The organism is Vibrio mytili, assembly GCF_000830505.1.
GTDB classification, from domain to species: domain Bacteria; phylum Pseudomonadota; class Gammaproteobacteria; order Enterobacterales; family Vibrionaceae; genus Vibrio; species Vibrio mytili.
Map to the genome: position 1 here is coordinate 57,672 of NZ_JXOK01000004.1, position 57,671 is coordinate 115,342.

Annotated in this window: 44 protein-coding genes and 7 pseudogenes (1 of these 51 only partly in view); 19 read left to right on the forward strand and 32 right to left on the reverse strand. The window is 44.9% G+C overall.

What is annotated here, in order from left to right:
* Nucleotides 1-131: 131 nt before the first annotated feature.
* Together SU60_RS21540 and SU60_RS00830 are read right to left on the reverse strand one after the other, a co-directional pair.
* Complete coding sequence (locus SU60_RS21540) at nt 132-503, reverse strand: hypothetical protein (protein ID WP_128814580.1); 372 nt, start codon at nt 501-503, stop codon at nt 132-134.
* Nucleotides 437-2,392: a tetratricopeptide repeat-containing protein gene (locus SU60_RS00830; RefSeq protein ID WP_041153893.1), complete on the reverse strand. Its 1,956-nt coding sequence runs from the start codon at nt 2,390-2,392 to the stop codon at nt 437-439. The genes SU60_RS21540 and SU60_RS00830 overlap by 67 nt, the downstream gene beginning before the upstream one ends.
* 648 nt (nt 2,393-3,040) lie before the next feature.
* Here SU60_RS00830 and leuA point away from each other — a divergent pair.
* The gene (gene leuA, locus SU60_RS00835) at nt 3,041-4,759 is read left to right on the forward strand and encodes a 2-isopropylmalate synthase (RefSeq protein ID WP_245228326.1); all 1,719 of its coding nucleotides are present in this window, start codon (nt 3,041-3,043) and stop codon (nt 4,757-4,759) included.
* Nucleotides 4,760-4,766: 7 nt separating this feature from the next.
* Here the strand turns inward: leuA and SU60_RS00840 are convergent, their stop codons facing one another.
* The 7 genes from SU60_RS00840 to SU60_RS00870 all read right to left on the reverse strand — a co-directional run bounded on the left by SU60_RS00840 (nt 4,767) and on the right by SU60_RS00870 (nt 14,246).
* Nucleotides 4,767-5,531, reverse strand: a complete 765-nt coding sequence (locus SU60_RS00840) for an AraC family transcriptional regulator (protein WP_245228327.1) — start codon at nt 5,529-5,531, stop codon at nt 4,767-4,769.
* 327 nt (nt 5,532-5,858) lie between these two features.
* Nucleotides 5,859-6,908, reverse strand: coding sequence for a lactonase family protein (locus tag SU60_RS00845; protein ID WP_041153895.1), 1,050 nt, complete (start codon nt 6,906-6,908; stop codon nt 5,859-5,861).
* 70 nt (nt 6,909-6,978) lie between these two features.
* A complete protein-coding gene (locus SU60_RS00850) occupies nt 6,979-7,947 on the reverse strand; it encodes a calcium/sodium antiporter (protein ID WP_041153896.1) in 969 nt (322 codons plus the stop codon).
* A 647-nt stretch (nt 7,948-8,594) separates the two neighbouring features.
* Nucleotides 8,595-8,885: a YkgJ family cysteine cluster protein gene (locus SU60_RS00855; RefSeq protein ID WP_084735491.1), complete on the reverse strand. Its 291-nt coding sequence runs from the start codon at nt 8,883-8,885 to the stop codon at nt 8,595-8,597.
* Between the two features lie 133 nt (nt 8,886-9,018).
* Entirely contained in the window at nt 9,019-10,041 is a 1,023-nt protein-coding gene (locus tag SU60_RS00860; protein WP_041153898.1) for a response regulator, read from the reverse strand.
* Nucleotides 10,038-13,397 carry an MHYT domain-containing protein gene (locus SU60_RS00865; RefSeq protein ID WP_041153899.1) on the reverse strand — a complete coding sequence of 1,120 codons (3,360 nt, stop codon included), beginning with the start codon at nt 13,395-13,397 and terminating at the stop codon, nt 10,038-10,040. Before SU60_RS00865 ends, SU60_RS00860 begins: the two co-directional genes overlap by 4 nt.
* A gap of 237 nt (nt 13,398-13,634) precedes the next feature.
* Nucleotides 13,635-14,246, reverse strand: coding sequence for a TetR/AcrR family transcriptional regulator (locus SU60_RS00870; protein WP_041153900.1), 612 nt, complete (start codon nt 14,244-14,246; stop codon nt 13,635-13,637).
* Between the two features lie 154 nt (nt 14,247-14,400).
* Between SU60_RS00870 and SU60_RS00875 the strand changes: the two genes are divergently transcribed.
* Nucleotides 14,401-15,444: an alkene reductase gene (locus SU60_RS00875; RefSeq protein ID WP_041154097.1), complete on the forward strand. Its 1,044-nt coding sequence runs from the start codon at nt 14,401-14,403 to the stop codon at nt 15,442-15,444.
* Nucleotides 15,445-15,565: 121 nt separating this feature from the next.
* On the opposite strand, the gene SU60_RS00880 is transcribed toward SU60_RS00875, so the two are convergent.
* The 3 genes from SU60_RS00880 to hutX form a co-directional block, all read right to left on the reverse strand.
* Nucleotides 15,566-17,605 carry a TonB-dependent hemoglobin/transferrin/lactoferrin family receptor gene (locus tag SU60_RS00880; RefSeq protein ID WP_415679406.1) on the reverse strand — a complete coding sequence of 680 codons (2,040 nt, stop codon included), beginning with the start codon at nt 17,603-17,605 and terminating at the stop codon, nt 15,566-15,568.
* 260 nt (nt 17,606-17,865) lie between these two features.
* Nucleotides 17,866-18,432, reverse strand: a complete 567-nt coding sequence (hutZ, locus tag SU60_RS00885; RefSeq protein WP_052481445.1) for a heme utilization protein HutZ — start codon at nt 18,430-18,432, stop codon at nt 17,866-17,868.
* The gene (hutX, locus tag SU60_RS00890; protein WP_041153902.1) at nt 18,429-18,950 is read right to left on the reverse strand and encodes a heme utilization cystosolic carrier protein HutX; all 522 of its coding nucleotides are present in this window, start codon (nt 18,948-18,950) and stop codon (nt 18,429-18,431) included. Before hutX ends, hutZ begins: the two co-directional genes overlap by 4 nt.
* 171 nt (nt 18,951-19,121) lie before the next feature.
* Here hutX and SU60_RS00895 point away from each other — a divergent pair, with 171 nt between their 5' ends.
* The 6 genes and pseudogenes from SU60_RS00895 to SU60_RS00920 all read left to right on the forward strand — a co-directional run bounded on the left by SU60_RS00895 (nt 19,122) and on the right by SU60_RS00920 (nt 23,827).
* Nucleotides 19,122-19,949 carry an energy transducer TonB gene (locus SU60_RS00895; protein WP_052481446.1) on the forward strand — a complete coding sequence of 276 codons (828 nt, stop codon included), beginning with the start codon at nt 19,122-19,124 and terminating at the stop codon, nt 19,947-19,949.
* A gap of 8 nt (nt 19,950-19,957) precedes the next feature.
* Nucleotides 19,958-20,640 (forward strand): annotated as a pseudogene (locus tag SU60_RS00900) (MotA/TolQ/ExbB proton channel family protein).
* Nucleotides 20,640-21,062 carry an ExbD/TolR family protein gene (locus SU60_RS00905; protein ID WP_041153903.1) on the forward strand — a complete coding sequence of 141 codons (423 nt, stop codon included), beginning with the start codon at nt 20,640-20,642 and terminating at the stop codon, nt 21,060-21,062. Before SU60_RS00900 ends, SU60_RS00905 begins: the two are co-directional and overlap by 1 nt.
* On the forward strand, nt 21,059-21,913 hold the full coding sequence (locus SU60_RS00910; RefSeq protein ID WP_041153904.1) for a heme/hemin ABC transporter substrate-binding protein: 855 nt from the start codon (nt 21,059-21,061) through the stop codon (nt 21,911-21,913). The genes SU60_RS00905 and SU60_RS00910 overlap by 4 nt, the downstream gene beginning before the upstream one ends.
* Before the next feature lie 34 nt (nt 21,914-21,947).
* Complete coding sequence (locus SU60_RS00915; protein ID WP_041153905.1) at nt 21,948-22,988, forward strand: FecCD family ABC transporter permease; 1,041 nt, start codon at nt 21,948-21,950, stop codon at nt 22,986-22,988.
* Complete coding sequence (locus tag SU60_RS00920; protein ID WP_052481447.1) at nt 22,988-23,827, forward strand: heme ABC transporter ATP-binding protein; 840 nt, start codon at nt 22,988-22,990, stop codon at nt 23,825-23,827. The genes SU60_RS00915 and SU60_RS00920 overlap by 1 nt, the downstream gene beginning before the upstream one ends.
* 75 nt (nt 23,828-23,902) lie before the next feature.
* On the opposite strand, the pseudogene SU60_RS00925 reads toward SU60_RS00920, so the two are convergent.
* The 13 genes and pseudogenes from SU60_RS00925 to SU60_RS00985 form a co-directional block, all read right to left on the reverse strand.
* Nucleotides 23,903-25,019: pseudogene (locus SU60_RS00925) on the reverse strand (NADH:flavin oxidoreductase).
* 259 nt (nt 25,020-25,278) lie between these two features.
* The gene (gene cyoE / locus SU60_RS00930; protein WP_209419655.1) at nt 25,279-26,199 is read right to left on the reverse strand and encodes a heme o synthase; all 921 of its coding nucleotides are present in this window, start codon (nt 26,197-26,199) and stop codon (nt 25,279-25,281) included.
* A complete protein-coding gene (gene cyoD, locus SU60_RS00935; RefSeq protein ID WP_041153907.1) occupies nt 26,160-26,471 on the reverse strand; it encodes a cytochrome o ubiquinol oxidase subunit IV in 312 nt (103 codons plus the stop codon). Before cyoD ends, cyoE begins: the two co-directional genes overlap by 40 nt.
* Complete coding sequence (gene cyoC / locus SU60_RS00940; protein ID WP_041153908.1) at nt 26,471-27,073, reverse strand: cytochrome o ubiquinol oxidase subunit III; 603 nt, start codon at nt 27,071-27,073, stop codon at nt 26,471-26,473. Before cyoC ends, cyoD begins: the two co-directional genes overlap by 1 nt.
* The gene (cyoB, locus tag SU60_RS00945; protein ID WP_041153909.1) at nt 27,063-29,099 is read right to left on the reverse strand and encodes a cytochrome o ubiquinol oxidase subunit I; all 2,037 of its coding nucleotides are present in this window, start codon (nt 29,097-29,099) and stop codon (nt 27,063-27,065) included. Before cyoB ends, cyoC begins: the two co-directional genes overlap by 11 nt.
* Before the next feature lie 5 nt (nt 29,100-29,104).
* A complete protein-coding gene (cyoA, locus tag SU60_RS00950; protein WP_084735494.1) occupies nt 29,105-29,986 on the reverse strand; it encodes a ubiquinol oxidase subunit II in 882 nt (293 codons plus the stop codon).
* Nucleotides 29,987-30,643: 657 nt separating this feature from the next.
* Nucleotides 30,644-31,402, reverse strand: coding sequence for an SDR family oxidoreductase (locus SU60_RS00955; protein ID WP_041153910.1), 759 nt, complete (start codon nt 31,400-31,402; stop codon nt 30,644-30,646).
* A 42-nt stretch (nt 31,403-31,444) separates the two neighbouring features.
* Nucleotides 31,445-32,346 (reverse strand): annotated as a pseudogene (gene mmsB / locus SU60_RS00960) (3-hydroxyisobutyrate dehydrogenase).
* A 19-nt stretch (nt 32,347-32,365) separates the two neighbouring features.
* On the reverse strand, nt 32,366-33,505 hold the full coding sequence (locus tag SU60_RS00965) for an enoyl-CoA hydratase/isomerase family protein (RefSeq protein ID WP_041154101.1): 1,140 nt from the start codon (nt 33,503-33,505) through the stop codon (nt 32,366-32,368).
* A gap of 8 nt (nt 33,506-33,513) precedes the next feature.
* A pseudogene (locus tag SU60_RS00970) lies at nt 33,514-34,298 on the reverse strand (enoyl-CoA hydratase).
* A gap of 33 nt (nt 34,299-34,331) precedes the next feature.
* Nucleotides 34,332-35,486, reverse strand: a complete 1,155-nt coding sequence (locus SU60_RS00975) for an acyl-CoA dehydrogenase family protein (protein ID WP_041153911.1) — start codon at nt 35,484-35,486, stop codon at nt 34,332-34,334.
* 20 nt (nt 35,487-35,506) lie between these two features.
* The gene (locus tag SU60_RS00980) at nt 35,507-37,000 is read right to left on the reverse strand and encodes a CoA-acylating methylmalonate-semialdehyde dehydrogenase (protein ID WP_041153912.1); all 1,494 of its coding nucleotides are present in this window, start codon (nt 36,998-37,000) and stop codon (nt 35,507-35,509) included.
* Nucleotides 37,001-37,050: 50 nt separating this feature from the next.
* Nucleotides 37,051-38,274, reverse strand: coding sequence for a thiolase family protein (locus tag SU60_RS00985; protein WP_041153913.1), 1,224 nt, complete (start codon nt 38,272-38,274; stop codon nt 37,051-37,053).
* Nucleotides 38,275-38,526: 252 nt separating this feature from the next.
* Between SU60_RS00985 and SU60_RS00990 the strand changes: the two genes are divergently transcribed.
* The 5 genes from SU60_RS00990 (at nt 38,527) to SU60_RS01010 (ending at nt 43,591) form a co-directional block, all read left to right on the forward strand.
* On the forward strand, nt 38,527-38,901 hold the full coding sequence (locus SU60_RS00990; RefSeq protein WP_041153914.1) for a MerR family transcriptional regulator: 375 nt from the start codon (nt 38,527-38,529) through the stop codon (nt 38,899-38,901).
* 118 nt (nt 38,902-39,019) lie between these two features.
* Complete coding sequence (locus tag SU60_RS00995) at nt 39,020-40,189, forward strand: isovaleryl-CoA dehydrogenase (protein WP_041153915.1); 1,170 nt, start codon at nt 39,020-39,022, stop codon at nt 40,187-40,189.
* 21 nt (nt 40,190-40,210) lie between these two features.
* Nucleotides 40,211-41,815, forward strand: coding sequence for a carboxyl transferase domain-containing protein (locus SU60_RS01000; protein ID WP_041153916.1), 1,605 nt, complete (start codon nt 40,211-40,213; stop codon nt 41,813-41,815).
* A 22-nt stretch (nt 41,816-41,837) separates the two neighbouring features.
* On the forward strand, nt 41,838-42,683 hold the full coding sequence (locus tag SU60_RS01005; protein ID WP_041153917.1) for an enoyl-CoA hydratase-related protein: 846 nt from the start codon (nt 41,838-41,840) through the stop codon (nt 42,681-42,683).
* A complete protein-coding gene (locus SU60_RS01010; RefSeq protein ID WP_041153918.1) occupies nt 42,680-43,591 on the forward strand; it encodes a hydroxymethylglutaryl-CoA lyase in 912 nt (303 codons plus the stop codon). The genes SU60_RS01005 and SU60_RS01010 overlap by 4 nt, the downstream gene beginning before the upstream one ends.
* Before the next feature lie 18 nt (nt 43,592-43,609).
* On the opposite strand, the gene SU60_RS01015 is transcribed toward SU60_RS01010, so the two are convergent.
* From SU60_RS01015 to SU60_RS01025, 4 genes and pseudogenes are all read right to left on the reverse strand, one after another.
* Entirely contained in the window at nt 43,610-44,491 is an 882-nt protein-coding gene (locus SU60_RS01015) for a DMT family transporter (RefSeq protein WP_041153919.1), read from the reverse strand.
* Between the two features lie 225 nt (nt 44,492-44,716).
* Nucleotides 44,717-45,238, reverse strand: coding sequence for a methyl-accepting chemotaxis protein (locus SU60_RS22805; RefSeq protein ID WP_245228336.1), 522 nt, complete (start codon nt 45,236-45,238; stop codon nt 44,717-44,719).
* 15 nt (nt 45,239-45,253) lie between these two features.
* Nucleotides 45,254-46,030: pseudogene (locus tag SU60_RS22810) on the reverse strand (PAS domain-containing protein); the annotation flags it as partial.
* Between the two features lie 309 nt (nt 46,031-46,339).
* A complete protein-coding gene (locus tag SU60_RS01025; RefSeq protein ID WP_041153921.1) occupies nt 46,340-47,221 on the reverse strand; it encodes a LysR family transcriptional regulator in 882 nt (293 codons plus the stop codon).
* A 188-nt stretch (nt 47,222-47,409) separates the two neighbouring features.
* Between SU60_RS01025 and SU60_RS01030 the strand changes: the two genes are divergently transcribed.
* Together SU60_RS01030 and SU60_RS01035 are read left to right on the forward strand one after the other, a co-directional pair.
* A complete protein-coding gene (locus SU60_RS01030) occupies nt 47,410-48,606 on the forward strand; it encodes an MFS transporter (RefSeq protein WP_041153922.1) in 1,197 nt (398 codons plus the stop codon).
* A gap of 83 nt (nt 48,607-48,689) precedes the next feature.
* Nucleotides 48,690-49,373: pseudogene (locus tag SU60_RS01035) on the forward strand (SDR family oxidoreductase); the annotation flags it as partial.
* Between the two features lie 102 nt (nt 49,374-49,475).
* Here the strand turns inward: SU60_RS01035 and SU60_RS01040 are convergent.
* Complete coding sequence (locus SU60_RS01040) at nt 49,476-50,378, reverse strand: LysR family transcriptional regulator (RefSeq protein WP_041153923.1); 903 nt, start codon at nt 50,376-50,378, stop codon at nt 49,476-49,478.
* A gap of 188 nt (nt 50,379-50,566) precedes the next feature.
* Between SU60_RS01040 and SU60_RS01045 the strand changes: the two genes are divergently transcribed.
* Nucleotides 50,567-51,235, forward strand: a complete 669-nt coding sequence (locus SU60_RS01045) for an NAD(P)H-dependent oxidoreductase (protein ID WP_041153924.1) — start codon at nt 50,567-50,569, stop codon at nt 51,233-51,235.
* A gap of 21 nt (nt 51,236-51,256) precedes the next feature.
* On the forward strand, nt 51,257-51,556 hold the full coding sequence (locus tag SU60_RS01050) for a hypothetical protein (protein WP_041153925.1): 300 nt from the start codon (nt 51,257-51,259) through the stop codon (nt 51,554-51,556).
* A 188-nt stretch (nt 51,557-51,744) separates the two neighbouring features.
* On the opposite strand, the gene SU60_RS01055 is transcribed toward SU60_RS01050, so the two are convergent.
* Nucleotides 51,745-52,938, reverse strand: coding sequence for an acetate/propionate family kinase (locus SU60_RS01055; RefSeq protein ID WP_041153926.1), 1,194 nt, complete (start codon nt 52,936-52,938; stop codon nt 51,745-51,747).
* 358 nt (nt 52,939-53,296) lie between these two features.
* On the opposite strand from SU60_RS01055, the gene SU60_RS01060 reads away from it, so the two are divergent.
* The gene (locus SU60_RS01060) at nt 53,297-54,835 is read left to right on the forward strand and encodes a putative bifunctional diguanylate cyclase/phosphodiesterase (protein ID WP_041154103.1); all 1,539 of its coding nucleotides are present in this window, start codon (nt 53,297-53,299) and stop codon (nt 54,833-54,835) included.
* 53 nt (nt 54,836-54,888) lie between these two features.
* Here SU60_RS01060 and SU60_RS01065 read toward each other — a convergent pair whose 3' ends face one another.
* The gene (locus SU60_RS01065) at nt 54,889-56,793 is read right to left on the reverse strand and encodes a DEAD/DEAH box helicase (protein WP_041153927.1); all 1,905 of its coding nucleotides are present in this window, start codon (nt 56,791-56,793) and stop codon (nt 54,889-54,891) included.
* Nucleotides 56,794-57,227: 434 nt separating this feature from the next.
* On the opposite strand from SU60_RS01065, the pseudogene rnb reads away from it, so the two are divergent.
* Nucleotides 57,228-57,671: pseudogene (gene rnb, locus SU60_RS01070) on the forward strand (exoribonuclease II); it runs 1,559 nt beyond the window's last position.

Consider the following 57,671-nt stretch of genomic DNA (forward strand, 5'->3'; position numbering starts at 1 on the left):
TTGGCTGGAACACTTTGGGGCAGAGGTGTGTTTGCCATAGCCAGTTAAATAACCCCTGACAAACGCTCTGATAGAGGAAACGTTGCAAACTGTATTATCTTCTGACTCTATAAACCTAATTTATGGGCATTCTAAGCAGAGCTAGGGGTTAGCTCTGATGCAACCAATGAATCTACCCAATGGCTTCGAGCTTGCTCGTACATATCACAGATCACCTGCTCGGTAACGAGGAGAGATACCTCCTCGGCCTTTGCGAGTGTTTTCTCGATGTGCTTCATATCGCTACGTTGCTGCGCATGGGCATTTAAGATATGGCAATACATTACCAATTGGCCGCGGTAGAACCCACTGCGCTGCCACAATGCTAACCCCTCCTCCGCTCGCTCAATGGCTTGTTGATACTCACACTTAAGCAAGTGCTTACGGGCAAGGCCATTTAGACAATCGGTGTAGGAGTGGTGCAGATCATTTTGCGCTGCGATTGCCTTGGTTTGGCGTAGCAATTCAATCGACTCATCGATCTGGCTAGGTACTCCATCGCTGTACTCATTGATAGATTGATGTAGATGGTTTCAGCGGTATTATCTAACGCTTTGGCGATTACCAGTGCCTCTTGATAATCTTGATAGCTCTTTTGGAAATACTCGCTGTCTTGAGTTTCTAACCCTAACGAAAGGTAGCAAAGCCCACGTTGCGTCATGGCGCGGCAGCGGATCATTTCAAGGTGAGAACGGTGCGCCTCTTCAATGAGGGGCTCGATGATGGTAAGGGCTTTTGACGTCTGGCCATGTTGCCTTAGCGTCATAGCAATCTGCACCTTCGCCTCCCCAATTGTCTCTGGAGAGCTGCCGATAGCGGCAAGGTCTTCAAACACGGATAGCGCCTCATCCATACGACACTGCTGTTGGTACAGCTTACCGCTCAGGTGCAGGAAGTCCTCTCGGTCTTTCTCCGAGATCTGCGCACTTTCAAGGTAGTGCTGGGCTTCGATGAAGTTTTTGTAGCCTAGCTGAGCCTCAACATTGATTCCGTTGATCTGGTCGGCATAATAGTAAAATAGGCACGTCAGTGCGGTGTTTTTTGATTCATCAGACTGATGGTCGAGCAAGGCCCGCTTCATCAATGGATTGATCGAAAATGCCTGTCCGGGCAAGGTCTGGATAAACGAGTGCTGAGTCAACCTATCCAGTTCGGTAGCTGGGTATCCGGTATTGTATTGCCGGATCATATATTGAAAAAGTTGGCTATCGAAGTGCCGACAGTTTGCCAGTACTTTCAGGGTTGCACTCTCCGCTCGGTCTAGGTAGCGGATAAATCTATCTAAGATCTCTCTCTGGGTCTTGCCCTGAAAATCATCCGGCGTTGGGGTTCGTAATAGAGTGAACTTAATTTTTTGATAGGTATCAACAGAGACATCAAGGTAAAAGGGAACCCCCTTGCTGTTCTCGACGATAACATCAATGATTTCAGAGTCTTGGATATCACAACTTTCCAAAAAATAGCGCGCATCGGTTTCAGAGAGTGATTCGAGGATGTGCGAATCCAACACCTCTGCCCAATCGGACTGGTACTCTGACCATCTCAGCTTGTCTCGACCAGCAATCACAAACAGCACGTTGGGATGATGGGTAATCCACTCACGCACCCATTCATCGACTGAAAAAAAGTGCCCCTCACGATAAGCGTTGTCCCACATTGCCTCGTATGAGTCGATAAAGACACACAGCTTTTGTGCATCATCCTTATCTAACGCAGCATTCAAGTCTTCAGCCAGCATCATAGGCAGGCGCTCTGCGATTTGCTGTGGAGTTAGACTTGGTAGCTCTTTGAAGATACGGCTGCCCGCCGAACTCCACCAGCGTTCTAGGACGTTCACGCCTTTTTTGCCCAATACGGCTAGCTTAGTCACTACGCTGGCAACTGGTAGCGCCTCTAGTGTCTCGACCAAGGCTTGAGCGATGTCCGTCATCAGATCAGAGGTTTGCAGGTACTCTAGGCTAGGGTCGTTGATGGTGATATCGGGGTTTACCTTTTGCAGATAGATCAGGTAGGCAAAATCAAAGGAGCGAAAGCTCGGCTTGGGCTTAAACTGTTGGGCTAAGGTTTGGCGCAATGAGCGGAGGCAAAAAGCGCAATCTTGATAAGCGGGGTCCTCCATGTCGATACGTACATGGCACCAGTCACTAGTTAGAGATTCACTTTTCGAGAGCTCTTTAAGCAATCGAGATTTGCCAATACCGCCAAAACCATAAAAATTAATGACGCTATGCTCAGTGGAGTCAAAGTTATGGATTGCCTTTCTGAATGTCTCCCTCGGAAGCTCTCGGTCGGTGAAGATGCGTTGAGCCTTAATTGGGGCACTATTGAATGTGTGTTTAGGTTTAAGAGCCATCGAATTCCTTTCTCGACTATGCCGGTACGTTTAGGGAGGATATCGCCTCGGACAAATGTGTGCCCTAGACCCTGCCCCAATCATAAATGATTCTTGCGGGAAGTCATGGTTAGCTAGAATATATCAACTAAACATTTGATCTGAATCGATTTGGGCGGCAGCTATGTATTATTACCCCACGTTGTCTAGAATGATGTTTACTGCGGGGTATCGCTCGACTTTATAAGTGAAAAGCTAGCATCCTTATTTTCGGTCCATATGATTTCGTCACCTTGCTACCAATTGAGATCCTTTAGATAATCGTCAGAGATCTCGAAGTAGTGCTCGCCTTTCTCGGTTACTTTTATCGGTATTCTCATAGATTGACCTTTTCTTAAACAAGTATTCGACAATCAGCACTATTGAATCATAATGAAAACTAAGTCAAATATGCATATTAGGCTTGACGTAAACAATAGGTTTCAGCACGGAATGGGGCATTTCTGATCTAGAAGTGCTCACAGTGAACTTGTGATCACCGTAAACAAAAAACTATTAGCAAATAAGCAGTTAATTGCGTCTTCTCATACTGATGATGTACCCCCTCTGTCCAAAACGCGACGATTTTCGTCAACTTCTATTCAGATATCATTCACATAGTCTTCTAGCATGAGCTTTTCTCAACAAAGAAAGGACAAATTAATAATGTTAGAAATACCATCAGAAAAATACCGAGCAGCTCCTGTTATCAGCTTTCCACAGCGAACCTGGCCATCAAAGATATTAGACAAAGCCCCTCGCTGGCTCTCAACCGATTTACGAGATGGCAATCAGGCTTTATCTAACCCAATGAATATTGATAAAAAACTGAAGCTCTTTAACCACTTAGTTGAATGTGGATTCAAGGAGATTGAGGTAGCATTTCCATCAGCATCGCAAACGGATTTTGACTTTGTTCGATGTCTGATCGAAAACGAGTTAATTCCAGATGATGTTACTATTCAGGTGATTACGCAATCCAGATCGGACTTGATTGAGCGAACTATTGATTCTCTAATCGGGGCGTCTAAGGCCATAGTCCATTTGTACAATGCTACAGCTCCGTCTTTTAGAGATATTGTTTTTTCTCAGGATAAAAAGTCTACTCTAGAACTTGCTGTAAATGGGGCTAAACAGATTAAAGCCTTGTGTGAAAAACATCCTGAAACTGTATGGACTCTTGAGTATTCACCAGAGACATTCAATTTTACGGAACCCGAGTTTGCACTTGAAATCTGTGAAGCAGTAGCGTCCGTGTGGCAGCCAAGTAAGACACGGCAGCTTATCATTAACCTGCCAACAACTGTTGAATGTAACACTCCTAACGTTTTTGCAGACCAGATTGAACACTTCATAAATACATTTAGTTCATTAGAGCACGTTACTATTAGTGTTCATCCTCATAATGATCGAGGTACAGGTGTTGCTAGTGCTGAACTTGCCATACTGGCAGGAGCAACTCGGGTCGAAGGTTGTTTATTCGGGAACGGTGAACGTACAGGTAATGTTGACTTGGTCACACTCGCACTAAACCTTTATTCACAAGGCATTGATCCTAAATTGCGCTTTTCTGACATTCGGCATACGGTTGAACTCGTCGAGCAGTGTAACGAAATACCTGTTCATCCTCGTCACCCATATGCTGGAAGGTTTGTTTTCACCGCCTTTTCGGGGTCTCATCAAGATGCCATTAAAAAAGGATTTTCTTCGCATAGCTCTAAGTTGAAGAGCTTCTGGGATATCCCTTACTTGCCGATAGACCCTATGGATTTGGGGTGTAACTATGAAGAAGTGATTCGTGTAAATAGTCAATCAGGTAAGAGTGGTGCTGCATGGTTACTCCAAGAAAACCACGGATTGTTATTGCCTAAAATGCTCCAGGCCGATTTGAGTAAGAAAGTGAAAAGTCATACCGATAGATCGGGATGTGAAATTAATCTTTCGGAACTATGGCAACTATTCAGAGAGTCTTATGGTCTTGTCAATAATCCGACCTTAAGATTGCAGAGTTATCAGAGCCAAACAACAGCGTTTGGCCAAAAAATTCAAGCCAAAATTCATCACAACAACAAAATGATAGGATGTGTTGGCTCTGGGAATGGTCTAATGTCTGCGTTGCTAAAAGGGTTAATGGAACAATATGGTTTGCAGGTGAATATCGTTGACTATCACGAGCATACACTCGGTTCACGAACCCAAAGCAAAGCGGCCTGTTATGTGCAGCTACAGTCTACGATTTCTAATGTGAGCTTTTTTGGTGTCGCAATTGAAGAAGATGCAACAAAAGCGTCTCTACAAGCACTGTTGAATGCCTACTCTAATGTACTACAGACTAACTTAGCGCTTTAATCGTGTTCTAATGGATTAACCATCGGACAATATTCCCTCGGAGACAGCCCTGTTCGACTTTTAAACATCGAGCTAAATGCACTAGGCTGTCATATCCAATCGCCAATGCAGTATCTAACACACTACACCCGCTGGCTAGAAGTTCAGACGCATGGAGTAATCGCTTCTGACGTAGCCATTCTGTGAACGTAAGACCTAGCTCTTGCTGAAACCGACGAGAAACAGTTCTTTCACTTTGGCCCAAATACTTGGCAGCATCTGAAGCTGTCCATGGGTGTGAAAGACGCTCAGATACGTTATTACAGAGCATACCCAATGCCTCTGTTCTTGGATTGGGGAGGTAAAAATCAATGGGGTTTAGCAAACGCAATTCATCAAGTGTCAGTTCAAATATTCGTTCTTCTCGCGTTCCCGCTCTCCGAATATCAGGTAGAGATACGGCCTCAACAATTAAACTGGTCAGCAACGACGAAACTTTCGATAGTACACAGCTATTGGGAAGGTCTGCCCTGGCCATAGGATCAACAAAAAGCGTACGGACTCGAACGTCCCCCGTCATTCTAAGACTATGTAAGGTGCCAGCAGGTATCCATAGCCCTTGATTCGTTGTCACAACCCATGACTCTGATTGTGTATCCACTCGAATAACACCGTTTAAAGCATGTAAAAACTGAGCACACTGATGAGTATGAGGTGGTTCTACATCCCCATGAGAATAGTTGTGCGCATATGCAAGTATTGGAGGGCCCAACCTTTCGTCACAAAACTTCATAAATACTCGAGTAATCCTTACAAGATATGCGGCATGAAAAATAATGTAGCTAACTTATCCAAAATTCTCCAGAAGAAAGATAAGCTCTGTTTCCCTACTGAATAGTTTAACCAGTAGACATATGCCTACACCTATAGCACTCAGATACAGTTAAACATTAGGTAAATTAGGGCAAACGTCGAGACTCAGGAACGTCGTGAGTAAAGGTTCTGAATTGAAACGGAGCATTTTCGTGTTTCATGCCCCATTAATCCACCTGTAGAAAAAAGCGATTCAACGAACAGCAAATCTCTGCCAGCTTACGCTAACATCGTTTGATATTAGTCGCTAAGGGAAGTCAACCACTGAGACCCATGCTGGATTAGCGCCACAAGGCGCGCGGTCTAGCTCATTGAGCTGGCCAGTCTGGGCATCAATTTGATACAAGGCTAAATGATCGGATAGTTCACCGCTAGCCAGTAAGTATTGCCCATCATGGGTCAGCGCAAAACTGCGTGGCTGAGTGACAACATGATCATACCCCGAGTAACGTGGGACGGGATCATTGGCCGTAATTTCCAAGCGGCTAATGATGCTGGTAGTACGCTCTGAGACATATAAATAACGGCCGTCAGCCGATAACTGAATATCCGCCGCCCAGGTGCGTGGCACATCAGGCACGACGCGTTTTTCTGGTGGCAATCCTTTTTCCAAGCCAAGCATTTCAAGGGGCGCAGCTTCCACTTCATCAATCAGCGTCATCGCTCCGGTTTCGCTATCAAAAGCGAACACATTCACCGATGCGATCATTTCACACAACACGTAGATAAACTGACCACAAGCGGAAAACACCAAATGACGCGGCCCTGACTCTCGCGCAAAAGAGTATTGATGAACCAAAGCTGCTTGATGATCACTATCATCGACATGCCGATAGACGTTGACGCGATCTTGCCCAAATTCGGTGGCCACCAACCACTGGTTGTCAGGGCTAATGTTAAAAGCGTGGCAGTGTCCTTCTAATGGGATGGTGATGTTTTTCGCTCCCAGACTGCCGTCGTCTTCAAGACGATTTAACGTGGCCATATTGTGATCAAATGAGGCGCTCAGTAACCAGTGACTATTGTGGTCAACATCCAAATTGACCATGCTTACTGCCTGCGGCGTCCGGTCCAATTCAGTCAGGTCCCCACTCTTTGGATCAATCGCTAGGCGCACAATGCAATAAGGTGCTTGGTGCAAAGCGGCATACAGATAGTGTCCATCTCGACTCACCACCATCGGCATCACCAAATTGCCAACGTCAGTATTTCCCAAATGAATGAGTTGCTTCCCTTGTTGTTGGTAGCGAGAGATGGTGCCAGACTCCGCGTTGGAGAGGTAGATAAAGCGTTTCATGTAAGCCTCTTGTTTTGGTTAGTCGTGCCTTGGTCAGTTATCTTTAAGCTTGAGAAGCGCAATTGGTACATTACAACACGCCATAGATGAGATAACCGTTGTATCCCAAATAACACGCTAACAGCACAATACCTTCGATGCGCGTAATCGTTTGGGACTTGCCAAAACGGGCGGCAGTCAACAACAGTAATCCCGTAACAAAAAGCATTGATGTCCAGTCACGCCAGAAGACTTCAGCACCAATATTCGCAATAGGTTCGATAGTACCAGCAATACCGATGACGGCTAAAGAGTTAAACATGTTCGAGCCAACTACGTTACCTACGGCAATATCATGTTCCCCTTTACGCGCTGCCACAATCGATGCTGCTAATTCTGGTAACGAAGTTCCTAAGGCCACAATGGTAAGCCCAATTAATAGATCACTAACACCTAATTCTTGCGCAATTTCTACCGCTCCCCACACTAAGATTCGGGAGCTGACAATCAATAAAATGAGACCAGTGATGAGCCAGAAAATCGATGACTTCATTGACATGCTTTGACTCGACAGTTCATCGCCCATTTCTTGTTCTAAATGGTCTCCCTTTGAGCGCAATGCGCTCCAGATTGACCAGCCAATCAAAAGCATAAAACCGCCAATCAAAGCCCACGCTTCTAGCGTACTAACATGGTGATTCCATAGCATCGCCCCGATCACAAGTGTTACGAGCAGTAGAATGGGAAGCTCTTTTCGTATGATACTTGAATGAACAGCAATTGGCGCAATGATAGCCGTCACACCGAGTATTAAGGTAATATTGACAATGTTCGAGCCAACCGCGTTTCCAAGCGCAAGAGCAGGGTTTCCGTCCATAGCGGCCATGGCCGAAACCACCATTTCAGGGGCTGATGTACCAAATCCGACGACCAGCATACCGATCAATAATGGAGGCATTCCCGCGTAGTTGGCACTAGCGGCAGCACCTTCAACAAACTTATCTGCGCTCCACACAAGTAATGCAAAACCAGCGATGATCGCGAGAGTGGCTAGTAACATGTTTTATCCTTATTAAACAACGTAAAAGTATAGAATAACGGCCAGAGCGAAACGGTTATCAATTCGCTCAAAAAAACAACCTATAGAAAGCCGCAGGAAACATTGTCCACAAAATCATCCAAGTTGGACGAAGGTGGAAGCTGGAGCATTGAAGATGGGGATTCGACGTCACCAATCAAGGTGGATCTTGAATACAAATGAAAACAACTGGAAATAGGGATAAACTCGATGATTTCGCGCACAACCCCTAAGAACAAAGCGTACCATGCATTCATAGCAGGTTTCCTTTTGTCATTTAGGGTAGGCAAAAAAGACAGAAGCATTACACCAATCCTACCCGCACTGATGTTTTACTTAAGTCTTGCCAGAACAAATCGAACGTGAATACCACAAGCATGAGGCTTGGAGACTGTTGATATTCACTCCTCTATTCATTCATAGAGGAAGGCTACTCCCTTAAACGAGCTGAATTGTAACGAATATATGCAATTAATATCAAACATTAAATGACGAGGTGAGTATAATTATCGCCTCTACTTTAGAAGCACTTGCTCAAAATAGTCGATGGCTTGTATCACGATAATGAGCGAGATACTTCCTTTCCCTGCTGAATTCGGGGTTTATCGTGTTGATGCAACTCTGCCGCGTTATAAAAACTTCACCCGCTCATCAATACACTCATCCGAACCCATTTCAAATTCGCGGCATATCCAAGGACGATTTTCATAAATGGAGCACATGAAAGTATCTCGATCTAACGCTGCGCACCAACCGTCACTTAATCGCATCATGGTTTCACCACCGTACTGGTCACGTGCGATAAATTCTTCTGGCACGCCAGTATCTGAAATGATCATCACTTCAAGGCGACAGCAGCATGCTTTACAGTTTGAGCAGGATACGTCTGAGGAAGATGGGGATTTAGTTGGTATAATCATGAATCGCTACAATTTGGTCAATTGGGTATGATAACGCAAATATTAGACTGACGACCGTACTTTCTGGTTTCATTAGCCTTGCTTGTCCATAAATATCCCTCAACCGATAACAAGTTACCTATCCCAAATAGCACTATTTGAAGTCAGCGTTATATTGTCCATTGTGCTCTTTAAATCGCTGTTTTATTTCTAGAATTTTAGGCAACTGCTGTATAAACAGTGGGACAAGATTTGGGTCGAAATGCTTTCCTGCTTGCTCTTCAATAAACGCCAACGCGTCCTCAATAGCCCACGCTTTTTTATACGGACGCACACTGGTGAGAGCATCAAACACATCGGCAATGGCAGAAATGCGCCCTTCAAGTGGGATTTCTTCGCCGGATAATCCATTCGGATAACCAGTACCATCCCATTTTTCATGATGTGTCATAGCGATAGTTCTTGCCAGTGCAATCAGAGGTGATTTAGAGTTTGAGAGGATTTCGCCGCCTATTTCTGCATGCTTTTTCATCTCGTCATACTCATTGTCGTCAAGCTTACCTGGCTTAAGTAGAATCGAGTCCGGAATGGCTATCTTTCCAAGATCATGCATGGTGGCCGCCATTTTAAGTTCTTCGGCTTGCTGTTTGTTCATCCCAGCCGCCAGCGCTAATGTTTGAGTATAGTGACTCATGCGCTGAACGTGCATACCCGTTTCATTGTCTTTATATTCCGCAGCTCTTCCCAAACGTTGAATGAGATCGACTTGCGTTTCGCGCAACGCGTCAATTTGAACAAGCGATAAATGCGTTTTTACTCGAGCTCGGACAATCGCCGGTACAATAGGTTTGGTAATGTAATCTACGCCCCCCAACTCAAATCCTTTTTCTTCATCAATAGAATCACGTAGAGCGGTCACGAAAATCACTGGAATAAAGGAAGTTTCTGAGCTCGCTTTCAAACGTTCGCACACTTCAAACCCTGTCATTTCAGGCATCATGATATCAAGCAGAACTAAATCAACACTCTCTTGCTCAATTCGGGCTAATGCTTCTTGACCAGAGCGCGCGAACGTCAAACGGTAGTCGTCCTGTAGCACCTGACGCAGTACCTTGAGGTTCGCTGGTTCATCGTCAACAATTAAAATTCGGGGTAATTGCTGAGTAAACAAGGTCATACGGTTTCCTTTTGTTGAAGTGTTTCGATCGCATTGTTTATGTATCTTTCCGCCGACTCAAAATCAAAGTCGTCAAGCGCATTGACGGTGTCGCTGATCAGCTTTTTCACAGAGCTAGGCACACCATTTGATAGCTGTTGAGCGAGCTCATCGCTTACCTCACCAGATCGCGTAACCATCAACCACTCTTGCAGTAAAGGAAGGACATTGGTGGACTCTACGGTGTGAACGATCATTTCTGGCGCGTGAGTCGAACAATTCGACTCTAGCTGCTCAATATCTTTAAACAGATCGCTCCAGTGCTTTTGTGCTCGGTTTAATGCAACTAAAGCTTGTTCCTGCAAATGTTCATCTGCCGCCTTTTCAAGTGATGCGAAAGCGTGATACATAGGAATCAAAGCTAAATTCCCACTTATTCCCTTGAGGGCATGAGCTCGTTCGATGATATTTTTCCAATGGTTATCGTTGATTAACTGATTGAAAATACGATCAACAAGATCTGAATTTTTCTCTATGAGCGTTTTTAGCTCGTTCACATAGAGTTGCTCATCACCCCATAACTTCATCGCTTTTGCCATATTTACGACATGGAATTGATCAGCCCCCATTGGCGATTCAAGCGTTAGTGAGATTTCATCTCGAAACGCTACATTGATATTGAGTACGCTCGCCATTTCTTGGGTTAATTGGGCTAAGTCCACGGGTTTATTGGCAAAACCATTCATGCCCGCCTGTTTAGCTTGGATACGGTCTTCTGCGAGCACGTTCGCAGTCAACGCGATAATAGGCACGGTTTTAACGCCTTGCTTTTGCTCCCAATCACGAATGTGTTTACAGGCTCCTAGTCCGTCCAAGAGTGGCATTTGAATATCCATCAATACGATGTCTGGCTTCACTTTTTTATATTGAGCAACAGCCTCAATACCATCTTGGGCGGTGAAAATAACATGTCCTTGCCGTTCGAGAAGAATGCGCAGCAAATTGATGTTTTGTTCAATGTCATCACAAACTAATATCCGCAACTGAGGCAGAGTTACAACCTGCGTTGACCGACTTTGACTGGTCAACTCACTCTTTGGTAATGGTAACTCAACGGTAAAACAACTGCCTTTACCAGATTGACTTGTTGCCGTGATACTCCCGCCCATTAGTTCGACTAATTGCTGAGATATCGTGGTACCAAGACCAGTACCGCCAAACCGACGGCTCATTGAGGCGTCTGCTTGAGTAAAAGGTTCAAAAATGGCCTTTAGGCGTTCTGGTTTTATTCCAATACCCGTATCAATGACGTCAAAACGAATCCAATCCGGTTTACTTTCTATTGGAGAAATTGACAGCGTAACTCCCCCTTTTTCAGTGAATTTTATTCCGTTTCCTACCAAATTCATCAATACCTGACGAATACGATCTTCAGCACCATCAACCACCTTGGGCAGTTCATCCGACATGGTTAACGTTAATTCGATTCCTTTATGCTTAGCACTCAACCATAGCGTCGAAATCACAGAGTCCACACAAGCAGATAATTCAAATGGGATGCTCTCAAGCTCAAGCTTGTTTTTTTCTAGCTTTGCACTGTCAAGAATATCATTGAGCAAATGCAATAGTGAACGTGAAGCACGAGATACGGCTTCTAAATGTTTACGATCACTACCTTTAATATCTGAATCCATCAAAATATCGGTAAAACCAATGATTGCATTCATAGGCGTGCGAATTTCGTGGCTCATATTAGCGAGGAATGTCGACTTAATCTCTGAGGCGTGTTCTGCTCTTTGTTTGGCTTCGAGCAGCTCTTGCTCCATGACTTTGCGGCTTGAAATATCGACCATAATACCGTCCGTCCATACCGCTTCATTTTTAGCGTTGCGAACGAGCATGCCATTTTCTAGAACCCAAACGGTATGACCGTCTTTATGAATTAAGCGATATTCAATCTCATAAGCACCGCGATCATCAATATTCGCCCGTATATTACTGCACAAATCACGGTCTTGGCCCTCATACACACACGAAGCAAAATCGGCTTTTCCTGAAAGAAAATCTTCTGCTAAATAACCTGTAAACTTGAAAATCCCCTCACTTAAAAATACGGGAGTCCAGTTATGGTCAAGCAATCGACGAAAAGACGCTCCAGGGGTGTTTTGCATCAGAGAACTTAAACGCTGTTCACTTTCTCTTAGCTTTTCTTCCATCACTTTACGTTCAGAAATATCTGCGATGAATCCGACGAACAGGGTTTGACCACCTTCCAGATCAACACGGCCAACGGCCACGCGAACTGGAATGAGTTCTCCCATTCGATGCCTAGCATACAGTTCTCTTGGCGGACTGGTTCTTTTTCCGTGATCTAAAAACTGTTGTAAAAAACGTTTATATTGCGGTTGATACTTTGACGGCATCAACATGGAGACATTCCTCCCGATGACCTCGTCCTCTTTCCAACCAAATATTTTTCGAGCCGCACTATTAATGCCTTGTACTACGCCCAGCGAGTCTGTCGTCACAACCCCATCCGCTGCCGTCTCCAGAATGGCTTGAAGTCGCGCTTCTCCTTCGGTTTTTTCCTTAAGTAATTGACGATAGCGCAATTGAGAGCTGACGTTGACCGCGAGCGTTGAAATTAATAAAGCAAAAATAGAGACAACGACCGCCAATTCTATGTGATCAGATTCACTTACTAAATGGTTGCCGTGTGTGTCATGCACAATGAAACGAGCGGCTTCCATTCCTGTGTAGTGCATACCTGAAATAGCACACCCCATGATAAGCGAGGTAATTAACTTCAGGTGGATAGAACTCAGTGTAGGAAAGAAGAGCAGAAGTTTCGATCGAGACATCAGCGCCACGGTGGCTAAACTCACTGAGACCAGAATAGACAACACAAACCAAAAAGGATCATAGCGTAGCTCTACATGCATCTGCATCGCTTCCATTCCGATGTAATGCATCATCCCGATCCCCAGCCCGACAATCACACCATTGCGCAGATTGTGAACAAAAGAGTCCCGAAGGTTGATGAGCGAGCTGAGTACGATATAGCTGGAAAAAACGGCAGGCAGCAATGATACAGCGGTGAGAAAATAGTCGTACTGCATTTGGTGTGGCATTTGAAATGCGAGCATGCCAACGAAATGCATACTCCAGATACCACCAGCCATAATAAATGCGCCGGAGAACAGCGCAATTTGGCGCTGGTTTTCTGCTTCAATGTGTCGAGCCGTTTCGGCTAGGCGCAATGCGAAAAATGATGACATTGAGGCTAGAAATACCGAAACCGCCACTAGCCATGGTTCATAAGTCCCAGTGATGAGTTTGTTTGGGTCGACATCAAGGACAAAAAACTGCTCAAGCATAGCTATAAACTCAACATTAGTGACGATTTAATCAATAGTAAAATATGTACGAAGGCGACACCCTACTATTGATTAAATTGAATGTTAAGTGAATTGTTACCGCTTTCAGTATTCACATCACAAATCAGTTCAAAATCTAACGAAAAGGGCGTTAACAGCATATCTAACGAGCATTCCGCATTAAATTTTGCGCGTATTTGGTCGGTGTTAATCAGGAACACCCGCCTTTTGGGCTAGTTAAACAATAGCGTTTATAGGTTTTTCAATGCCACCATTTTTTAAGCAACGCATAACCATGTCCACTAACTGAACCAAACGTGCTTCGGACGGTTTTGTGCTCGCAAACGATCTTAAGCCGTAAATACTCATCACCAAAAAATCACTTAACAGATCACAATCTGCTTCTTCGGAAATTTCACCATTTTTACGCGCCAACTCCAGTTTCATCTGAATATTATTTTTCCATTGCGCAAGCATATTGCAGATGATTTGCTCAACTTCTTCGTCTTGATGATTCAGTTCACTCAGCGATTTTTGTAATAAACAACCCTGGCCATAATCACATTCGTTAAATTCGATCATATCGCGAAGATAACGCTCGAAACCGGATAAGATACGTTGCGGATCATCAAAAAACTGCTCGAATGCTTGTGATTTTGTCTCTGCATAATGCGCTAGAGCTGCCAGCAACAAACCTCGCTTGTTTTCAAATGCACAATAGATAGAGCCAGGATGGAGTCCTGTCACCCGCTTTAAGTCCTGCATGCTGGTTTTATTGTAGCCTTTAGCAATGAACTCATTCATCGCTGAGCGTAAAACATGTTCTCTATCGAATTCGGCACTTCTCATCTAACGCAACTCTTATACTGGTAACTCCCCTTAAGTTTACGGGGCTGAGACAGGTTTAACAAGCTATTTGAATGAACGTTCAAAAACTTCTTGAATGATCATTCAAAAAAGAGTTAGCATGTTTGAACAGTCTCCCAATACGAAGAGCATAAACATGACTACGACATTATTTGAAGCCTATAAGCTTAACGAAACAATTACACTCAAGAATAAAATCGCAATGGCACCACTAACCCGCTGTATGGCGGATGACGATTTGGTCCCTACCGATACTATGGTTGATTACTACGCCAAACGTGCGGATGCTGGTTTGATCATTTCTGAGGCAACCATCATTCGAGCCGATGGTCAAGGCTACCCAAATACTCCGGGGCTCTTTACACAAGCTCAGATAAAAGGGTGGAAAAAAGTCACCGATGCCGTTCATGCCAATGGCGGTAAGATTTTTGCGCAACTCTGGCATACCGGTCGTGTGGCACACCCAAATTTCTTTGGTGGTGATTACGTACTGGCCCCATCAGCTGTCGCTTTTGATGGCACCGTTCCGCGTATGCGAGAGTTAGTTTATACCGTGCCTAAAGCCGCAACGCATGAAGAAATCACTCAATTGGTTGAAGATTACGCTCAAGCGGCACAAAACGCGATTGAAGCGGGCTTTGATGGCGTGGAAATCCACGGTGCAAATGGTTACTTGATCGATCAGTTTTTACATTTCGACACGAATCACCGTACAGACGAGTATGGCGAAACACCAGAAAACATGGCTCGTTTTCCTCTGGCGATTATTGACGCTGTTGTCGATCGTATCGGTGCTGATCGCACAGGGCTGCGTGTTTCTCCTGCTGGTTATGCGCACATGGAAGCCGACGAGCGCGATCGTCAGGTATTCGATTACTTCCTTCCTGAAGTTGAAAAGCGCAACCTTGCCTATCTACACGAAGGGATGTTCGATGACAGCATGGAGTTTGACTTCCTAGGTGGCCGGGTATCAGAGTATATGCGCAAAACGTATTCAAAAACGCTCATGGGTGTTGGTGGTTACACTGCACAAACTGGTGCCGAAGCCATTGAAGCGAATAAGTTTGATTTGATTGCGATTGGTCGTCCATTTATCGCCAACCCTGATTACGTAAGTCGAGTTCAGGAAAACAAAGAATTGGTTGAATACGACGCAGCAATGCTAGAGACACTGGTGTAAATTAACTCTAGTCAATGTTAAACATAAAGCCCCTGTTCGTTTTATTCGACCAGGGGCTTTCTTCAAAACAACTCAAACATCCATGCAGTAAGAAGCTGTCACGCTCAGTCCTGACAGGAAACTAGAACTCATACTTAGCGGTAAGAGAAAAGTTGCGTTTCGCTTGAGACAAGTCTTTGTCTTCGGACGCTAAATCACGCACGTCATTCCAGTTGTAGTACTCTTCGTCAGTTACGTTAAAAATACCCGCGCGCAACGTCAAATCACGAACTGGCTTATAATAAGCCGTAATGTCAACGACCGTCGAAGCAGACATTGGTAAGTAATCGCCATCTATATCACTGGCCTTCTTCTTGGCAGTGTAATTTAAGTTAACCGAAGTTCCCCATTGATTGTCAGAATCATAATTTACACCTAGCACGGCATTCCAAGGGTTTACACTGTTTAATGGCGTTCCGTCTGCATCTTCTCCTTCAGTGTATGCAGCAACAATACGTGAACTAAAGCCGTCGATCGGCATGAACTCATCCCAAGATAAACGGTTCGAAACTTCAACACCTTGAATGGTCGCTTTGTTTATATTGATTGACTGATAAACAGCGTCTCGAGTTGCAAAACTTCCTGACACAAGCTGGTTATCAATAAAGTCATCATAATCGCTATAGAACAGAGCAATTTCACTGCTCATGAGCTCGCTATTGTAACGCCACCCCGCTTCATAGGAGATACTCTCTTCCGCTTTTAGATCCGAGTTAGGCTTGTTTACATAGCCATACATAGGGTTACCGTATGAGTAATAAAGCTCTTGGAAGTCAGGCACGCGGAAGCCTTGACTAACCTGAGCAAATAGTCGGTGCTCCTCAGTTAGCTTGTACACCGTTCCTAAACGTGCCGTGACAGCAGAGTCAGAATAGTTTTTGTACTCACTGGTGTCATTTTGGCTTGGGTTAGCACTGGTATCTCCCGGTTTTGTCTCGAACGAATCGAAACGCAATCCTGGTGTCACGATAAAATCATTAAATACGATTTCGTCCTGAACAAATACGCCATAACGCGTTTCTTCTGCTTCAGGAATGTAAAAGATCACTTGATCATTACCGACGGAGTTAAACTCTTTGTTGATATTAGCAATATCTTTGTTCGAGTAAGACGCGCCGTAAATCAAGTTATGTTCGGCGTCCCCAGTCATAAAGAACTTATCAAACTGAGCATCGAACTGAATGCCTTCATCCGAATAGAGGTAATCTTTTTTCTGCACATTACCATTGGAAACTGAAGTACGATCCGTGACACCTGTTTCTTCTTTACTCATCCAATCTAACTGCCAAGTAATTCGGTCCGCTAATGTCGTTTCTGCATTCCAGATGTGCTTGAAGCCTAGTTGATATTGTTCAGTTTCGTCATAGCCCGATGCATTTTCGTATGGCGCCCTACCCGTACTGTAATCAAGCGCAGGCAGTTCATTCTTGTTACGAATATAGTTACCAGAAAACTCTAAACGGTGAGCAGGATTTAATTGGTACTGTAGCTTCACCAATAAGTTGTTGGCACTGCTGTCTTGCTCATCTGGCTTACCAAAGTTGTCGACTTCTTGTCCGTCACGACGGGTGTAGGCGACCAGAGATTCAAGATCGCCGACTTTGTTTGCTAATGCAATGGTTTCACTAAATGTGTCATCAGAAGAGGAATAATTGAATTTTGCATAACCACCAAAGTTTCGGTCTTTCAATAAATCTGCTGGGTCTTTAGTCTGGAAGGCTACAACGCCACCGATTGCGTCAGAACCTTGCAAGGAAGAAGCTGCACCTTTGACAATTTCTACCGATTTAAGCATATCGGTATCGACCTCGACACGTGAGGAGTTAACAAATTCCGCGCCAGACTCAAACTGGTTTGGCTGAGAAACGCCATCAACGATGACTTTAATTCGGTTACCTTCAATCCCTCGAATGTTAATACTCTGTACACCCTGGCGAGAGTTACTCTGTAAATTAACCCCTGGGGTGTACTTAAATAGTTCGTCAATATCCTCAACCATATTGTTTTCGATGGTTTCTTCATCGATGACGGTCACTGTTGCAGCGGTGTCGATGGTTTGAGTATCAAGGCGGGTTGCCGATACGACAACTTCATCAAATGAGTAGGTATTTTCTTCAGCCATGACTGGTGCTGAAAGTACTGCGCCGATAATAATGGCGAGTGGCGTTGGCTTAAACATGATTGTATCCGTATTAAAATGTTAATTCGACTCAATCGATTTCCACAAATTTGACACGCAAAAGCCCGAGCGACATTCGCATGCGAGTCGCTTTTTAGTATCAAATAAGGGGTATTCGTTGAGCTAAGGCTTTAGGCTACGTATTTGCGTTCTTCTATTCAGTTATTCATAAGTTGGTTCTTGCGTTACGTATCACTGTGAGACTAAGCACTCTTTTCCGTTCTGACGTGACCTTCTGTTAGGTGAATAAAATCGAGCATATCATCACCAGAAATCACAAACGCCTGACCAAATCCTTTGACATAGCGCCCCGAATCGGGAACCAGACAATAAAGGTTGAAGTCTCCAAGTTGGCTTAAGTTATCAACCATCTCGCCAAAACGCGCCTTAAGTGCGCTAATACCTTGTTGCCATTGTTGCGTGTGTCGTTCAACCAATTCTGCGCGTGTATCGAACGTCAGTCTTTTACGAGCGTAAATATTCTTGCACTCACTTTCGTCCTCAATCATTAAAATGGAAACATTACGATTGGTTTTGAGGTTTTTCCCATGAGCCGCAATATCACTGACTAAGATATAATAACCGTTACTATCAAACGCAAACGGTGCATATGTGGCATTGGGAATACCTGCAGCATTAATCGTGGCTAACTGTAATGTTTTACGGGAATCTCGAAACTCGCGAACTTCAGGCTCTAGCCGTCCCTGCAATCGCTCACGGCGAACGTCTTCTCGTTGAGCATTATCTTGCGGCTGACTTGTTTTATTCATGCGGCAAACTCCTTTTTCATTTTTACAAATGCTTCTACCTGATGAGGAAAAAGCTGACGTTTTTCATCTCGGCCCAAATACACCTTAAACACACAATGTCCTGCAGCATCGAAGAAACCAATATAATGGCTTTCTGCACCACGAAACGGCTTACTGACTAACGCGATGTTCTCAACCAAATCTAAGCGGAGATGACCATGTAATTCACCGTCTCTCCCCATCAAGTTATAGTATCCGTGAGCTTCTTTACCTTTAGGAAAGTTAGCTTTCACTTCAAAGATTGACCCGAATGAGTGAACAATTGTTGTCACTTTCCCCCACTCAGATAGTTGCTCTAGAACCCGTTTGGCATACGAGCCACCCACATGCGTGACCATTTCATCTGGCAACGCAAAGGTTATTGCTCCTTCGTTGAAGCCAAGAGTTTCAGACATACCGGAGACAGGTATCGCATCATCTTCAGCCAATGCGGCGGCAACTTTTTGTTTTACCTCTTCTTTAGAGAAAACATTATACATTTTCACTCCTTTATGATGAGCGGACATAAGACCGTTTGTTATCACATTGTATTCAATATTTTGTTCGTTATAATACCGACCATTAACAATAATGCAAATGATATTTGATATCATTATCATTTGTATTATTATGTTTGCGTAATTTAACATTTGAATGGACAAGTGAATAAGATGGCCCGACTTCGTTACCTCACCGCTGGCGCGATTGCATGCCTATTACATGGCCTTGCGTTGTCGTATGCGCCCCAAAAAAACACGGTAACGATGTCGACAGAGAAAGGTGCTCAGTCTCTGCAAGTTCAGCTCATGACGTTTTCCTCAAGTCAAACTGACAACATCCAAACCGAAACTCAGACGGTCAATCAACCTAAACCGACTTCTCCGACAGAACCTAAAAAACAGCAGGCAGAGCATAAAAGGTCCATCAAACCCAAACCGGCCCAAAACCAAAATTTAGATGATGCTGTCAAAAAAGAAATCCCTGCGATACCCCAAAAAGAGAAAAAAGAGAAAACAGTGCCTAATCCAAGCTCATCAAAACAAGACCCCGTAAAACAGAGAATCAGCGAAAAAATCGCGCACCATGAAAAACTTGCAGAGCGGAAACCCTCACAACCAAACGAGGCCATGACCCCAACACCAACCCTCGCAACTGAGAATGAAAGAACGAATGAAAACAACAAGAAACAACCTGCATCACAACGCAAAGATAGCCAACCAAAACTGGTGAAAAAGCCTCAGTTCAGAGCAAAACCAACGCCTGTAAGCTACCCAAGAGCGGCGAGAAAACGAGGCTTAGAGGGCAAGGTATTGATTGAAGTCTGGATCGATAAACGTGGTCAGCAAATTAAACAGCTATTGCTCGAATCCAGCGGACATCGAATGCTCGACGAACGCGCTCTTAAGACCGTAAGAGCGTGGCGTTTTTCATACCAATCAGAACAAGGTCAAGCCATTGCTCATCGCGTGCAAATTCCTATTAATTTCCAACTAAAGTAATCGCCAATATGCAAACACTAACTCATATTCACAGCCAACTCGGCATCATGACATGGCCGCTTATCACCATGTCCTTCTTGACCGTTGCGATCCTGATAGAGCGAACGTTTTATATGTTGCTCAACAGCCGCACTCACACCACCGCCATACTCAAAAGTATCCATAAACTCGACTTTTCTCGTCCACACGAGGTGGATGCGTTTATTCAAAATGAATTGCAGGGCCGCCGTTTGATGTTCCAATCGATGCGCATGTTGTTAGGTCATCGCCACTTTAGCAAGCCCTTAAGAGAAGAAGCGGTTGGTATTTGGTTGTTTAAAAAGCGTCAGCAGTTCCGTTCTGGTATCCGCTTACTTTCAATGATAGGCGTGATCAGCCTCTTATTGGTTTGCTGGGTACGGTGTTGGGACTCATGGAAATGTTTAATGGTATGACAGATAGCACTGCAACGATTTCACCCGCAACGTTGGCTGATGGGCTGGGGCTTGCGATGACCACCACCGCCGCTGGATTGTTTATCGCCTTACCTGCAATCACGGGCGCCCAGTTACTTGGTATGTGGGTGGAGAAAACGTTAGCAAAAATTGAGTACACCCTAAATCACAGTAATCTGCATATTGAAGGTATTGTGGTCGATCCATTCTCGGATAAACAAAATACGCCGACTGTGACGACAGAGGAGGTTGTATAATGATCCAGTCACACTCACGCTTGCTCGAAGAGGACTTTAAACCTGATCTTACACCGATGATCGACATCATCTTTATTGTGATGGTTTTTCTACTGCTTACTGCAAATGTCAGCGTACAAACACTCAATGTGGATATTCCTAAAACTCAAGAAGCAAGCCAGCTTACCTCTCCAGACAAACCCGTTATCTCCATCGGGATATTAAACAGCGAAGAACAAAAATGGGCATTAGACGGTGAAAAATTCTCTGACTGGAGCGATTTTACTGCCGCATTACTCAAGCTGAGAAAAGACTTTCCGGACAAACCCTTCGTTGTTGCAGCGGATAAGAAAGCGGAAATCGAATCCATGCTCAAGTTATTCGCATTCATGCAAAAACACCAAATTTCCGCCACCAACATCGTTATGGAAGAACAACAATGAAAAAGCTAATTTTGGCATTCGGTCTGCTGTTATCAGCCACCACTACTCACGCTCAACAAGATACAGATTCTAACCATCGCATTATCAGTGCTGGCTCAAGCATTACAGAGTTAATCATTGCTCTTGGTGCTAAAGAGCAACTTATCGCGGTTGATGTCACCAGCAAAAAATACAACGCTGATGGCGCATTACCTCAGGTCGGTTATCACCGCCAATTGTCAGCAGAAGGTTTAATGGCCTTATCTCCGACTCATCTGATTGGATCGCATGAAATGGGACCAGAAAGTACGCTCACGCTACTCAAAAACGGCGGTATTCAGGTTGAGACCGTGCCATCGGGTGACTCAGAAAGCGATCTTTTTCGTCGTATTGATCAAATCGCACAGATAACAGGGACACAAGCCAAAGCTGAAGCATTGAAGGACTCAATTGATGCAAAACTAAACAGCATAAAGTCACGCAAGCTGAAGCATTCACCTAAAGTCCTATTCGCCATGCTGACTAAAGGTCGTCCGGCAACCATCGCCGGTGATAAAACAACCATCGATGTGATCATTTCACTCGCGGGCGGTCAAAACCCGGCTAAAACAGAAATGAGTTCATACAAACCTTTATCACCAGAAGCCATCGTTCAAATGCAACCCGACATTCTTCTGGTTAGTTCACGAGCATGGGAAGCGTTAGGTGGACATGACGGCATTTTGCAAGCGTTCCCCCTACTCGCGGCTACCCCCGTTGCAGGAAAGAATCGAATCATTCCAATTAGTGGCAGTGCAATCATCGGCGGGTTTGGTCTAGAAAGCATAGAGCTTACGGATCGGCTATACCGAACGTTTGCAACATTAGACTAAACAACTTTGCGTAACTATTAATAAGTAAATAATGATGACAGATTTAAGAATGGTGTCAGCCAAGTCATTGTGCATTATAGCGGCTATTGCACTTTATTTTGCTACAGTGGCATCGATCAGTTTAGGAGCAATGAACATCAGTCTATCCGACAGTTTGAAATCATTACTCCCAGTAGGAAACGCGAACATTCCCGACCATGTAACGATGATCGTACAACAAGTGCGTTTGCCTCGAACGCTGTTAGCTATTGCCGTCGGCGGAATTTTAGCTATCAGTGGTGCAGTAATGCAAGGGCTGTTTAGGAACCCGTTAGCCGATCCCGGCATCATCGGTGTTTCGTCTGGAGCGGCGCTAGGCGCAGCACTTGCCATCGTGGTATTTGGCGAACTCTCCAGTCAATACCCAAATATATTACTGTTTGGCACTGTGCCGATGTTTGCTTGTATTGGCGGTGCTTTGACTACCTTTGCTGTCTATCGTCTAGGAACAAGCAATACCGGAACGTCCGTTACTATGATGCTGCTCTCTGGGGTGGCAATATCAGCATTGGCTGGGGCAGCGTTGGGGTTGTTAAACTATTACGCAGACGACCAAGCACTGAGAGACCTTTCACTGTGGACCATGGGCTCGTTAGCTGGGGCCAACCCAAAAGGACTATGGCTTGCCTTTACAACCTTGATTGTGCTGCTTGTGGCTTACTATAAGGACGCTGACAAACTCAATGCCATGTTGCTGGGGGAAGCAGAAGCACGTCATATGGGCATCAACGTACAAGCGTTAAAACGTCGTCTGATTATTCTGGCTGCATTTGGGGTTGGTGTGACGGTCGCATTAAGCGGCATGATCGGCTTTGTTGGCCTTATTGTGCCTCATTTAGCAAGGATGATTATCGGCCCGAATTACCGCTCTTTATTGCCAGCGACTTTGTTTATGGGAGCGTTATTGCTTTTGATTTCCGACATGTTAGCGAGAATCGTCGTCGCGCCATTAGACATGCCTGTTGGGATCGTGACCGCGTTACTTGGTGCACCCTTTTTTGTCTGGCTATTGATTAAACAAAAGGGACGAATCTAATGTTATTGGACTTACCTTTTAAATTTTCCCCCTCACAAAGCGTATCCGGGCCAATCAACTATTCTGGCCAAAAGACTGTAGAGGTACGCAATCTGTCAGTAACCTTGGGGAGCCAGTCTATTCTGAATGATATCCATCTGACATTAAACCGTGGCGAGTTCACCGTTCTTCTTGGCCCAAATGGTACAGGTAAAAGCACATTGCTGAAGGCGATAACAGGCGAGATCAACGCAACAGGTCACTGTCGTATATTTGGACAAGAGAAAGCACATTGGCCTGCGCCTTTATTGGCCAAGCACTTAGGCGTACTGCCGCAAAGTAGCTCTCTGTCATTTAACTTTATGGCGAAAGAAGTGATTGAACTAGGGGGAATAGGATTAACCATGTCCAAGCGTGAACTGGAGGGTGTGGTCAGCAAATATATGAACGCGACGGATGTAAAACATCTGACTTCACGTGCCTACCCCACTTTGTCCGGCGGAGAAAAACAACGTGTTCACTTGGCACGTGTGCTAACCCAACTAGAGCAAAGCGGTGACAATAAGGTTTTATTGTTGGATGAACCGACATCGGCATTAGATATTCATCACCAGCACACGACTCTAGATCTGGCACACAAACTTGCCAATAATGGTGCAACGGTGGTGGCCGTGTTGCACGATCTCAATCTCGCGGCGCAGTATGCGGATAGAATCATTATTCTCAACCACGGTACGATCGTCACTGACGGTTCTCCTCGCGATGCGCTCCAACCAAACATCATAAATGAAGTTTACCACCATAAGGTGGATGTCATTACACACCCAACCTACGGCCACCCTGTCGTTATCACGAGTTAGGCGTTCAGTGATTGAATTCGAATGGTACAAAGGACGCAAGTCATTTTGCGTCCTTTATTCGTTGATTCAAAAAGGTTATGCCTGCTCCGTTGCCCTGCGGCGGTTTCGATTTTTGTGCACCACGCAAAAGTTACCGCGCTTGGTGCGACATTTTGAGCAGCGCTCACAATCAACAGGAGCTCGATTCCCCTCTTTCCAACGCTTAACCAATTGTGGCTCGGCTAGCAGTGGACGAGATAACGCAAAAAATTGAATGTTGGTATTCTCGGCAATGTTCTCTATCGCATCGATAGCACTTAAACCACCGACAGTGATCACGGGTATGTTCACATCTAGCTAATCACATGCCCAAATTCGTGGAAATAGCCTTCTTCTTGTAATGTGTGCCCATCAAAGGTTTCACCGACAAGTTCGTTGGCTTTGCCATGAATGTTACCAGAGACAATGATGGCATCGACACCGATTTCTTCGAGCTTCTTACACACATGACGCGTTTCATCAAAGGTTAAACCACCATCAAAAAATTCCGTTGCGGTGAGTTTGACAAGAATTGGAAAATCATGGCCGACTAACTTTCTGGTCTCCGCATAAATTTCGATAAGAAAACGCATGCGGTTTTCTAAACTCCCACCGTATTCATCTTCACGGCGGTTGTAATACGGGCTTAAAAACTGGTTGATTAAGTAAGTGTGTGCAGCGTGAATTTCTACCCCATCAAAGCCAGAGTCTTGAGCACGCTTGCTTGCTAACGCAAAAGCTTTGACGATATGGTGGATATCCTCTTTCGTCATCGCTGTACCTTGCGTATTCGTGCCACGCTCAGGCACATCACTCGGAGCAAAAATTACCCGCTCACCGACGTTATAAGTGGTTTTGGTACCACCATACGCAATTTGCATGACGATCTTCGAGTCGTACTGATGTACAAGATCCGTAAGCGTTTTGTATTCTTCAACAAAAGAGTCGTTGTAGATTCCCATCATCCTGCGTTGGGTTTCTCTTCTTCGACAATATTGGCGTAACCCGTAACGATGAGGCCTACATCACCTTTCGCCAGCTCTTCATAAATATTGTAAAGCTTCTCAGTCATATGACCATCTTCGGTCGCCATATTTTCCCACGTTGCGCTGCGTACAAAGCGGTTCTTTAGGGTCATGTTGCCAATGCGGGCTTCGGAAAACAAAATGCTCAAAAGCTGTCCTCTTAAATTTGTTTTTATCTTTCTCTGCTTACAAGCCAGTGAGAACGAAAAAGGAACAGCATTGCACAATGCAAGGCTGTTCCTTCTCTGAATCCTTGAGACTTACAGTCAACACACGCACCTTAATGCCTAGTCGAGGACAAAACTTTAATCTGGATTAAGGTTTAGTGAGTTGTGTCTACTTATTAAGAAAAATAACGTATTAGTTTGGCGATCAAAACATGCACCAAGCTAAATGGGCTTAAACGTATTACAAAGACAGAGCAAGTGGAATTAACTCAACGCCGAGCACACCGCTTATTCCCATGACAACAAGTAATGAGACTTTAAACACCGACTTCGACCAAGTGACGTAGTTGCTGTCATCAATGCTGCGGAACGTTACTTTGGTCCACATAAAGCATACAACCGCTGCGACCGCTAAGTACTCATACCCTGCGTCACCGAGTAAAAACAGACCGAAAGAAACGGCACTAAAGGCAGCGACATAAGCTTTCATATGACGATGCGCTTTATGAATGCCCTCTTTAACAGGCAAAACCGGAATACCCGCTTCACGGTAATCCTGCATTCGGAACATCGCGATCGCATACGAATGCGGCATTTGCCACAAACAGAACATAGTAAACAATAGGATGGCTTCTAAACTAATGAAGTTTGTGACCGCCAAGTAGCCAACCAATGGCGGCACTGCACCCGAAATACTGCCCACTAAGGTTCCATATACAGAATTGCGCTTGTACCACATGGTGTAGAAAAACACGTAATACACATAACCAAGCAAGACGACAACAGCAGAAAGCGGATTTGCAAGTTGGTACAGTAAAGCCGTTCCAACCAGTAACAATACCAACGCATAAACAAACGCAACGTCGATATTGATATTGCCTTTCACTGTCTCGCGATTTTGCGTACGTGCCATCTTTTGGTCGATGTCGCGATCAAAAATATTATTCACTACACAACCTGAAGCAATCACCAGCCCCACACCAGCCAACGTTGTAAAAAACAACGTCAGACTAGCAGGTTCCGTTTTTGCGGCGAGGAAGAACCCCGCCGCAACAGAAATCAGGTTGCCGAAAATAATGCCTGGTTTGGTAATAGACAAATAACTTTTCAGCATACTGAGGCCTACAACTTCATATTGACGTTCATGTTGTAGATGATCCACACCGAACCGGCGATGAGGATAAACACAACAATGGCGGTGAACATCAAAGACACCAAGTTCCAACGTCCGTCTGACGTTTTTGCTTCCATGTGCAAGAAGTATTTGAAATGAACAAATATCTGCACAATCGCACAAGTAAACAGAATCGCGTAAGTCGTTGTATCAGGCAGTGACTTTGTCCATACGAAGTAGAACGGGATCACCGTTAGGATCAGCGCTGCGACAAACCCTTTAACGTAATCAGACGCACTGGTTTCAACATGTTGACCCATTACATCACCCCCAATAGATAAACAATGGTAAAGACGCAAATCCAGACGATATCTAAGAAGTGCCAGAACAAGCTCAAGCAGTTAAAGCGCATGGCCATGTTGTCGTTCAGCCCTTTGGTCGAAAGCTGATGATACGCAATCGCCAACCAAATTAGACCAAAGGTCACGTGCAGACCGTGCGTTCCAACTAACGTAAAGAAAGCGGATAGAAAAGCGCTGGTTTGAGGGCCGTAACCTTCTTCGATCAAATGATGAAATTCGTAGACTTCCATGCAGATGAACCCTAGACCGAGCAAGAATGTCACTTGCATCCAGCGTTTTAATCCAGAAACGTCTTTACGCTTCATCGCGATCATGCCAAAGCCAAATGTGATACTACTTACCAGCAGCAACATGGTTTCAACGAATACAAACGGCAGTTCAAAAATCTCTTTCCCGGTAGGTCCGGAGATTGAATTACTCTCTAGCACCGCGTAAGTTGCAAACAAAGTTGCAAACAGTACGCAGTCGCTCATCAAGTAAACCCAGAAGCCAAACAGCTTGTTGCCATTGGTGTCGTGATGATGGTCATGATCGTGGTGTGCTGCGATACTAGTTTGCATATGTCACCTCCAGATCATCTTTGCTTTCATTATCTTTCACTGAGTCTTTCTTCGCTTGTTCAAGCTCTGCACGGCGTGCCGCTTCAATCGCTTTGATTTCTTCAACTTCAACGTAGTAATCCACGTCTTCGTTGTAGCTATGTTTGATACAAGTAACAACAATGGCTACGAAACTGAATGCCGCTAACCACCAGATGTACCAAATCATGCCAAAGCCAAATACCAATGACCAAGCCGATACATACATACCCGTTGGGGTATTTTTTGGCATGTGGATACGTTCATATTCCACTTCCTTCGTTGGATCAAACTCACCGCTTTGCTTCTGATACCAGAATGCATCTAAGACATCACCTTTTGGCAGGTGAGCAAAGTTGTAGAATGGCGGAGGTGAAGACGTTGCCCATTCCAGAGTACGTCCGCCCCAAGGGTCACCAGTAAGATCGCGGTTTTGCTCGCGGTCACGGATACTCACGTAAATCTGGATGAATTGAGACAGAACGCCCAATGCAATCACGACCGTACCTGCTGCTGCAACAGCCAGCAGAGGGAAGAACTCAGGGTTGATATCTTGGCTAAGTCGACGGGTCATCCCCATAAAACCTAACGCGTATAGCGGTAAGAACGCCATCAAGAAACCAATGATCCATAGATAGAATGCGCGCTTGCCCCAAGTCTCATTCATCGTGAAACCCGTTGCTTTCGGGAACCAGTAAGTGATAGCAGCGAAACATCCAAATACGACACCACCGATAATCACGTTATGGAAGTGCGCGATCAGGAATACTGAGTTATGCAAAACAAAATCTGCACCTGGTACCGCCATCAATACCCCCGTCATACCACCTACGGTAAAGGTGATCAGGAAGCCGACGGTCCACAACATAGGCGTGGTAAATTGGATGCGACCTTTGTACATGGTGAATAGCCAGTTAAAGATCTTAACCCCTGTTGGGATAGAAATGATCATCGTGGCAATACCAAAGAACGCGTTTACATTCGCGCCCGAACCCATGGTAAAGAAGTGATGCAACCAAACCACAAACGCCAGGATAGTGATGACAATGGTAGCCCAAACCAATGATGTGTAGCCAAATAGCTTCTTGCGAGAGAAAGTCGCCGTGACTTCTGAGAACACACCGAAGATCGGTAGAATCAGAATGTACACTTCTGGGTGACCCCACGCCCAAATCAGGTTGACGTACATCATTACGTTGCCGCCAAGATCATTGGTAAAGAAGTGCATGCCCAAATATCTATCCAGCGTCAACAAAGCAATCGTGACGGTCAGAATTGGGAAGGAAATAATGATCAGGATATTTGCACACAGTGATGCCCAGGTGAAAACGGGCATTTTCATCATTGGCATGGATGGCGTACGCATACGCAGAATAGTCGCGAAAAAGTTCACGCCCGTTAACGTAGTACCCACACCGGAGATCTGCAACGCCCAAATCCAATAGTCGACCCCGACTCCCGGACTGGCCTTAATCCCTGAAAGCGGCGGGTAAGCCAACCAACCTGTTTGACCAAACTCACCTAAACCGAGAGACATGTTCGTCAAAATCACACCAACAACAAACAGCCAAAAGCTCAAGTTGTTCAGGTATGGAAACGCAACATCTCGCGCACCAATTTGCAGCGGAACAATGATGTTCATCAGGCCAATCACTAATGGCATGGCTACGAAGAAAATCATGATCACGCCGTGGGCGGTAAAGATTTGGTCATAGTGATGTGGCGGCAGATAACCCGCCTCACCTGCTGAAGAAAGGAGTTGCTGACTACGCATCATTACGGCGTCAGCAAAACCACGAACAAGCATCACCATCGCAACTGCGATATACATGAAGCCCAATTTTTTATGGTCTACAGAGGTAAACCATTCGTTCCATAAATACTGCCATTTACCCGCTTTTGTCACTGCGTAAACGACGGCTAAACCCACTAGTGCTACGATCGCTAGAGTGATAACGATAATGGGCTCGTGGAATGGAATTGAATCAAGAGTTAATCTTCCAAACATAGCGATTATCCTAGGTTTTCAGGCAAACAGTTCATTGAACCAGGATGCTGAGTCACAACGTCAGTAAACAAAAACGGTGGAACACTTGAGAACAGTGTCACCGGTTCCGCGATACTCGGCTCAGCCAGCTTGCTGTACTGATCCCAGTCTTCTATGCGGTTCGGGCTTGCTTTCACTTCCTGCACCCAATCTTGGAATGCTGAACGATCTGGCAATGCCGATGCTGTAAACTTCATTTGAGAGAATCCCTTACCGCTAAAGCTCGATGCGAATCCCTTAAAATCACCTTCGTGGTTCGCAATCAAATTAAGCTTGGTCACCATTCCTGGCATCGCATAGATCTGGCTACCTAAGCGTGGAATAAAGAATGCGTTCATGATGTTGTCTGACGTGAGCTTAAACTTGACAGGCACATCTTTAGGGAATGCCACATAGTTTACCGTCGCGATGTTTTGCTCTGGGTAGATGAACAACCATTTCCAATCAAGTGATACCACTTCGATCGTGATTGGTTTTTCTGAACTAACCAAAGGCTTAGACGGCTCTAAAGCGTGGGTTGAACGCCAGGTGATGGCGGCAAGAATCGCAATAATGATGATCGGAATCGTCCATACCACTATCTCGATTTTGGTCGAGTGTGACCACTCAGGTGCATATTCTTCTTCGGTGTTAGAAGCGCGGTATCGATAAGCGAAATAAATCGTCATTAAAATCACGGGGATGACGACGATTAACATCAGTAAAAGAGCAGTGATAATGAGCTCTTTTTCTTGGACACCGATAGCACCTTTGGGGTCAAGCAAAGCTGAATTACATCCTGAGAGCAGAAGCATGGCAAATGCCAAACTCCCCCTCGATATGATGCGTTTATATCTTGAGGCTTCCATTAACTTTCTCGATGGTTGTCTGGTTTCTTGGCAAATACCCGAAACCCGTAGTTATAGTCATTAGAATGTTTATGTGTTGAGCATGTGCGACATTGAACATCAAAATGCACCGTCCCAAGTCAAAACCATCGGTTATTTGCTCTGCTTGGTTAAACCCACATTTTTAGTGTGAGTTTATTGTTACACTTTGAAACACAATGTTACAACTGGCGCATTATGAAGAGTAGAGAATGAAAGCTCATCAGCGATTATCAGAATATTAGATTTCATTTTTGAGAAAACAAGATTGGAAGGAAAAGTAAAGACAAGCTTAATGATTAATAAAAAAAATATTTTAAATCAACAGTATAATAGAAAAAGCCAGCGAAAAACCAAACCACATCAGCAATCAATAAAGCTATATACAACGCATTATACGCGTATGATGCAAAATGCAAAAAAGTGATCTAGATCAAATTATTTAAATCACTTATCTTTCATATGGTTTATTAAAAAAAAACTTTTAAAAACAATTAGTTTTAAGTTTCAATGAGATTATCCTAATTGAAACTCGTTGATAACGCTGACCGCAAACTGCGATGAGTTACTGTCAGTCAGGTACTTCTACAAAAACGAACAACTGCGACACAAAAAAGAGCAACGAGCAGCTTTATGTTGTTACATCCGGATACCGCCATCTACCTCTAATACTCGCCCGGTAAAATAGTCATTTTCGAGAATGTACTTAACGGCATGGGCGATTTCGCTTGTCTCTCCCATTCTGCCTAAAGGAATCATTTTTTCTAGCCGTTCAATCGCTTCCGGCTTCATTTGCTCTGCCATCGCGGTATGGACCACACCGGGTGCAATCGCTGCTGCTCGAATTCCATACCTCGCTAGCTCACGAGCCCATGTGCTTGCCATGGTCGCAACCGCAGCTTTGGACGCTGAATAGTTAGTTTGCCCGATATTACCCGCGCGAGATACACTGGATATGTTGATGATGACACCGGTAGAACCTGTTTCAATCATTTTTACCGCCGCTTCCCGACCGCAAAGAAATGTCCCAGTGACATTCACATTCATGACATGATTGAATTGTTGTAGCGACATCTTGTTTACGACACCGTCTTTGACTTTCACCAGTAAGCCATCTCTTAATACACCAGCATTATTGATAAGGCCATTCAATTGACCAAAGTCTTGAATAATGTCATCAAACGTCCTTTCAACGTCGACTTCATTTGTGACATCCAGTGAATAAGTGATCGCTTTGGCGCTGAGCATATGGCATTGATCTTGGGTATCTTTCAGCCCACTCTCATTGACATCGATCAAAGCCAGATCGGCACCGGCTTGAGCGAGGATAATCGCCATCATTTGTCCAAGCCCTTGCCCTGCGCCAGTTATCGCAATCACACTGTTATTTATATCCATTGATTTATCGTCCTTGATGCTGTTATATCCAAAGGCTTTTCGTCACTTCTGAGTTTTATAAAACTCAAACAAGCTGGAAAAATCTCGCTCCCCATGACCACTCGCGTTATGCAGGGAGTAAAGGTTACGAGCCAATGATCCCATCGGTACCGAAGAGTTGGTTTGAAGTGCAGCGTCCAATCCCAAACCGAGATCTTTGAGCATCAGCTTACTCATAAAACCCGGTTTATATTGGTGGCTCGATGGCACATTATCCATGACGCCAGGACAAGGATTGTAAAGCTCTAATGCCCAGTTTCTGCCCGAACTTTGCAACATAATGTTGGATAACACCTTAGGATCAAGCCATGATCAATGCCTAAATTTAGTGCTTCGCAGGTCCCAGACATAAGAATACCAAGCATCAAGTTATTACAGATCTTCGCCATTTGACCATCGCCCGCTTTGCCGGCATGAAATACATTTTTTCCCATGTACTGCAATATAGCGTTGGCTTTGGCAAATGCCTGATCAGAACCACCGACAATAAATGTTAACGTCGCCGCTTTCGCACCTACCACGCCACCAGAAACTGGCGCATCGACAAATAACAGCTTGTGATTACCCGCTTCGTTAGCTACCAATCGGGCAGAATCCGGGTCAATGGTGGAGCAATCAATCAGCAAAGTATTCGACTCAACAAGGTTAAGGACCCCAACTCCACCACGAAGATCACCTAGATAAACAGCACGTACATGTTTCCCTGTCGGTAACATCGTGATCACGGTACTCGCCCCATCGACCACCTCTTCTAATGAGTCAGCAACGATAGCCCCAAAAGGCTCGAGTTGTTTTGCTGCGACAGTATCCACATCGAATACTTGAACATTAAAGCCCGACGCGAGTAAGTTTTGCGCCATTGGGTTTCCCATTCGACCTATGCCGATGAATGCAATCGTACTCATGATAATTCCCCTTTGTTAGTTAAACTGAACTCGGGTTGAGTCCTAATTGTGCGAGCGGATGTTCATCTTCCGTCCATAACGGTATGAAAAGCGCATCAATGAAGTTCTCATCCACCTCGGTGACACTTTTAAATATCCAGTTAGGAACCCCATCTCGATCAATGAGCTTCGCTCTCACTCCCTCTTCAAACTCACCCAATATAGAACTTCGTACCGAAAGAGTTAGCTCTAACCTAAAGCAGTCTGCAAGTGGTAAGCTGTGATACTCTTTCACCTGACGAAAGCAAATATGAGCGGTAATTGGACTACCTGAAGACAGTGTTTTCTTAGCAGCATCAAGCCACTGACTACTTCCTTCTATACTCAAGATTCGCTGGGTAATTAAATTAAGATCCAGCCCCTTACAGGCTTGTTTGATTTGATCTAAATAAGGGCAGAGTTGCGAGGTCGGCTTGCTGTCGATGACTTGCTCTTCGAGCAATTGCAGCAACGCAGTGACCAAGTCTTTAGCATGGTGTTTATCCCAATTAATCGCTTTGAGCTCACTTAGAAACACTTGATACTGCTCTTCCAATAACAACCAATCCGCCAAGCCAATTGTGACAGCGTCACTTGAATTCACCAGCGAACCGGTTAACCCCAAAAACAATCCCACTTCCGGATCAATTTGACTCAAAAACCAAGTTCCACCGACATCAGGGTAAAGGCCTATGTTTATTTCTGGCATCGCTAAACGAGATTTCGTCGTGACCACTTTATGACTCGTTGCCATAAACAATCCCATTCCACCACCCATTACGATTCCCTTACCCCAGCCGATAATAGGTTTGTTGTAGGTATGAATTAAATAGTCGCAGGCGTACTCAAGTGAAAAGTAATCCGTACAAAACTCGACGGTTTTGTCTTTACTCTCATTGTGCATAACGTGATACATGGCCCGCACATCCCCACCTGCACAAAAGGCTTTATCACCAGCCCCCGTGAGTACCACACAGACTAAATGTGGATCGTCTTGCCATTTAAGAAGTTGATTATTGAGTGACTCCAACATGTTATAAGTCAGCGCATTGAGCGAAGACTCGTTGTCCAATGTTGCGATACCGATACGATGAATGCCGTCAGAGCACTCTATTTCAGTAATGGTTATCTTTCCGCCCATTTGACCTCCTAACGGTTTTTCCATTTGGGGTGACGTTTTTCAAGAAAGGCTTGAACGCCTTCTGTCTGGTCCTCGGTATCAAATAAGCGGAGAAACAATTCACGTTCTTTGATTAAACCGTGTTTGAGTGGTGCTGAGCGCGTATTTTGAATCAAGGTTTTGCAGGCAGTGACAGAAGAAGGTGACTGGTGAGCGACGTTGGCGGCTAATTCTAGCGCTTTATTTAGCGCTTCACCTTGGGGGGCTAACTCTTCCACCAAACCGATTTCTACTGCTTTTTCAGCCTTTATTTGCTCACCACAAAGAATCATACGTTTTGCCCATCCTTCTCCAACCAAGGCGGTCAGGTTTTGTGTGCCACCAGCACAAGGTAACAACCCGACTTTTGCTTCCGGTAGAGCAAGCACCACTTCACTTTCTGCAACTCGAATGTCACAAGCTAATGCCACTTCTAATCCTCCTCCCATGCATAGCCATTAATTGCAGCAATGGAGACGCCCCGGAAGTCCGTCAGCGTTTCGAACGCCTCACCAAACACTTGCGACATTTCTAGAGCTACGGACTTATCGCCATCCGCAAACAATTTGAGATCAGCGCCAGCGGAAAAAAATTTGTCGCCGCTCCCCGTTAATACAAGTGCATACACTTCTTTGTCTTGATTGAGAGTTAGGACCAGTTCTTTTAGTGCTTTAAGACTGGCAGCCGTCCACGTGTTCGCAGGAGGGTTATTCATCGTCACCACCGCAACATGATTTTTAATCGAGTGCTGAATGGCTTGCTGTGTTGCTGACATATCCAAATCCTTGTTAAACCAGGGTTACAAAAATCACATTAGCGCTGACTCTTCTGCCAATAACCGACGGGCGATGATCAAACGCATAATTTCGTTTGTTCCTTCCAATATTTGATGCACACGAACATCTCTAAAATAGCGTTCCATCGGATACTCTTTGATGTATCCATATCCGCCATACAACTGTAATGCTTGATCGCAGACACGAAAACCAACGTCGGTCGCGAAACGCTTTGCCATTGCACAAAAAGTGGTCGCATCTGGATCGTTTTTATCGAGCTTGCTGGCGGCATACCGTACAAGCTGTCTAGCCGCCACTAACTCCGTCGCCATATCAGCCAACTTAAACTGTAATCCTTGAAATTGAGCGATGGGTTGACCGAACTGTTTGCGCTCTTGTATGTAGCGTGTTGCGTGGTTGAGTGCTTGTTGCGCGGTTCCAACCGAACATGTCGCGATGTTGATCCTTCCACCATCGAGCCCCTTCATAGCGAACACAAAGCCTTGTCCTTCTTCTCCTAATAAATAGCTAGCGGGGATACGTACCTGCTCAAAAGTCACGGCTCGAGTCGGCTGACTGTTCCAGCCCAACTTGGGCTCCTTACGGCCATAGCTAATGCCTTCAGCATCGGCAGGGACCACAAACGCAGAGATCCCTTTAGCGCCCGCCTCACCTGTTCTTGCCATGACGACAAGGACTTCTGTCTCTCCTGCACCAGAAATAAAGGTTTTGCCACCATTAATAACGTATTGATCACCTTGTTTGGTCGCGGAAGTGCGCAAAGACGCAGCATCAGAACCCGCATTTGGCTCCGTGAGGCAATAAGAGCCAAGCCACTCACCCGTGACGAGCTTTGGACAAAACTCGACTTTCGCTTCGTCAGTAGCAAAGCTTGCTACCATCCAAGTCACCATGTTGTGTATGGTCATAAAAGCGGTTGTTGAGGTGCATCCCATCGATAACTGCTCAAACACAATGGAAGCATCCAAACGACTTAACGCAAGTCCACCTTGCTCTTCGGGAGTGTATAAGCTTAGAAAACCTAGCTCACCCGCTTTACGCAACACGTCTTTTGGAAAGATCTTTTTCTCATCCCACTCACCGGCCATCGGCGCTAAACATTCTGCCGCAAACTGTTGAGCAGTATCCGCAAATGCACGTTGATCATCATTTAGTTCAAAATCCATTTGAGCTCCTCATTATTAAATCAGCGCAACTGAATGGTCAGATTTGGCTTGTTCAAAATATCGTCATCGAACCAACGGGCGGTCACGGTTTTTGTTTCGGTATAAAATCGCACGGCTTGCTTGCCATAAGCATGTAAGTCACCGTAAAAACTGCCACGCCATCCCGTAAACGAGAAAAACGGTAACGGTACAGGGATAGGCACATTGATGCCGACCTGTCCGACTTGAATTTCATGCTGATATTTTCGCGCGGCAGCGCCATTGGCAGTAAAGATGGACGTCCCGTTGCCGTATGGGTTGCGATTAACGAGCTCAATAGCGTCTTGCAAGGTATCGACCTCAAGGCAAATCAGCACAGGGCCAAATATCTCTTGTGTATATAGGGACATGTCGGTAGTGACACCACTAAATAACGTCGGCCCAACCCAATTTCCATCAGGAAACCCATCCACGGAGCATTGACTTCCATCCAGCTCACACGTCGCACCTTGTTGTTTCCCTTCTTCGATTAAATGCAACACGCGTTGTTTGGCCTGCTCACTGATCAAGGGACCATACGCTGCATCCTCATCGTCCCACGCTCCGGGATGGACATCTGCCATTGCGTGTTTGAGATCCGTTATCCACTCTTTTGAACTGCCAACGAATACCGCAACAGAAATGGCCATACAACGTTGCCCTGCCGCCCCTACCGAAGACCCGACAAGGTGATTAATCACTTGTTCTTTGTTGGCATCGGGCATCACGACCATATGGTTTTTCGCGCCGGCAAACGCTTGAACCCGTTTAAAGTGCCTTGTTCCGGCGGTATAGATGTATTGTGCCACGGGTACAGAGCCAACAAACGACACCGCACGAATATCGGGATGCACGAGTAGGAAGTCCACTTCCTCTTTACGCCCATGCACAATCTGTAATACCCCTTTCGGTGCACCGGCTTCCGCAAACAGCTCGGCGAGGCGCATAGAGGTTAAGGGAACTTGTTCTGAAGGTTTTAGAATAAACGTGTTGCCACTGGCGATAGCAATTGGGAACATCCACAACGGGATCATGGCCGGAAAGTTAAATGGCGTAATTCCGCAACACACTCCCAACGGTTGAATAAGCGAATAACTATCGATATCGGTTGCAACGTTTTCGACCGTTTCACCCATCATGTTGCTGGCGATATTCGCAGCTTGCTCGACCACTTCAATGCCTCTCCACACATCACCTTTGGCATCTGCCAAAATTTTTCCCGTTTCGTGTGAGAGCAACGTAGCCAGTTCATCATGGTGCTCTTTCAGTAATTGCTGATACCGCAACATCAGTCTGGCGCGTTCAGAGACAGCGACTTCTTTCCAGGATTGAAACGTCTCTTTGGCATGCTCTATCGCCGTTTGCATTTCATCTGTCGTAGCACACGGAACATAGGCGATAACGTCATTAGTGGCAGGATTGGTCACTTCCACCCATTCCGTCGTTTGTGATTCACAAAATTCACCTTTGATAAATAAGGGAACCAAACCCGTCATCATGTACTCCTTCGTTAATATTAAATCCGTTATTATTGAGTCGTAATTGACTATGGTTGATATGAGCGTGGTATCTCGATACCGATAGCGGTTGCCTCTCCACCGCCAATGCAAAGTGATGCAACACCTCGCACTACCTTTCTATTGCTTGACTCACCATCTAATGCTTGTAGTTGACGTAAACTGTGAATAAGCGTCACTAAGATACGTGCTCCGCTCGCGCCAATCGGGTGCCCGAGTGCACAAGCGCCCCCTTTAACGTTGACTTTAAAAGGATCGATACCAAGTTCCGCTGCCGCAATTTGTGTCACCACCGCAAACGCCTCATTAATTTCCCACAAATCGACCTCGCTCACCGACCAATCTAATTGGGATAACAATTGTTCAATGGCATAGACAGGTGCCAAGGTAAATTCCGACGGGGTTCTAGCGTGGGTAGCATGCGACTTAATTATCGCAAGTGGCGACAATCCTTGGTGGCGGGCGACGTCTGAATTCATCAATATCAGTGCCGCTGCGCCATCAGAAATCGCGCTGGAATTGGCGGCGGTCACCGTGCCACTTTTACTGAACGCGGGCCTAAGGTGAGGAATTTTATCGAGTTGAATGGTTGAAGGAAGCTCATCATCTCGCATCATTTTCGTCGACGATCGATGCTGGCATTCTATTGCTATTGGCGAAATTTCGTCATCAAATAGCCGCAGTTTTTGTGCCTCTAATGCTCGCGTTGCCGACATGATTGCCCATTCATCCATCTTTTTGCGGCTAAATTTGAGCTTGTCAGCGATTTGTTGAGCATATACCCCCATAAGGTGCCCTTCATAAGCATCTTCCAATCCATCGATAAACATATGGTCATGCATTGTCTGATGTCCCATACGCACACCGGCTCTCATACTATTCAGAAGGTACGGGGCGTTGGTCATACTTTCCATGCCTCCCGCCAGAGCGGAGCGAATCGACCCCGATTTGATAAGATCGTGGGCTAACATAACGCTCTTCATCCCTGATCCACAGACTTTATTGATGGTGGTACACGGGGTGGTATGAGGAAGGTTAGCGCCAAGAGCAGCTTGTCTTGCTGGCGCCTGCCCACAACCCGCAGGTAAAACACACCCCATCAAAACCTCATCGACAGAGTGAATCCCAGCGTCTTCAGCCACAGCCTTAATAGCCAATGCCCCCAGCTCTGGCGCGGAATACGATTGCAGTTGACCTTGAAACCGTCCGATTGGCGTTCTTTTGGCACTGACAATCCAAATATCGTTTTCCATGCTTCTCGTTCCTTGTCCGTTTATCACTACCAGGAATTCCACACCTAGCACACTCTTTGGCGTGCTTTTATCTGGTAGCGGCTTCCAGTCCCCCTCTAGGGTGAACTTTCACGGTGTAATTTCTTGACGTTTACGTAAGCATAGCACTAGCCTTTACGGTAAGGTGAAGTAACGCAAATTTTTCTATGTTTCTCTTAACGGAAACTCAGAAGTTAAGGTCTGTAGAAGCAAGAGTTTTGAGGTAAGCATCTGATGGAACAGTATAAAATAAGTGACCTAGCGAAAGAGTTCGATATCACCACTCGCAGTATTCGGTTTTATGAAGACGTGGGTCTTATCGAACCCGAGCGCAAAGGAAACATGCGCGTCTATCAACGTAGAGATAAGATCCGTCTAAAACTGATTTTGCGAGGAAAACGACTTGGCTTCTCTCTCGCAGAGATTCGCGAACTGTTTGAATTGTATGACCTGCACCAAACCGATGAGCAATTATTGAAAATGCTCAATATCATTGAAGAAAAGCAGGCCCACCTTCAACAACAGCTTAATGATATAAAAATTGTAATGGGTGAATTAAACGCGGCGAAAGAGCGCTGCTTACTCGCCCTAAAAAGTAAACAAAAATAATCAATGACATTTGCTTAACGAGCATCAACTGCCCTTAATAACCATAACCATCGCTATAACCATAACGCTAAACAACCGACCACCGTACGCACATTTGATTCTGCCATTGGGAGACGTTATGAATACCCGCTACACTCCACTCAATTTTGGTCTCGGTGAAACCATTGATATGCTCCGCGAACACGTCAACGCGTTTGCAAAAGAACACATCGCTCCCATTGCTGCCGATATCGATCGTGATAATCAATTCCCGAACCATTTATGGAAAAAGTTTGGTGACATGGGGCTACTTGGCGTGACCGTAAGTGACGAATATGGAGGAGCAGGTATGGGCTATCTCGCCCACGTAGTCGCGATGGAAGAAATCAGTCGTGCTTCTGCCTCCGTTGCACTCAGTTATGGAGCTCACTCCAACCTGTGTGTCAATCAAATCTTCCGCAATGGCTCGACTGAACAACAACAGAAATACCTACCAAAATTAATCGACGGCTCACACATCGGTGCTTTGGCAATGAGTGAGCCTAACTCAGGCTCAGACGTCGTCAGCATGCAACTGAAAGCGGAAAACAAAGGGAATTACTTCTTACTTAACGGAACGAAGATGTGGATTACAAACGGTCCAGACGCAGACGTTTTTGTTGTCTACGCAAAAACCGATGTCAGTGCAGGCGCCAAAGGAATCACCGCTTTTATTGTAGAACGATGTTTCGAAGGATTCAGTGACGCACAAAAGCTCGACAAACTTGGTATGCGTGGCTCCAATACCTCTGAACTGGTGTTTAACAACTGCGTCGTCCCCAAAGCCAATATACTCGGCAAACTGAACCAAGGCATTGCAGTTTTAATGAGTGGGTTAGATTATGAACGAGTGGTCCTCGCTGCAGGGCCTATCGGTATTATGCAAGCTTGCATGGATATCGTGATTCCTTACATCCATGAAAGGAAACAATTTGGTCAACCTATTGGCGAATTCCAATTGGTGCAAGGCAAACTCGCTGATATGTATTCTCGCATGAACGCAGCAAAAGCTTACGTGTATACCGTTGCTCGTGCGTGTGATCGGGGCGAATGCACGCGAAAAGATGCTGCTGGCGTGATCTTATATAGCGCAGAACTTGCAACGCAAATGGCATTAGATGCTATTCAGTTACTAGGAGGTAACGGATATATCAATGAGTTCGCCACTGGGCGTCTACTCCGAGACGCCAAATTGTATGAAATCGGGGCTGGCACATCGGAAATCCGTCGTATGTTAATCGGAAGAGAATTATTCACGGAATCGAAATAGCCATGAGAAGAGGAATTCATAATGGCCATCATCAAGAGTAAAACAAAGTCTACTGACGCACTATTTCTCTCGAATAAAGCCGCCATGGAAACTTTGGTCGATCAACTCCGTACTGACATACAAACCATCAAACTAGGCGGTGGAGAGAAAGCCCTAGAACACCAGAAAAGCAAAGGTAAATTACCCGTACGCGAACGCGTCGAACACTTACTCGACAAAAACGCCACCTTTCTTGAGATTGGCCAGTTTGCCGCGTGGCAAGTCTATGACGATGCCATTCCTTGTGCGGGTGTCGTGGCGGGCATTGGCAAGATAGAAGGCGTACATTGTATGATCATCGCTAATGATCCTTCGGTTAAAGGCGGCACTTACTACCCTCTCACAGTAAAAAAACACTTGCGAGCTCAAGAGATCGCTAAACGGTGCCGACTTCCCTGCATTTACCTTGTCGATTCAGGTGGCGCCAACTTGCTCCACCAAGCTGAAGTGTTTCCTGATAAAGAGCATTTTGGACGCATTTTTTTTAATCAAGCTCGGATGTCGGCTCAAGGCATTCCTCAAATCGCTGTGGTGATGGGTCTGTGCACCGCAGGTGGCGCTTATGTGCCAGCCATGGCAGATGTATCGATTATGGTGAAAGAGCAAGCCACTATATTTTTAGCAGGACCACCACTGGTCAAAGCCGCAACAGGAGAAATCGTCACAGACGAGGAGTTGGGCGGCGCTGACGTACACTGTCGGAAATCTGGTGTCGCAGATTACTACGCTAACAATGATGAACATGCCCTAATACTGGCGAGAGAAGCCATTTCCAACCTCAACCAGAAAACACGCAATAATTCAAACCATGCCATTCTCCCTCCCCGCTACAAAGCAGAAGAAATTTATGGCATCGTCAACGCGAACCTTAGGTTGTCCTTTGATGTCAGAGAGATCATCGCACGAATTGTCGATGATTCGGACTTTGATGAATTCAAAGCGCTCTATGGCCGGACCTTGGTGTGCGGTTTCGCTCGACTAGAAGGTCACTTAATAGGCATCGTAGCAAATAATGGCATTCTATTTTCTGAGTCGTCCCAAAAAGGCGCGCACTTCATAGAACTTTGTGCAAAACGCAAGATTCCGCTACTTTTTTTACAGAACATCACCGGATTCATGGTAGGTAAAAAAGTGGAAGAGGAAGGCATAGCCAAGCATGGTGCAAAATTAGTGATGGCGGTGGCGTGTGCCGAGGTTCCTAAATTTACCGTTATTATTGGTGGTTCCTATGGTGCGGGAAACTACGGAATGTGTGGTCGTGCATACGATCCAACCATGATGTGGATGTGGCCTAATGCACGAATATCAGTCATGGGTGGTGAACAAGCTGCTGGTGTTCTAACTCAAGTAAGAAAAGAAGTGAATAAACGTCACAACAAGCAATGGGCCGAGCAAGAAGAACAGACATTTAAAGAATCGATCATAGATTTGTATAACGCCCAAGGGCACCCGTACTACGCCAGCGCTCGACTTTGGGATGATGGCATTATTGACCCCAAACAGACACGAAATGTATTGGCTCAAGCACTAGAAGCGACCCTAAACGCTCCCGTGGCTGATAGTACATTTGGTATATTTAGAATGTGATGAACCTGAATCTGGAGTAAGTATGATGGAAATGCAAGCGAGCATAATTCCCAACGCCAAAAGACAAGACGATGTGCTCTGGCAGGTCGATAAGTATGGAGTGGCCACCATAACCCTCAATAGGACGGCAAAACACAACGCCTTTGATGCCTGTATGATTGATCTACTGATACACAGACTCGACTATCTTGCTTTGCGTAATGATGTTCGTTGTTTAGTTTTGCGAAGTAATGGTGAACACTTCTCCTCTGGCGCAGATTTAAGCTGGATGAAATCAATGGCGAACAGTACACGCCAACAAAACTTCGCGGATGCGCAAAACCTTGCACGTTTGATGGAAACTCTTGATACGTTTCCGCAACCCACGATCGCAGTGGTTCAAGGTTCCGCGTTCGGCGGAGCTTTGGGTTTAATTTGTTGCAGCGATATTGCTATCGCGAGTACAAATGCCAACTTCTGTTTAAGCGAAGTTAAACTAGGCATCGTACCCGCGACTATCTCTCCCTATGTAATGAGAGCAATGGGTAATAGGCAAGCACGTCGTTATATTTTAAGCGGCGAAGTCATTTCTTCCTCAGACGCAGAACGGTTTGGTATTGTGCACGAGGTCCATCCTCCCAAAACGCTGGACGAAGCGGTAAAAAATATCGTCAATACTCTGCTGATTAACAGTCCAGATGCCATGCGACAAGCAAAAACTCTGTGCCATCAATGCCATCAAAACCCGATTGATTCTCAACTGATCGATTACACCAGTCGCCTAATCGCCGACATTCGTGTTTCTCCTCAAGGTCAGGATGGGCTGCAAGCTTTCCTTGAAAAACGTCCTCCGAATTGGATCAACACACCACTTCCGGAGAAAAAATGAGACTGCCTGAGCGAGTCAATATTGTCGAAGTGGGCCCTAGGGACGGACTACAAAATGAGTCTCCCATTACCACGAAAGCAAAAATCCGTCTGATCGATTTATTGTCCGATACCGGGTTAACGCATATTGAAGCCGGATCGTTCGTCTCTCCCAAATGGGTGCCACAAATGGCGGATTCAAAGCAGGTGCTCAGTGCTATTACACGGCGCAATCAAGTCATATATTCCGCCCTCACTCCAAATACGCAAGGGTTCGAACAAGCTTTGGAAGCAGGCGCCAATCAGGTTGCTATCTTTACTTCTTGTTCGGAAGGTTTCTGCCGACATAACATTAACTGTTCTATCTCAAAAAGCTTAGCCCGGTTTGAGCCTCTGATGGCGATGGCAGCAAAACACGCGATTCCAGTTCGAGGTTATCTCTCTTGCGTTGTCGATTGTCCATACGATGGGCCAACCAAGCCTTTACAGGTCGCAAAAGTGGCTCGTGAGCTTATCAACTTAGGTTGTTATCAGGTATCACTGGGCGACACGATTGGCACTGGTACACCAAACCGTATCCGTGACATGTTAGAAGCGGTAATGAGGGTGAATAATGCAGCGACACAGCAACTCGCCGTTCACTTTCATGACACTTGGGGACAAGCACTCGCCAATATCTACCAAGCTCTCACCATGGGTATTAATACTGTGGATAGCAGTGTTGCTGGGCTCGGAGGCTGCCCTTATGCCAAGGGCGCGTCGGGCAATGTCGCGACCGAAGACGTTATTTATCTTTGCCAAGGCTTGGGAATCGAAACGGGTGTAGATTTGAATCTGTTAGCTAAAGCAGGTTGGATGATCAGTGATGAACTTCGACGCCAACCAACCTCTAAAGTGTCACTGGCATTGAGATATTTATCCGAACGTTAAAGTTTAGAATTATACCAATCACACCTTGCGCAGTGGGAATCGTAATCGTCCTCCCGTACGATAGATGACAAGGGAAAACAGGATAAGCAAACAACCGAACAACTTGTTTGTCGTGAGTACTTCGCCATACCACAGAATGCTCAGCACAACCGTCCAAACTGGCTCTAAAATCATAATTAGCGCAGCGTTCCCTGCTTGGACAAACTTTTGCCCCATGGTCTGCATAACGTAACGCAAACTCGTCGCAAGCAGTGTACTCAATGCAAACCACCACCATATTGATGAATCAACCTGACGTGGAAAAGACTCCGTGAAATAGGAAACCACCAAACCAAGGCAACCGGCAGAAAACAATTGCAAACACGTCAGTAATAAAACCGGAATTTTCTGCGAGTATTTGCTGTTGACATTAAAGTGTAGCGCTAAAATCAGCGCCGCAGCGAGAAACCAAAACTGACTGGCAGATTGTTTCCAACCATCGGCCAGAGAAAGACAGGCAAGCCCAATAGCAGCAATAGGCAAAGAGACCCAAAATATACGTTGTGGGCGCTGACGAAACATTATCCAAGCGACAATGGGCACAAACAACATCGACAAGCTCATAATAAATGCCCCTTCCCCCAAGGTATCGCTGACAGAAATGGCGTATATCCAGGTCATAACAGCGCTACCAAGCAACAAGCCTACACCGCTGGCTGACAATAGATCACCGAACTTGACCAAACGCAATGAGCGAAAACACAACGGCAATAGACACAGCGATGCGATAGTAAATCTCGAACCAATAAAACCAAATGGAGGCAGTCCTTGTATGGCTTCTTTAGAAAAGACCCAGCCGAGCGCTGCAAGGATCGTGGTGATGACGAGAATAAAGGTCGCTTTATGTTCTGAGTTAAGCATAAATACTCACAAAACAGCCGATGACAAAGTCATTAGACGTTAATTAGGACAGCAAAAGAGAAGGTGTAAGCAAGGAAAATGAACTAACGTTGATCGCTAACCTTGGTAAAGAGTAATTATACTCAAATACTCTCACGATACGAGATTAAGATTCTATTAGTCGATTACCAAGCAAAGACGCCATGTTGCTTGGTAAGCTCATGAAATAACAGCGAGATTGAGGTATCAAAGCTTGCGGTTAAACTCAGCAACCACATCGACGACACGACTCGCTCCAACCTGGATGTCATTCATCACGTCACCAGCCGCTACTGATAGCTCCAACGTTTGAAGTGCTTCTTTCTGACATTGAGAGATTAACTCAACAGCATTAGTCGTGCGTAATAAGTTTTCATCGACCATAGATACAATTTCACCCGTTGTCGCATTGGTTCTTGTCGCGAGTTGTCTGACTTCGTCAGCAACAACCGCAAAGCCTCGGCCGTGCTCACCAGCACGTGCGGCCTCAATGGCGGCATTGAGCGCAAGTAAATTGGTCTGATCAGCAATCCCGCTAATACTACTGACTAATTCGCTAATTTTTGCGGAGTGAGCTTTAAGCTCATCTATCGCAGCACTGGCTTGTGACATCTGCTCTGAGAGCATTTGCATCTTTTCAACCGTTGAGCCAATAACTTGTTGCCCCTGAACCGTTTGGGTGCCCGTCTCTTTTGACACGTCACTGGCCAATTGCGCTGCTTGCGCCATGGATTGTTCTTGCTGCACTTGAGCGGTAATATCAGTGGCGAACTTCACGACTTTATAGAGCTCACCTCTGTCGTTATGGATAGGGTTATAAGACGCTTCTAACCATACTACAGAGCCGTCACGGCTTAGGCGCTTGAACCGCTCTGATACAAAATGACCATCAGAGAGTTTTTTCCAAAAATCAATGTAGGACTGTGAATCAACTTCTTCTCGTTCACAAAATATTCTATGGTGCTTACCGACGATTTCGTCAGCTTTGTAGCCCATGGTATTCAAAAAATTAGCATTTGCAGTAAGCACATAGCCATCAAGTGTAAATTCGATCACAGCCATAGAGCGACTCAACGCCTTGAGCATATCATCCTGTTCTCGAGAGTTTTTAATCGTTCGAGTCAGCTCTGAAGCATAAACGACAATATTGGTGACTTGTTTTGATGAGTCAACAATAGGTTGAATCAACGCGCGCAACCATGCTTCTTCACCATTACCTTTAGAAATTTGCAGCGCACCATGCCAAAATTTGTTTGACTGAACGCACTGCTTCATACGCTTAAAGTGTTCTGTCTGTTGAGCTTTATCTGGAACCAAATCGCAAAGAGGAGTCCCCAGCAAACTGCCCTCACTGAACAACAACTGTGTTTCAACGTTCTGGTTTGCTGATGTAATACAACCTTGGCAGTCCAATGACAAGCGCAACATGTCTTGATCTAAACTTTCATGTGCTTGCTTGAGGCTGAACAACTCCTCTTTTAGTTGTTGATTCTCTTGCTGAAGCGATTTACTAAAAAACATAGCGTTCTCTTGATTGAAAAGTACTTTATTATTAACTGGTTACTTTTTTGTGACCGAGCAAATCGGTTAGCAGACCACTCTAGCGAACCATAATACTCTGTAATACTGACATAACTCACATATAATTTCATTTTATTTGACAATATCAATTGTTAAATTTGTTATGCGTGATGTTTATTTTTCCATCTGAAGTAAGATCACAAAAGCCCTTTCCTAAGGGGAAAGGGCTTGAGGTTTTTGGGTATTTTTCTGGCTTTCCGTCGTTGCAACAGCGTAAGCGAGGTACGGAGTTACCTCGCGTTGAACGATTTAAAGATCCAGTTTCGGCTGAATAAAATCGATAAAAGCAGAAATCCGCTTGGCAACCGAAGAAGACTTATAGTAAACCGCATTAATTTGCTCCCTGCCTGAGTTGCCGATTTTTTCACCTTCTAACAACGCAATTAATCTTCCTTCCGCAATATCTTTTTTCACCATAAAGCCCGATAGACAGGCGATTCCATTTCCCATCAACGCGAGCTGTCTCACCGTTTCACCGTTACTTGAGGTCAGCGTTGGCGTAAGCCCTGAAAACCCTTTAAGAGGCCATTCATTGAGTGTTTTTGGTGTTGAAAATCCGATGGTATCGTGATGTTCCAAATCACTACTCTTACTCGGAAAGCCGCGCTTTGATAAATAATCAGGTGAAGCAACAATGTAAAGTAAACTTCGGCCAAGAGGCCTTGCATGTAAGGTTGAATCATTTAATGCACCGATACGAATAGCGATATCGGTTTTCTTTTCTAGTAAATCGACAAAACCTTCATTAGAGGTCAACTCCAACTCAATATCTGGATAGGCTTGATTAAATGGCTGCACCAAGGGGATTAACTGGTGAAACACAAACGGACTAGCGGCATCAACACGTAACCGCCCTTTGGGTAACTCCCCACGGGATATGATCTCATCTTCCGCTTGCTGTAATTGCATAAGCCCTATTCGCACCGACTCAACAAATTGCCGACCCTCATCGGTTAATTCAATCCGTCTTGTGGTTCGGTTTAATATCGTCACGCCAAGCTGGCTTTCCACCTTACTCACCGCTCGTGATACGCGTGCCACCTGTATATCTAAGCTTTCTGCTGCGGCAGTAAACCCGCCAGCATCAACGACAGTAAGTAGAATTTCTAAATCGTCCGATTTCGTGCGCATGCTGCCTACCGTTTAATTAAGAGTTTCTTTTTAATTATTGCATTTATAACAAATATCATTTGTTAAATAACCTATTTTTTACAACGACATTTCCAAGCAAAATCCCTCCATCAAATCCCGGCAGCGCGACACGTTGATAAGCACATTCGCTGCTGTGTACTAGAACCTAACAAAAGAGAGTAACTGATATGCCATTAGCACTTCTCGCATTGACGCTCAGCGCCTTTGCTATCGGAACGACGGAGTTTGTGATCGTGGGGCTGATCCCGACCATGGCTTCTGACTTAAATGTCTCACTACCATCCGCAGGACTGCTGGTAAGCCTTTACGCACTAGGTGTAGCGATTGGCGCACCTGTTTTAACCGCGCTAACGGGAAAGTGGAACCGTAAGCACGTCCTCATTGCTATTATGTCACTGTTTGTGATTGGCAACTTATTGGCATGGCAAGCACCTGGTTACAACACCCTTATCGTTGCTCGCATTTTGACTGGTTTAGCCCATGGTGTCTTTTTCTCTATCGGCTCTACGATTGCGACAGGCCTAGTACCCAAAGAAAAAGCAGCAAGTGCGATTGCGATTATGTTCACAGGATTAACCGTGGCATTAGTAACGGGCGTGCCGCTCGGTACTTACATCGGTCAAACTTTTGGTTGGCAATCGACTTTTCTGATTGTTGCGTTGTTGGGACTGATTGCGTTGGTTGGCAGTGCTTTCTTGGTGCCAACCAACCTGAAACAACCAGCCGCAGCTAAACTATCATCGCAGCTAAAAGTGCTCACTCAACCAAGGTTACTTCTGGTGTATGCGATTACAGCACTCGGCTACGGCGGTACCTTTACCGCTTTCACTTTCCTTGCGCCGATTTTGCAGCAGGAAACAGGATTTAGCGCCAATGCAATCAGCCTAATCATGCTGGTATATGGTGTATCAGTGGCGATTGGTAATATTTGGGGCGGAAAAATGGCCGATAAGATGGGGCCAATTAAAGCGCTGACGATTATTTTTGCGGGACTCGCCACAGTGTTAGTCGTATTTAACTTTACGGCCGTTAACCCTATCGCCGCAGTAGCCACCATTTTAGTTTGGGGTGCCTTTGCATTCGGTAATGTTCCTGGCTTGCAAGTTTATGTGGTCAAACTGGCTGAAAAATACACTCCTGATGCGGTAGACGTCGCTTCTGGTCTCAACATTGCGGCGTTTAACGTGGGTATTGCGCTTGGCTCTTGGGGAGGCGGTATGATTGTGTCAGAGATGGGCTTAATACATACCCCTTGGGTGGGTGCCATGATAGTTCTCGTTGCGCTCGCTCTTACTCGAATGAGTGGACGTCTTGATAAACGCACAGCAGTTCATTTGTCGGAAGCAAACGTACTTGTGAAGTAAGTATCACGACAATGATTACAAGTAGGTCAATGCACTGCATTGACCTACTTCATCTTACGTAGAATCAATTTAGGTACCACACAATGAAAACGGTTTTTATCACTGGCGCCAATCGAGGCTTAGGCCTAGAGCTTGTTAAACAATACGCTCAGCATGGATGGCGTGTGATTGCATGCTGCCGTGACATCAATACAGCTCAGGCTTTGTGTCTCTTGGTACAAACTTATCCCACCATTTGTATTCATCCGCTCGACGTGAGTAATGAGTCCCATATTCTCGCTTTGACAGAAAAATTTGCGGGCATCGCCATTGATGTACTTATTCATAACGCGGGGGTAAGCGGAGATGAATGTGAAAGCCTAGGCAATATGGGGCAAAAGGAATGGATAAATGTATTAAAGGTCAACACCATTGCGCCCATGTTAATCACGCAGGCTTTGCTTAATAACATTCTTGCTGGCGAAGATAAAACCATCATTGGGATGACTTCAATACTCGCTAGCATTGATGACAACCGCTCTGGTGGTCGATACAGCTATCGCGCATCAAAAGCCGCCCTTAACCAAATAATTAAATCGCTCGCCTGTGAACTATCCGAAGTGGGTGTGAAGACTATGGCAATTCATCCAGGTTGGGTACAAACCGATATGGGCGGAAAGGATGGCAAGGTAACAGTAGAAGAGAGTGTTAAAGGCATGCTTAATGTTATCGACAATTTAAAACTTAAGCATTCAGGTTCATTTTTTGTCTACGATGGCACTCAATTGCATGGTAGGCATAGTATTTACGTTATCTTCAATTTCAAATCACTACAGATTCTTCGAAACGACAGAGAACAAGGTGTTCTACAGATATAATTTGATTAATATTCACGCTATTCGCTTAATGTTTTCGACCAAATAATCTATCAGAAGCCGCACTCTATTTGGCATGTATTGTTTGGATGAATAGTAGACCCAAATGGTAATGGGCTCGCCCCAAAATGCCTCAAGAATAGGGCGAACTGTGCCATCTTCAAGTTCTTTTTTAAACATCCAACTGCCTAGCATGGCAATACCAGCACCGGCAACTATGGCCTTTTGTGCCGCAGCGAAGTTATTCATAATAAGTTTACCTTGCGGTTCATACAGCTTGGCATCGTTCCCCTCTTTGATCCGCCAGTGGTGAAAACGTCCTGTCGTTAACGAACGTACAGGTAAGCATTGGTGCTGAGTTAACTCCTCAATGGTGTTAGGGGTACCGTGAGTGCTTAAGTAAGATGATGCAGCGTAGATACCTACACTCTGCGAAGTGAGCGGGCGAGCGATCAAACGCGAATCTTGGTTGATCGAGGTACCGATGCCAAGATCAAACCCATGCTCAACCAAGTCGACATTGCGATCATCAAAATGGAGATCGCAACTGATCTGTGGATAACGCTGCATAAACTCCATTACCAAAGGCAAGATGTATTCTTGACCGATAGAGCTTGCCGGAAGATTGATTTTGATGGTTCCACTGGTGTTTTTTGTTTTATCAGAGAGCTGCTCGATGGTGCTTTGTATCGATGCCATCGAAGGGGCGAGTTCATCGGCAAGCTGCTGACCAATTCGAGTTAAACTCAATGAATGAGATGAACGAAAGAATAGCTTTACTTGCCACTCTTCTTCGAGCTTGGTAATCGCCTTACTCACTGCAGGGGCTGAGATTCCAAGCGCTCTTGCCGCCTTAGCAAAACTGCCATATTTTGCGACTTGAATAAAAATCGGTAGCTGAGATGGGAGGCTTTTCATTAACTTTTGCTCATCTTCATGGTAATCAAAAGCAATCTACAGGTTAATGAATTTTTGTTCAATACTATAGCTCTAGCAAAGTGATAGTCCACCGAGACCTATCAGAAAAGTTTCGATGATAAAACGCCATTAGCGTTCACGCAGGAATATTACTACCCAAAGATGATCGAATTATCGGAGAGCATAAAATGAATGTCCTTGTTGTTTACTGGCACCCGGAGCCAAAAAGTTTTAACGGCGCAATGTTTCGCACTGCGGTAGAAACGCTTGAGTTAGCAGGACATAGCGTTAAAACGTCTGACTTACATGCGATGAATTTTGACCCTGTGTCTGGACGCCATAATTTTACCACCACCAGTGATGAAGCGTTTTTTAAGCAACAACTGGAAGAGATCTACGCCACTGAACACGATGGCTTCACCCCCGAGATTGAGGCGGAGATCCAGAAATTGGAATGGAGTGACCTCGTCATCTTCCAATTCCCACTCTGGTGGTTTGGCATGCCTGCTGCGCTTAAAGGCTGGGTAGATCGCGTGTTTGCAATGGGCCGTACCTATGGCGGTGGCCGTTTCTATGAAAATGGCGTTTACAAAGGCAAAAAAGCCATGGTCAGTGTTACCATGGGGGGGCCAGAAGAAATGTACCTCAAAGGTGGTTGGAATGGCGATTTGGATGCCATTTTACGCCCTATTCATCGCGGCATTTTCGAGTTCAACGGTTTTTCAGTATTAGCGCCACAAAAAGTGTTTGGTCCTGCGAGAAGTTCTGAACAGGAACGCATCGCTGAATTAGAACGGTATGCACAACGTTTACAAACTATCGTTGATGAGCCTGCGATAGAAGTTGGCCAGTACTAATACATAATTGTGGAGGTGGTTATGAATGTCGAAAAAGTGCACCAGATCTTAAAACATTGGGGAACTACGCCAAGTCAAATTGAGTTAATTTTGCCTCAAACCATCGAGTCAGAAATACAACAGCGTGAGCAATGTATCATCGCGATTAATGATTGTTTGCAACTCCTATATAGAGAAAGTTCTGAGCAAAAACACTTTATGAATCGTGCGAGCAAAAGCGTGTTCTTTAACGGAAGAAAACCACTTTCGGTTATAGCATCTGGCAGGCTAGATGACTTAGCCCAAGCGCATCAGATCATTCGCAGTATGGCCTGCATTTAGCAAACTGCTCTGCTCATTATATTAAACTGATAAGGTCTGAATTTTGTAAGTAGTTCTAGATTAGAAAAGTAGTCATCAACAATAAAGCTTCTTGTTCAGCGCCTATTGCGCCGAAAGGATACTCCAACATAACAAACAAAAAAAAGCGAGCACAACGCTCGCTTTTATCTATTTGATTTTAAACGCAATTACAGAAGTTCAACCGATTGCTGAGCAATCACCCACTCTTCATTGGTTGGGATAACCAGTGCTTTCGCTCCTAGCAACTCAGATGTTGCAATAAGACCTGCGTTACCAAATCTTGCGTCTTCGTTACCTTTCTCATCTTCAACAAACCCTAACAGTTTTAGGTTTTTCAAGATTTCACTGCGAATTGGTAGCGAGTTTTCACCAATACCGCCAGTGAAGATGATGCCATCGAGTGAATCAAGTGCAGCAAGGTAAGAAGTAATGTATTTCGCAACGCGGTAAGTGAAGATATCAAACGCCAATTTCGCACGTGAGTTGCCCGCTTCCATCTCTTCTAGTACACCACGTGCGTCACTTGTCACACCTGATACTCCGAGGAAGCCTGACTTCTTGTTCATCATTTCGAACACTTCGTCTTTTTCCCAACCTTTACGGAAAAGGAACTCGATAACACTTGGGTCGAGATCACCACAACGAGTACCCATCATTAAGCCAGCTAATGGAGTCAACCCCATACTGGTATCAACACATTCGCCATTTTTTACCGCACTCACTGATGCACCGTTACCCAAGTGCACGGTGATAAAACTGCTTTTTTCAAGCGGTTTATCTAACATTTTCGCAGCTTCGCGGCTTACGTAATAATGACTTGTACCATGAGCACCGTAACGACGCACTTTATGATCTTCGTAAAGTTCGTAAGGAAGCGCGTACATAAACGCTTTCGCTGGCATGGTTTGGTGGAAAGCAGTATCAAAAACGGCAAATTGAGGTAGTGAAGGGAATGCTTTCATCGCAGCTCGCATACCTTCTGCGTTTGCTTTGTTGTGTAGAGGGGCGAGTTCAGCAAGGCGTTCGACTTCTTGAATAACGTTTTCGTCTACTTTCACGGTGCCTTTAAAAGTTTCACCACCAGCAACAATACGATGACCGACGGCTACAAATTTTGAACTCAAGCCTAAAGTCTCGAGTAGTTTTACCACTCGCTCAACAGCGTACTGATGATGGTTACCGCCAGCAGGGATCGCTTCAACGGTTTTTTCTCCCTGATATTTCCAACTGATTTCAGCTTCAGGTAGGCCAAAACATTCTCCGATACCTGAGACCAAAGCTTCACCAGTTTCAGAATCAATAACAGCAAATTTTAAAGAAGAGCTACCAGAGTTGATCACCAGTACAAACGAATTAGACATGAATAGTTATCCTGTTGTAGAGCAGAGGTTGTAATAGCGCTTGCGCGCTGCGTATTCCTTATTTACCCATTATTCAATAATTTTTGAATCTTTCAACATTTTTTAAGTAAAAGCGTTTTAATCGAACAGTTTTTATTGATCTAGCACATTTCTTGATTTTATTTGAGTACTAAAAAAAACATATTGATAAGCTTACGTTATGATTAACCTAACTTGCACAAAATTGAAAATATAAGCTAAGTTGTGTATTGGATGGATAAAAATAACAAACTAAACAATCAGCCGGGGTAAACGCGTGCCCACAGTAACTTCTCTATTGATAATTTTTGGCTTAGTTTTCCTATGTTGGGGATGGCGGATAACAAAAAATATCTGTTCAAAGACACAGGTTGCTGGATGGCCATGGCTTCTGTTGCTTATAACCAGCTTTATAATCGCGTATTCCGTTTTCTTGTACGCAATACAGCAAAAGTCGATTACGTCTCATCTAGACACTGGCGTCGCCGTTCTACTATTTGGTGGCAGTGTTTTTGTCGTTTTAGTGGTGAAGTGGAGTAACGAATCGATTCAGGAACTACATAGTATTGCGGAAAGAGAGAAACAAAATGCCATTCATGATTCCTTAACCAACCTGCCTAACCGTAAATACTGTTATGAATTGATCGCAGAACGTATTCGCTCGGGTGATCCGTTCTCTGTTATCCTTTTTGATGTAGTGAACTTTAAACAGATTAACGATGCAATGGGGCACTTTTGTGGTGATCAACTCCTCATTCAGATCGGAGAAAGACTTCGAAAAACCCTCGATGGCAGTGACAAACTTTTTCGCTTTGGTGGTGATGAATTCGTCATTCTTACGTCTTCAGCATGTGAGCAAGATGGAAAAACACTAATAGATAAACTCGACAACGCCATGTCGACTCGCTTTCATCTTGACGAATTTCAGGTATCTTCACGCGTTGTATTCGGTATCAGTACTTACCCAAAACATGCCGAATCCAATGACCTATTGATCAAACATGCAGACATTGCAATGTACCACGCCAAACGTAACGGCAACTTGTTTGCATTTTACAACGACAACATGAATATAGGTGCAAAATATCAGCTTGAAATAGCTAACCGGATCGACAGCGCGCTTGAACACGATGAGTTTCGTCTCAACTACCAGCCTCTTATTGATGCTCGAACCAATTTGGTCGTGGGCTTTGAAGCCGTCATTCGTTGGCATGATAAAAATGGAGAAACCATTTCACCTAATGACTTCATTCCAATAGCAGAGCGCAGTAACCAAGTGACCAACATTACGATGTGGGTTCTAGGCCAAGTAGAGAAAGATCTAACCGTGTTTATTCAAAATGGTATTAGACTACCTGTTCACGTTAACTTATCGGCAAAGGATCTGTCGTCGAACTTACTGCTAAGTCGTTTAGAAAAGCTAGTTGAAACAACCCCTCACTTTTCTAATCTCCTCAGTTTAGAAATCACTGAAACCATGGCAATAAATAGAGTGGCAGAACTCAAGCCACTAATTACACAAATTAAAAACCTCGGTATAAAAATCAGTTTGGATGATTTTGGTACTGGGTACTCTTCACTTTCTTTGTTGAGAGATCTACCTGTTGATCAAATTAAAATTGATCAATCATTCCTGAGTACAGCAAACCGAACCGAAGATTCTCGGTCCATTGTCGAAAATACAATAGCGCTCGCACATGGCTTAGGGTATTCCGTCGTTGCTGAGGGTGTTCAAGATATGGATACATTAAGGTTCTTACGTCATCGAGGCTGTGACATTATACAAGGGTATTTATTCTGCCCTGCTCTACCGATCAGTACAGTGATCACTTGGGTTAACGAGCACAACGAAAAACAGAGCTGTATACGCAGTGCATAAAAAAGCCGAGGCATCGCTCGGCTTTAGAATATCTGTATCACAATAGGATGTGATTATGCGTCCGGTGTACGGCGACCACGTCCATGGCCACGTTCCCCACGATAGTTACCACGGTGATCACCACCACGGTTACGATCAAAGCGACGTTCACCACCTTCACGGTTACCTTCGCGATTACCACGGAAACCACCCTCACGACGGCCGCCACCTTCGCGATTTCCTTCACGGTTACCACGATAGCCACCACCGTCACGACGACCACCATCACGGCGACCACCACGAGATTCGCGGAAATCATCAAAATCACATACAACAGCACCAACATCTTGTTGACGAATACGCAGTTTGCTTAGCTTGCTTGCTGCATCAGACGTCATTGCTTTAGGTAGCTGAACAAAAGTATGACCTTGGGCTAGCTTAATCGCACCGATAGATCCTTTACCCAATCCAAGTTCGTTTGCTAGAGCACCAACGATGTCTTTAACTTGAACACCTTGCTCACGACCAACTTGTAACTGGTAAGTATCCCAATCTTGGTTGTTGAAGTTACGACCACCGTCACGACCACCGTCACGACCACCTTCACGGCGTTCTTTACGACGTTGCTTATCACGCTCAATAGCTTCAACCATTGGATCTTCACCAACGTAGAACAGAGGGCGTTTGCCTTGTTGACGCTTAAGCAGCATTGCCGCCAACGTCGTTGGATCGATATCTAAAGACGTTTGGAGCTTCTCTACTAGATCAGAAAACTTATCTAACGCTTTATGCTCTTTTTCAGCTTCAAGCTCTGAGCCAAGTTTTGCCAGACGAGCTTCAGCTACTTTATCTCGTAGCGGAAGTTGAATTTCTTCCATTGAAGACTTAGTAACACGCTCGATAGTGCGCAGCATACGAATCTGGTTGGTGCGAACTAGAAGGATCGCTTTACCTTTACGTCCAGCACGGCCAGTACGACCGATACGGTGGATGTAAGACTCAACATCGAACGGGATGTCATAGTTAAATACGTGCGTAATACGTGGAACATCAAGACCACGAGCAACAACGTCAGTTGCAACTAGGATGTCAATAACACCTTGTTTGATGTGATCAACAGTACGCTCACGTAGAGACTGAGGGATGTCACCGTGCAGTGCCGCCGCTTTAAAGCCACGTGCAGATAGCCAATCAGCCAAACGCTCAGTGTCTTGACGTGTACGTACGAAAACGATAGACGCATCGGTTTCTTCAGTTTCAAGAAGACGAGACATTGCTTCATCTTTCTCTACACCTTTCACTACCCAGAACTGCTGTTGAACTTTATCTACAGTATGGTTCTTACCAGCAACGTCAACCATTACAGGTTCACGTAGGAAGCGCTCGACAATTTTCTTCAGCATTGGAGGCATGGTTGCAGAGAACAGTACGCGCTGTGCAGACTCTGGAGCGTGCTCCATGATCGCAGTTACGTCATCCACAAAACCCATGTTTAGCATTTCGTCCGCTTCATCCAGTACGAATGTGTTTACTTCGTCCAGGTGTAAACGATCACGGTTGATCAGGTCTTGAACACGGCCAGGAGTACCAACAATAACATGCGCACCGTTTTTAAGTGCACGCATTTGATCGACGATAGATGCACCACCGTAGATTTCTAGAACTTTAAGACCCTTGATATTTTTACCAAGGTTTTTCATTTCTGCAGCAACCTGAATCGCCAACTCACGAGTTGGAGCAAGCACGATCGCTTGTGGTTTACGCTGGTTAAGATCTAGTTTGTTGAGAAGAGGCAGTGAGAATGCTGCCGTTTTACCTGTGCCCGTCTGTGCTTTACCTAGCGCATCAGCCCCTTCCAAAAGGTGTGGAATTGCCGCAGCCTGAATTGGAGTTGGTGATACGAAACCCATTCCGTCTAGAGCAGAAAGGATAGAATCATTCAGAGATAAATCACTGAATTGAATTACAGAATCTTGCATTGGGATCCTACTTAATTAAACAAAAATACAGTCCCATATGCTCTTCCAATCAATACTGATTTATCCAGTAACTAACTTCATTGAGATAGAAATTAGCACAGTACACAACCGCGATAAGCCATTAGGGACGACTAAGGGAGGCGGATTATTCCTTAAAAGCATAAAAAAATCCAGAAAAAATTGAATTACATCACAATTTATTCCTATTTGTGACATTTATAGAATAATTTTAAACCACTTCACCTTTCGTACGTACATACACATTCGAACTTAAAGCCATTTATACGCTCTGAAACGAACTTAGACACGCTTTATGGCTGACATTTTCTAGTTCGAAAACTGCTGAAAAAATCATCTCGAAAAGTAACACGCCCTAGTAATCATAGTCCGCAATGATTATAGTGTGGACAATTCCATTGGTAAGTTAATAAAAGATGTTTCAAGATAACCCACTACTCGCCCAGCTCAAGCAACAAATCCAAGAAAACCTGCCTAAAAAAGAAGGTTCCGTCAAAGCGACCGATAGAGGCTTTGGCTTCTTGGAAGTGGACAATAAAACCAGCTTCTTTATTCCACCGACGTACATGAAAAAGTGCATGCACGGTGATAAGATCGTGGCCATTATTCGTACAGAAAATGATCGCGAAGTAGCTGAGCCACAAGAACTAGTAGAGCAGGCTGTGACACGCTTTATTGGTCGTGTAAAAATGTTCAAAGGTAAACTGAATGTTGTACCTGACCATCCGCAGCTAAAAAAGTTATCTCTAAAAGCGAAGTTAAAGAAAGGCCTAAAACCGGATTTATTCGCTGAAGGTGACTGGGTAGTCGCGCATCTTATTCGTCACCCGCTAAAAGGTGATAACGGCTTTTTTGTTGAG

Excerpts from the sequence above, each read along its gene's own strand:
- SU60_RS00985 (WP_041153913.1), bottom strand. The coding sequence starts at position 38,274 with ATGGAAAACGATATTTGGATTGTCAGTGCCAAAAGAACGCCAATCGGA.
- SU60_RS01055 (WP_041153926.1), bottom strand. The coding sequence starts at position 52,938 with ATGTCTAATTCGTTTGTACTGGTGATCAACTCTGGTAGCTCTTCTTTA.
- SU60_RS00905 (WP_041153903.1), top strand. The coding sequence starts at position 20,640 with ATGATCCAGTCACACTCACGCTTGCTCGAAGAGGACTTTAAACCTGAT.
- SU60_RS01045 (WP_041153924.1), top strand. The coding sequence starts at position 50,567 with ATGAATGTCCTTGTTGTTTACTGGCACCCGGAGCCAAAAAGTTTTAAC.
- SU60_RS00910 (WP_041153904.1), top strand. The coding sequence starts at position 21,059 with ATGAAAAAGCTAATTTTGGCATTCGGTCTGCTGTTATCAGCCACCACT.
- SU60_RS01015 (WP_041153919.1), bottom strand. The coding sequence starts at position 44,491 with ATGCTTAACTCAGAACATAAAGCGACCTTTATTCTCGTCATCACCACG.
- hutZ (WP_052481445.1), bottom strand. The coding sequence starts at position 18,432 with ATGAATAAAACAAGTCAGCCGCAAGATAATGCTCAACGAGAAGACGTT.
- cyoD (WP_041153907.1), bottom strand. The coding sequence starts at position 26,471 with ATGGGTCAACATGTTGAAACCAGTGCGTCTGATTACGTTAAAGGGTTT.
- SU60_RS01065 (WP_041153927.1), bottom strand. The coding sequence starts at position 56,793 with ATGCAAGATTCTGTAATTCAATTCAGTGATTTATCTCTGAATGATTCT.
- SU60_RS00875 (WP_041154097.1), top strand. The coding sequence starts at position 14,401 with ATGACTACGACATTATTTGAAGCCTATAAGCTTAACGAAACAATTACA.
- SU60_RS01000 (WP_041153916.1), top strand. The coding sequence starts at position 40,211 with ATGGCCATCATCAAGAGTAAAACAAAGTCTACTGACGCACTATTTCTC.
- SU60_RS01005 (WP_041153917.1), top strand. The coding sequence starts at position 41,838 with ATGATGGAAATGCAAGCGAGCATAATTCCCAACGCCAAAAGACAAGAC.
- SU60_RS00915 (WP_041153905.1), top strand. The coding sequence starts at position 21,948 with ATGACAGATTTAAGAATGGTGTCAGCCAAGTCATTGTGCATTATAGCG.
- SU60_RS00860 (WP_041153898.1), bottom strand. The coding sequence starts at position 10,041 with ATGACCTTGTTTACTCAGCAATTACCCCGAATTTTAATTGTTGACGAT.
- cyoB (WP_041153909.1), bottom strand. The coding sequence starts at position 29,099 with ATGTTTGGAAGATTAACTCTTGATTCAATTCCATTCCACGAGCCCATT.
- SU60_RS00975 (WP_041153911.1), bottom strand. The coding sequence starts at position 35,486 with ATGGATTTTGAACTAAATGATGATCAACGTGCATTTGCGGATACTGCT.
- SU60_RS00955 (WP_041153910.1), bottom strand. The coding sequence starts at position 31,402 with ATGGATATAAATAACAGTGTGATTGCGATAACTGGCGCAGGGCAAGGG.
- SU60_RS01030 (WP_041153922.1), top strand. The coding sequence starts at position 47,410 with ATGCCATTAGCACTTCTCGCATTGACGCTCAGCGCCTTTGCTATCGGA.
- SU60_RS00990 (WP_041153914.1), top strand. The coding sequence starts at position 38,527 with ATGGAACAGTATAAAATAAGTGACCTAGCGAAAGAGTTCGATATCACC.
- SU60_RS01050 (WP_041153925.1), top strand. The coding sequence starts at position 51,257 with ATGAATGTCGAAAAAGTGCACCAGATCTTAAAACATTGGGGAACTACG.
- cyoA (WP_084735494.1), bottom strand. The coding sequence starts at position 29,986 with ATGGAAGCCTCAAGATATAAACGCATCATATCGAGGGGGAGTTTGGCA.
- cyoC (WP_041153908.1), bottom strand. The coding sequence starts at position 27,073 with ATGCAAACTAGTATCGCAGCACACCACGATCATGACCATCATCACGAC.
- SU60_RS00830 (WP_041153893.1), bottom strand. The coding sequence starts at position 2,392 with ATGGCTCTTAAACCTAAACACACATTCAATAGTGCCCCAATTAAGGCT.
- SU60_RS00850 (WP_041153896.1), bottom strand. The coding sequence starts at position 7,947 with ATGTTACTAGCCACTCTCGCGATCATCGCTGGTTTTGCATTACTTGTG.
- hutX (WP_041153902.1), bottom strand. The coding sequence starts at position 18,950 with ATGTATAATGTTTTCTCTAAAGAAGAGGTAAAACAAAAAGTTGCCGCC.
- SU60_RS01025 (WP_041153921.1), bottom strand. The coding sequence starts at position 47,221 with ATGCGCACGAAATCGGACGATTTAGAAATTCTACTTACTGTCGTTGAT.
- SU60_RS00840 (WP_245228327.1), bottom strand. The coding sequence starts at position 5,531 with ATGAAGTTTTGTGACGAAAGGTTGGGCCCTCCAATACTTGCATATGCG.
- SU60_RS00980 (WP_041153912.1), bottom strand. The coding sequence starts at position 37,000 with ATGACGGGTTTGGTTCCCTTATTTATCAAAGGTGAATTTTGTGAATCA.
- SU60_RS00880 (WP_415679406.1), bottom strand. The coding sequence starts at position 17,605 with ATGGCTGAAGAAAATACCTACTCATTTGATGAAGTTGTCGTATCGGCA.
- SU60_RS00965 (WP_041154101.1), bottom strand. The coding sequence starts at position 33,505 with ATGGGCGGAAAGATAACCATTACTGAAATAGAGTGCTCTGACGGCATT.
- leuA (WP_245228326.1), top strand. The coding sequence starts at position 3,041 with ATGAGCTTTTCTCAACAAAGAAAGGACAAATTAATAATGTTAGAAATA.
- SU60_RS01040 (WP_041153923.1), bottom strand. The coding sequence starts at position 50,378 with ATGAAAAGCCTCCCATCTCAGCTACCGATTTTTATTCAAGTCGCAAAA.
- SU60_RS00920 (WP_052481447.1), top strand. The coding sequence starts at position 22,988 with ATGTTATTGGACTTACCTTTTAAATTTTCCCCCTCACAAAGCGTATCC.
- SU60_RS22805 (WP_245228336.1), bottom strand. The coding sequence starts at position 45,238 with ATGGCGCAAGCAGCGCAATTGGCCAGTGACGTGTCAAAAGAGACGGGC.
- SU60_RS00895 (WP_052481446.1), top strand. The coding sequence starts at position 19,122 with ATGGCCCGACTTCGTTACCTCACCGCTGGCGCGATTGCATGCCTATTA.
- SU60_RS00870 (WP_041153900.1), bottom strand. The coding sequence starts at position 14,246 with ATGAGAAGTGCCGAATTCGATAGAGAACATGTTTTACGCTCAGCGATG.
- SU60_RS00995 (WP_041153915.1), top strand. The coding sequence starts at position 39,020 with ATGAATACCCGCTACACTCCACTCAATTTTGGTCTCGGTGAAACCATT.
- SU60_RS00855 (WP_084735491.1), bottom strand. The coding sequence starts at position 8,885 with ATGATTATACCAACTAAATCCCCATCTTCCTCAGACGTATCCTGCTCA.
- SU60_RS00865 (WP_041153899.1), bottom strand. The coding sequence starts at position 13,397 with ATGCTTGAGCAGTTTTTTGTCCTTGATGTCGACCCAAACAAACTCATC.
- SU60_RS00845 (WP_041153895.1), bottom strand. The coding sequence starts at position 6,908 with ATGAAACGCTTTATCTACCTCTCCAACGCGGAGTCTGGCACCATCTCT.
- SU60_RS01010 (WP_041153918.1), top strand. The coding sequence starts at position 42,680 with ATGAGACTGCCTGAGCGAGTCAATATTGTCGAAGTGGGCCCTAGGGAC.